This window comes from Corynebacterium sp. MSK122 (assembly GCF_030229435.2).
GTDB classification, from domain to species: domain Bacteria; phylum Actinomycetota; class Actinomycetes; order Mycobacteriales; family Mycobacteriaceae; genus Corynebacterium; species Corynebacterium marquesiae.
The window spans coordinates 1-53429 of the sequence record NZ_JASPHV020000016.1 but is presented as its reverse complement, the minus strand read 5'-3'; the positions used below and the strand labels follow the sequence as shown (position 1 = coordinate 53429).

Below are 53429 nucleotides of genomic sequence, written 5' to 3'. Positions count from 1 at the left end.
GCGCGACCAGGCTAACTGCCTCGCCTGCCACCACGCGCTCAACAGCAGCATCCTTAACATCCTTCGGAGTCCAACGCGTCACAACTACCTCCCGGTCGAAGTGGCGCATTCACCCCTTGACAGCACGCACTACCCAGGACTTGACCCGCCGGATAGCCGCTTCTGCTGCGTATGGGCCCATTTGTAGTATCCAGACCGAGATACTTTTAATAGCCGTGCCATACGTTTGATGCTGTAGTTGGCCTTCTCCTGCCGCATCAATTCGAACTTTTCTGCTCGCGTTGCTTCGCAGCGAAGAAGGCTGTCGCTTTTGACAAAAACTCATTATCCATCTTGGCTTCCGCCAGTTCACGGCGCAGACGAGCATTTTCAGCACGAAGATCAGCCTCGCTCATCCCATCTGATGCTCCACGGCGCTCACGCTCGAGTTTGACCCACCTGCCCAAAATTGTGGCTGATACACCAATCTCCTTGGCCACATGAGCAATCGGGCGCTGCGACTCGATTACCAGGTTTGCGGCTTCACGCCGGTACTCCGGCGTGTATTTCTTGCGCTGTTGACTCACAATGAACATCCTCTCCTACGGACACAAGATCCGCACAAATAGGGTGTCCACTACTCGAGGGTAACCTCAGGGCGTTGATGTCGCCTTCAAGACTGTTTGTCGCTGAATCCCAGCGTTTAGGATCAAGCGCATTCGGTGGGGGGCTGCAGGTAGGTAAACAGCCAATTGTTGCGCGAGAGGCGCAGCAGTGAGTTATAGGCTTTGCGCACCCGTAGATGAGTCCATTCCCACTGGTTATTGAGAGTTCGGCGCTCTTTGGCCATGGAGGTTTTCTGTTTGAGAAATGTTTTGAATATCTGACCGAAGTCGTGCAGGCGCAGCGTCCACACCCGTGCCTGGTCGAGCGTGGTGACACGGGTTAGTTTCAACGCCAGTGCGTAGATGGCTTTGCCGGCGTCGGCGCGCGGCCGTGAGGTGGTGTAGCGGCGGATGACGCGTTGCGCATGGACGAGGCAACGCTGAATCATTGCGTTTGCCCAGCAGGCTTAATCCGCGGTGAGTGCGCCTTGTCCGCGGCGTCGAGGACGACGCAGAGCGGCTCGGCGATTTTGTGAAGAAGCTGCGTGTATGCGTGGACAGTTTCGTGTTTGATCCAGTGCCAAGCAATGACGTGGTCGCGGCTGGCTGCCACAAGCAGGCAGCCAGCCGCTGTGTAGGTGCCGTCGATGAAGATCTGATCGTAGACGCGCTGCGGGGCACCGTCGTTGGGGATGTCGATGAGCCAAAACGGTTCGAATCGGCGATCAAGTGTCCAACGACTCACCCTTTGTTGCTGAGCGAGTTCAGACAACATCGCTGTGTAGGTGGCATAGAGGACGAAGGCTTTAAAGTTGCGGGCCTGCGTGCAATCGGTGCGGGTTCGTGTCGTGGAACTACCGCAGTTCGGGTTTTTGCATCGCCACCTGGTTGTACCTTTGGATGTGGTTCCGTTTTTCTTCATTTGCCCAGCACTTACCGGGCATCGTGGTCTGTTTTTACTCACCCGGAAAGCACACCAACCCCCGACTAGCACAGGGGGTGTCATTCCAATGGATTGAACACGAAACGGGCGGATATAAGCATCAAGACCTTATATCCGCCCGATCTACCCAACCTGAGCAGCAAGATCGCTGTAACTCAGACTCACTTTTTGCTACTTAACCCAATAATCAAGCTTGAGTTCGACAGATTAAGCATCAACCAACGCCGACGCAAGCTGCTACTCTGAATGTTCCTAAAATATCCGCATCCACTTTTGCTCCTTACCCCCTTTTTCGAGGATGGGTCAGTGTTGATACGAAAGGTACTCGCGATGGTGCCCTTTATGCGCACCACAACGCGGCTACACCTAGGTTACAGATACGACACGCTAGCGAATGCAACAATGCGCTACCACGCGTTCATCACATTCAAGACCTGTGGCTTAGAGCGATTGAGCTGATAGCCAAACTGCTCCCAGTTGTGCAGCCCTTGAGCAGGGTAGCTTACAGTCGGATTTAGACCCTGCAGCCGCGCAGCGGTTTCCCACGCGCGAGTAGTCGCATTAGACCCGACTTCTAAGGCTGCCCCCGCAGCTTGATGCTGTGGCAAATAGTGGCTGTCTCCAGGACCAGGGATACCTGATGCCGCAGAAATATATAGATTAGTGTTACGCAATCGAGGAATCAGCAACAGTGGATCGTTTTGGAAGCGCTTCGGATTGAATAGCGATCCGTACATTGCATTGATATTAAAGCCACCAGCATCCAACATGGCCAGACGCATGAATGTCTGTGCACCGGGGACAGTTGTAGTCAGGAAGCCGGAGTAGGACAGCGCCTGACGGAACTGGTTCGGGTGCTTAGCAGCCAAGGTCAGTGCAGCACCGGCACCCATGGACAGGCCAGCAATGGAGTTGTTGTTACGGGCAACACCGAAGTTGCGCTCCAAGTAGCCAGGAAGCTCGCTGGTCAGGAAGGTCTCCCACTTGTAGTTGACGGGATTTTCCAGGTCGTAGGTCGCAGGTCCCTGCCAGTCCGCGTAGAAAGAGGCGGCTCCGCCAACTGGCATCACAAGTGTGATGTTGTGTGGCTCATAGGTCTTCGCCGCATTAACATCGTTTACCCACGCATTTGTATAATTAGTTGCGCGCAGACCATCAAGCAGATAGAGTGCCGCATTTCCACCCCGCTTCGCCGGCTGTATCTGTACGGGAATATTACGGCCCATCGCTTGCGACCAAACGTCGCAACGCTGAACCCACCAGGCGACCTTGTCCCACTCACATGTACCAGTGGCGTCACGGCGCAGCCAGTCGCGGTTGGCTGCCTCTGCTGGCTGGGAACCCGCCACGACAGCTAGACCCAAAGCTACGGCAACTGCCATGATGGCTGAAAGGACGCGACCCTTAATGGAAGCAGTCATCTTTCTCCTTCAAACTACTCGGTGATTGTCACTAAGTTCTATCGTCCGGAACCTGTATACCGTTAACGTCACGGATCGATAACAATGTCACAGAATAGTGTATCTTAGGTTCCCCTAGAGCCTGCATTTGAATGGATTAATGCAGGTAGTCAGAGGGATTAGAAGAAAAAGTGAGGGTCCGGCCGTCGGTCAGGGAGAATTTAATATTTTTCCAGAAACGGTCCCAAGTTAGGGGTTCCCTGTATGTGGCGAAGAGTTTCTGAAAATCGGCGTCGGCAAGCGCAGCTCGAGCGATGGCCGCCTCGTACTTATCAATCCAGGGCGGAGTCTCATCGATATCGGCTGCGGAATCTGCCACCTGCCACGACATTTCCAGGCTCTTGTCGTGCCCAATGCGTCCTCCCACGATGCGCGGCTGGCGCGCCGCCAAGGGGTTACTGAGGCCAATATCGTCCAGCACGCGAATATCCAGTGGCGCATTCATGGAAGACAGGCCCAAATTGAGCAGGTAAACGGTTGGCGGATCGGTTCGCGAAGGGTCCGCAGGCGTGGCCGTCCACGAGAGCCTATCTTCACCCTTGATATAGCGGAAGGTCATGGCGTCGCCGGCCTCTAGCTCGTCGATGCCCTCCTGGTAGTCCTCCATAAACTTGGCGCCGAGAAACTCTTCGGCGCGCAAGGGGGGATCTTGGCGCTGAGTAGCGTAAGTCCAAAAATCACGTTCGTCCACGATGGAAATTTCATCCGCATAGACGCTGCGATCCACCGGATGGCCGCGCAGAACGATAACCAGCGCCCACACCGCGCAGAAGACGGAGACGATCCACATGCGTACGCTAACGACAAAGATTGGAAGCAGAAACGCAAAAAGTGGCAGCAGCAGCATGCGGCCGTGCATAAAGTCTCCGCCCACGCGCAAGACGTAAAGCGTATGGATGAGCGCCGCACCCGCAAAAAGATACGCGGCAGTGGCGGTGGATCGCACAGCAGTGGGGCGCAGGTCCGCCTTCCACAGACCCACAATGGCTAGCACGATGAGCGGCAGGAAGAGCCAATACGGGCCGACGAAATCTGCCAGGTAGGTAAAGCCCTTGCCCCATTCGGAACCGGCTGCAGACTTGGCGACGGCTGTGTGCGGGGTCAGCAGCCCGTAGTAACCCATGCGGAAAATCTCATAGGACAACGGCAGCGGTACCGCAGCGGCAAGAATCTTCCACGAGCGATGGGATACCAGCAGCAATACACCTATCAGCCCGCCGTACAGGGCGAGCTCTGGCCGCACGAGCCAGGACAATCCGGCCCAGAAAGCTAGCCAGTAGGCGTCGCTATTACTATTGGAGTGGCGGGCCGGCCGCGACCAACGCAGCAACAGTGTCCACAGCACAGCAAGATAGAAAATGCACAGACCCCATTCCAGACCGGATGTGAAAAAGTCCCGAGCCGGTGGCAGGGCCAGATACACCAGCGCGCCAGCCGGAAGGACGGCCCCAGAGCGCATGCTTGCCGATGCCCCCGTACCGACGACCATTGCCGCTACCGCCAGGATAAGGCCCAAGTAAATGGCGATGCCTTCCAGGTTTGCGTGGGAGACCCAGCGCACAAGGAAAATGAGGTACTGCCACAACGTGGAAGTATTGGCCTCTACCCGCTCGCCCATATTGAAAACTGGGCCGTTCCCAGCTTCAAGGTTGCGCACGGTACGCAGGACGATGAGGCCATCATCGGAAATCCAGCGGCGCGCGAAGCCGCCCCAAAAAGACAAAACACCGATCACAAGAACGACCGCTGGAGTACTCCAGCGGGCGATACTCTTGTGATCGATGTTAAGCACGAGGAGAAAGTTTATCAGCCTCGCGGAAAATTTCTATATCAATTCACCTGTGTCTAGAACAACGGCATAATATAAACCGCCATGGCAATACAGGAGAGCCAGGCCAAGGCGAGAACCTGCAAGGTGCGGTCCTCCAGTGCAATCTCGTCCGGTGCACCACCCTGGCCGCGGTCCACATCGGCCGCGTAGCGGAGGATGGCGATGGTAAACGGCACCATGGAAATTTGGTACCACACGCCACCAGTCTGAGCGTCGCTTGCAAGCTCGAAGCCCCATAGGGTGTAGCAGATGACCACCGCGGTGGCGGCTAGGGTCCACACGAAGCGCAGGTAGGTAGGCGTATAGCCTTCTAGGGACTTGCGGATCTTCGCGCCGGTTTGTTCTACCAGCAGGATCTCAGAATACCGCTTGCCGGAGGCCATAAACAGCGACCCGAAGGCGGCTACCAGCAGGAACCACTGGGAAAGCTCAATACCCGCGGCCACGCCACCAGCCATGGTGCGCAACATGAAGCCCGAGGACACCAGCGCAATATCGATCACCGGCATATGCTTCCAGCCAAAGCAATAGCCCAACTGCAACGCGATATAAATCGCCATCACGATAGCCAGCTGCGGGCCGGCGGTGGCAAGGAAAGACAGGCCGATGGACAGGCCAATGAGCACTACGGCCATAACATAGGCGAGCTTAATCGGCAGCACGCCCGAGGCAATCGGGCGGAAGCGCTTGGTCGGATGCTCTTGGTCCTCGCGCCAGTCCTTCGCATCGTTAATCAGGTAGATGGAGGAAGCGCCAAGGCAAAAGACGACGAAGGCCAAGAGGACGTCGAGAAGCACGCGGCCATGGAACAGCGCATCGGCACCGGCCGCGGCGGGGGCGGCCAGCACCAGGACATTTTTGACCCACTGCTTGGGGCGCAGGGCCTTAATCATGGCATCGGTAAGATTCTTCGGCGGCTTGCGCTTGCGGCCGGTATCTACGCCGGAGGTGTGCGGTTCCGAATGGAAAAAGTGCTGGTTTCCATCATCGCTCATGCTTCATTCCTTTCATCACGACCTCCGCGGTAGCAGCGCCGATGGCCGCACCCACGGCCGTATCTGTTGGATAGTGCACTCCGAGCACCATACGCGATGCCATCATTACCGGCACGCCGAGAAGGGGCGCCTTGCGGCCGGTAAGGCGGCTTACCGCCACCAGGAATGCGGTAGTCGAAGTCGCGTGCGAGCTGGGGAAAGACAACTTGGAGGGGGTCTTTACCCCCACGCGCACGTACGGATAATCCGGGCGCTTGCGGCGCACGATGCGCTTGAGCACCACGCTGGCGGCGTGCGCGAGGAAGGCGGCGGCCCCTACGCGGACCCAGCCTTCGCGGCGGCGCTTGTCGATGCCCGCCCCTACCGCAGCGCTGCCCATCCAGCCCAAGGCATGCTCGCCCCAGTGGCTAAGCCCGCGGGCGGTGGAAAGCACGCCGGGCACGTGGAAGGCCGCACCCTGGATGAGTTCGAGGACGCGCGATTCTGCTACGGAAAGCTTATTGGGCATCGAAGACCCTCTTCCACGACTCGCGCGAGGTCAGCTCCGGCTGGGCCGCGCGGTATTCGGCGCGCAGGTCGTCGAAGTTCTCTTCGATTTCCTTCAGCAATTCGCGGGTCTGGGTCACGAGGTCCTTGGCCAGATCGCGATCACGTTTGCGGAAGGCCACGCCGGTACCACCCGCGGTGGACACAGTGGCCGAATCTACACGGGACAAGGTGAACCAGCGGGCCTCGTCCGGGGTGAGGTTAAGCTGCGGCGCCTCGTGGTGCGCAGCGTCTTCCTTGCTGACGAGGTGCTTGAGACCCTTGATAGCCCACGGGATCTTCTTAATCTTGGCCAGGCGGCCGCCGATATTGCGGGTGGGCACGCCCGGCGCGCCGGTGGGAGCCGGCAGCTCATCGGCGGATTCCAGGATGACGGCATCGGAGTAGTTCTTGCGGATCTGCGCGATGCGCGGCAGCGAAGACTCCAGGATGTCGAAGAGATGGTCCGGCCCGGCCAGGAAGTCTCGCATAGCCTCAATCTGGATGGCCATGGTGGAGTATTCCATGCACATGGTGTGCTTGAGGGTGGACTTAAAGATGGACTTGGTAATGCCCTTGACCGGCCCCTCGTGGTACATCGCAGCCACGATGAGGCGGTTGCGTAGGTGGAAGTAGGCCTGCCAGTCAATGGCATCGTCCTTATCGGCCCAGGCCATGTGCCAGATGGCGGCACCCGGCCAGGTCACCGTGGGGAATCCGTTGCGCGCTGCTCGCAGGGAGTACTCGGTATCGTCCCACTTGATAAACAGCGGCAACGGCTGACCGTTGGTTTCTGCCACGATGCGCGGGAAGAGGCACATCCACCAGCCGTTGTATTCCACGTCAACACGGCGGTGCAGCGCACGGGAATCATACTTTTTCGGATCCAGGTGGGTTTCGCGGGTACCGATGGCGCGCAGAGGGTACTTAGCAAAGTCGTGGTCGTAGACGGCGTGCGGCGCCGCGCCCCACATGAAATCGGCACGGTTAACCTGCTCGCCAGTAGTGCGCAGCTGGGAGCGTTCCTGCAGGTTAAGCATCTGTCCGCCGACGACAATGGGCTTGGCGGCGTAGCGGGCCGCCTGAACCGCACGCAGTACGGAGTCCGGCTCGATGGCGATGTCATCATCCATGTAGAGGATGAAGGGCGAATCGGTATTTTCCAGCGCCTCGTACATGATGCGGGAGTAGCCGCCGGAGCCGCCCAGATTGCCTTGGCGGAACTCGCGGAAACGCTCGCCAAAGTGGGCCACCGCCTCGTCGTACCCCGGCTCATCGGCCGGGTGCTGGTTGCCTTGATCCGGCATGAGGACGAAGTCGATGATCTCGTCTACCACCGGGTCCTCGGCCAGTGCCTTGAGCGCTGCCACAGCATCGGTCGGGCGGTTAAAGGTGGGGATGCCAACCGCCACGCGCTTGTCCTGCGCCGGCTGCTCGGTGCCGTCCGGCAGCAGCTGTGGGCCGGGGGCGTGGGGGGAGCACCAGGCGGCGTCGGCAAGCGTGGTTTCCTGCTCGGCGGTGATATCGAACCACAGCCAACCGCCGTCCTCGAAGTTTTTAAGCGGCAGCTCGAACTCGTGGTGGCCGGTGCCTACCAGGTGGTTGGCCACGGAAATGCGCTGGCCATCCTGCTTGGAGCGGTAGAGGGAAATATTTGCTTGACCCTCAATGTCTAGGCTGAGGATTACGGAACGCAGCTGCGACCAGCGGCGCCAGTAGGAGGCTGGGAAGGCGTTGAAGTAAGTTTCAAAAGATGCTTCCTCGCCGGCCGGAATGGTGACGGAGGTGCGGTTAAACCAGCTGAGGCGTTCGCGGTTTTGCTCGGCCTCGATGAGGTAGAGCATCCGCACATCAAAGGGCTCGCCGCGCTTAGGCAGCAAGATGCGCTGCAGGGGCTCATGGGCCTGGGTGTTGTTGGCAGTCACGATAGCTTCGATTCTCCAAACGGTATAAACAGTAGTCAGCGATTTAGCGTAGTTGCTTTTGCATAAGTACTTCGGTTTACACGCGGAGCCCGTATGATGGAACATCATGAGATGGGTTCCTTGCGCGGCAGCAGTAGGTCTTCTCGCTGTAGCCAGCGCGCCCGCCGCTATCGCAGAGGAAAAGCCCGCGGTGGAGTTTCTGGACCACGCCCAAATCCTCAGCAATTCGGACGAAGACGCCATCAAATCGCAAGCACAGTCCATGCATTTGCCGGATTCCGTGCACGAGGTCCTCTACGCTACGTATCCGAATTCGGGGGAGGAATTTTCCCGGACTCTGTTCCATGACTTGGCCCGCGAGCATCCACATTTCATCAGCGGAAGTGGGCTACAGAAAAATGTGCTCGTCATCGCGGTAAGTTTTGAGCCCAATAGTATGGCCGTGCACTGCGGCACAGAGGTGTGCCAGGACATCAAGATTTATGACGAGGGCCGCGCGGACGGCATCTTGGACCAGATGCGGCCGGCGCTGGCGGACGATGACTATACCGTCGGCATGATCCTGGCGACGCGCGCCGCCGCGGATACCACCGTGCGCCGACGATATGCGCAAGATGCGCCCACGTGGTCCGTATTCATCGCAGCCACTATGGTGCTCGTGGTTCTGGGCGCGGTTGGACTCATTACCTACTTGTTCATCCGCCGCGCCCGAGTGCGTAAGCGCTTCGATTATATTAAGGGCGCTCGCGACGGGGCTGAGGAACTCATCAAGCGCACGGAGGCACGGATTGACGCCCTGCATTCCCCCTTGGCAGGCGACTACCTGAAGGTGCAGTGGCGCTCTCTGGTCAATCAGTACACCGATGCGCGGCCGACGCTCAAGGCGCTGGAGAACATCCAGGACTATTCCCTGCACGCTGCCTCCATCAAGGAGGCATACAAAGCGCTCAAGCAGATCAATACGGCCGCAGCGCAGATAGATTCCCTGGAAAATTTCTGCGCCGGCGATACTGCGGTGCGCGCGGGCGAGGTGCAATGGCTGCTTGGCGACGCCCAAGCGGCCCTCTCCCGCCAGCCCGACAACGCCAGCTTGCGCCAGATTACGCAGCGCATTAATGACCTGTCCCAGGATCTGTCGCGGGAAGACTTCGACTCCGCCTTCGCTCGCGTCCTCGAGGACTACCACCCCATGGTGGGCGCGCTGCCAGAACGGCTATATCCGCAGCGCGACCGCAAAACTCCCCCACTGTTGGGCACGCCGGAATGGCGCCCCGGTATGGGCACGCACTACATGCCCTATAGGTTTGCGGGCTTCTGGGTGGCTAATAATAACGTCTCCTCCCAGCTGCCCAACCCGTATCACTTCTAGGCGTTGACCGGCTCAGTTACCGGATCGATGCCCAGCTTATTGAGCATGTAGAGCACGCGGGCTTCGAGGTCATCAGCCAATTCGCGCGCCTCCTCCACGGTTTCCGCGGCAGGAATATCCCAAATCTTGATGTCCTTGCCCGCCTCATCGCGCTCGATCTCGCGGCCCAAGAACACGATGTAATCCGGCATCGCTACCGTTCGCACCTCATCGAGGTACTTATTCGGGGCCTCGCCCATGCCGCGCTCGTTCATGACGTGGGCAAGGTGGCCTTCCGCTTCGTTTTCTGGGTGAGCAATGGCGGTATCTACAAAGAGGGCTTCGCCGGCGTGCCTGCGGGTCAGTTCCGCTGCGGCTTGGGCCAGCGCATTATTGGTACCGGCGGCAAAGCGAACGTGCAGGCGGTGAGCACCGAAGTAGTCGCGCACCTCACGCTCCACCAAAAGCGGCACGAATTCATCGAGCTCCGCCTTCTTGGTGTGCTTGGCAATAACCTCATCGAGCTTGGCATCGATTTCCGCGGCCGTGTACTCGTGGCCGTAGTTCTCGTGCAGATCCTGGCGCAGGGTTTCAAACTGGTTCATTGTTATCCCCTTTCTCGGATTATTGGCCCGTTTGCCAATTGTTAACCTGTCGTTAACTTTAACAGTTAACGTTGGGTTAAGTCAAACGGTTGGGAATAACCCAATAGTTTTCTGCATCGAAAAGCGGAAAGGCCCGCCGGGAGCTCCGGCAGGCCTTCTTGGACTGTTCCTTCTTTTTATCGGGAATGCGCGATGCGCGGCTACGCAATTTCAGGTGCTCCTGCAGCCGCTCCGGCGACATTTTCCACATGCGGCGGTCAGCCATGCCGTCACCTCCTTTCCTCAGAGGCGATCAAGCATAGCGCTTAGTGGCCACGCTCCTGCTCAATAGCCTTGCCCTCGTTCCAGAAGGGCGCGAGCTTGTTATCAAACATGGACAGCGCTGAACCGATAGCCATGTGCATATCCAGGTACTGGTAGGTGCCCAAACGGCCACCGAAGAGAACCTTATTATCCTTCGACTCCTGGGCGGCGAGCTTACGGTAGGCCTCCAGCTTGGTGCGATCCTCTGGGGTATTGATTGGGTAGTACGGCTCATCGCCTTTATCGGCAAAACGCGAATACTCCTTCATGATGACCGTCTTATCCTTCGGGTACTTATCCTTGCGCTCCGGGTGGAAGTGGCGGAACTCATGGATGCGGGTGTAGTCCACGTCCGCATCGTTGTAGTTCATCACCGGGGTGCCCTGGAAGTCACCGGTATCCAGCACCTCCAAGTCAAAGTCGAGGGTGCGCCAACCCAGCTCGCCCTCGGCAAAATCAAAGTAGCGATCCAGTGGGCCGGTGTAGACCACGGGCGCATCTGGGGACTCGGCGCGCAGCTCTTCGCACACCTCAAACCAATCGGTATCCAGGCGGACCTCAATATTGTCGTGGTCAGCCATGTTTTCTAGCCATGCCGCGTAGCCGTCGACCGGCAGGCCCTCATAGGTGTCGTTGAAGTAGCGGTTATTGAAGGTATAGCGCACCGGCAGGCGGGTGATATTCGCGGCCGGCAGCTCCTTCGGATCGGTCTGCCACTGCTTTGCGGTGTAATCGCGGATGAAGGCCTCATACAGCGGGCGACCGATGAGCGAGATAGCCTTCTCCTCCAGGTTTTGCGCCTCTTCCGGGGAGAATTCGCCGGCCTGATCCTTAATGAGCTGGCGGGCCTCATCCGGGGAGTAGTAACGGCCGAAGAACTGGTTGATAAGACCCAGACCCATCGGGAATTGGTAGGCGGTGCCATCATGCATGGCAAACACGCGGTGCTGGTAGTCGGTGAAATCGGTGAACTTATTGCAGTAATCCCATACGCGCTTATTGGAGGTGTGGAAGAGGTGCGCGCCGTACTTGTGCACCTCGATTCCGGTGGTGGGTTCAGCCTCGGAGTAGGCATTGCCGCCGAGGTGATTGCGGCGCTCCACAATGAGCACCTTCTTATCCAGCTGGCTAGCGGCGCGCTCGGCAACCGTTAGACCAAAAAATCCAGAGCCAACAACGATGAGGTCATAAGAAGTCATGGCCTCCACTTTATTGCACTACGGCAGCTGACACGGTGCATCGGCGTGTCGCAACAGATTTCACAGAAGTCACAAACGTACCATCACTATCAACTCTTAACTTTTGGCAACGGTTTTTACAGCTGCACAACCCTAGGGAGATAACAGTGCAACAACGACGTCGACTAGTACCCACCAGGTCAAAATGGTCCACCCCCGTCATCGCGGCGGTCACCTCCATCGCGCTCGCCGTGACAGCCGCATTCGGCGGACAGCAAGTTCTCAAGACCCAAGACTCCGGCAACGGCGGTCCCATTGAGGTCAAAAATTCCTCCTCTAGCTTCAGTGACGGCGAATCCATCGTCGTCGATGACCCAGCCGTAGCCGCTCAGGGCGACGGCGAAGGCCGCCGCGCGGTCAAGCAGTTCCACCGCGACGAAACCTTCAACATGTTTGCCGTCACCTGGGAGGGCAAACGAGATATCAACTCCTTCGTCCGCTCCAAGCAGCAGGACGGTTCCTGGAGCGAATGGCTGCCCATGGATGCAATGAATTACACCGAGGGCAAGAACGGCACCGAACTCATCTTCGTGGGCGATACCAACGATGTGCAGGTTTCTATGGCCAACGTTGACCTCGTGACCGGTTCCAACCTCGACAAGAAGGAAGACTCCCTCCTGGACAAGGCCGCCAAGGGCGCTGATGCCAACCGCCCCGCGCCGCTTGCGTACAACGTCGGTGATATCTCCCCCGTGGCCGATGAGCGCACCCAGGTTGCGGATCTCGACGCCGTGTTTATCGACGGCAACGCCCAAGAAGGCGAAGCCATCGAGCCCACCGCAGAAACCGCGGGCATGCCCAAGGTAGTCACCCGCGCCGGCTGGGGAGCAGACGAATCTAAGCGCTGCCAGCAGCCAACCTACGACGATGGCATCAAGGCCATGACCCTGCACCACACCGCAGGTACTAATAACTACACCCGCGCGCAGGCGGCGGCACAGGTACGCGGTGCCTACGACTACCATGCGCAGACCCTGGGCTGGTGCGATATCGGCTACAACGTACTGGTGGATAAATTCGGCACCATCTACGAAGGCCGCTACGGCGGCTTGGACAAGGCCGTACAAGGTGCCCACGTGGGTGGCTTCAACTCCAATAACTGGGGCATTTCCATGATTGGCAACTACGAGCAGGCTGAGCCTTCCCGCGAGATGCTCAACTCCGTGGCCGAGATTGCTGGCTGGAAGGCCGCTATTTCTGGCATCGATCCAATGGGCAAGGCCAGCTTGTACTCCGGCGGATTCAACGGCTCCAAGTTCCCTGCAGGAACCATGGCCACCGTGCCGGCGTTCGCGGGCCATAATGATTTTCACTACACGGCCTGCCCGGGCCAGTACACCACGCGCCATTGGGATGAAATCCGTAAGAATACCAAGCGCAAAGCGGACGCCATCAAGTCCGGCAAGAACAGCACGGACCTGAACTGGCAAGAGTCTCCACGGCCAAATACCCCCAACACCCCGCAGCAGGCGGGCGAAGAAATCATGTCCTCGCTGGGCAACGTCGAGGTCCCAGTCTCGACCATCTCCGCCCTCGCTGGAATCGCTGCCGCAGTCTTCGGCGTGCTCATCGCCAATGACCGCCTGCAGAAGCCTGATACCGATCAGAAGGTGGCGGGCAATTTGACCACCGGGGATATCCCGGAGATTGTCAACAAGGTTGTCCAAGTATCCAACAACGAGGGCTTGAAGGAATCCTGGACCTCCGTGCTCAATGCCTTCGGCCCGGTCTTGGGTCTAGCAGTCGGCGGCCCGGATACCACCGATGGCGGCAAGATCCTCTACCAGCTCTTCCAGAATGGCGTGGTGCTTTCCTCCAAGGAGTCCGGCACCAAGGCGTTGACGGGTGAGATCGCCAAGAAGTGGTCCGAGGGCGATAATGCCTCCAAGCTCGGCCTGCCTCTCTCCAACGAGGAAAAGAATGGCAAGGAAATCCGCGTGAAGTTCCAGGGTGGCGAGATTGTCTACAACACCGAAACGGAAAAGGTAGACATCTTCACCGACTAGAACCAGCGCTCTAGCACCTTTGCGACGCCCGCCTGGTGGTTAGCCACGGTGACCGCATCCGCGGCCGCCTTAACCCCCGGGTGGGCGTTTTCCATGGCCACGCCGCAGCCAGCCCACGTCAGCATCTCGATATCGTTGGGCATATCCCCAAATGCGATCGTCTCCTGCTGGGCGACGCCGGTGTGCTGCGCCAGCCATTCCACCCCGCGGCGCTTAGTCACATTGGGCGCGGCAACCTCCAAAATTCCCTCTTGCATGGAATACGTCAGGTGCGCGAGCTCCGGATCGATGTGCGGCGCAATGAGCTCATAGAGCTCTGGGGCGGAGTAGTCCGTGTTGCGGATGAGGAACTTCACCGCCGGCTGCCCCACTAGCTCACCCATGCTGACCACGCCAAAGCCTTCAAACAGGGCGTTTTCGGAGTAGTGGCGCTCTACTACGAAAAGGTCCTCGACGGCGTCGGCAAGCGAGCCTCCAGCCCGCTCCGCGCCAAAGCCCACGGTGCCCAGTACGGTCTGGGCCACATCCACCACTTCCGCCAACGCTGCGGGTGAAAGCTCGTGGGCGGACATCACGCGGTCCTCCGCGGAGTCATACAACACAGCGCCGTTCGAGGTCACGCATACCGGCCGCACGGGCAGCTGCTCCAGCACCGGGGCAATCCAGCGGAACGGACGGCCGGTAGAAAGCGCAAAATAGGCACCCTGTTGGACCGCCCGCGCCACTGCGTCACGGTTGCGACGCGGGACACGGTGGTTGCGGTCCAGCAGGGTGCCGTCAATATCGCTCGCGATGAGGCGAGGAGCGCGGGCAGGGAAATTCTCCATACCCGCGAGTTTACGTCAGGACTTAGATGTTCAGGTCCTCGTCCTCATTATCCTCCCAGTCCAGGGAACGTTTAATAGCGCGCTTCCAGTCACGGTAGAGGGCCTCTACCTCTTCCTTCTCGCGCTTCGGCTTAAATACCTTCATGTCTCCTTCCTGGCTACCCAAAACGCTCAGGTCATCCCAGAAGCCATTGTCCAAGCCTGCCGCGAAGGCCGCGCCGGTGGCGGTGGTCTCGATATTCTTCGGGCGGTGTACTTCCACGCCGAGGATATCGGACTGGAACTGCATCAGCAGTTCATTCATGGTCATGCCACCATCCACGCGCAGCTCGGTAATCTCCACGCCGGAGTCCGCCACCATAGCGTCGGCAACATCGCGTGTCTGGTACGCGGTGGATTCGAGCACGGCGCGAGCCAAGTGCTTGCGGTTAGCAAAGCGGGTCAGGCCCACGATGACGCCGCGAGCATCCGGGCGCCAGTACGGAGCGAAGAGTCCGGAGAAGGCCGGCACGATATAAACGCCGCCGTTGTCCTTCACTTCGCGCGCGAGGTTTTCGATGGACGCAGAGTTGGGGATGATCTGCAGGTTATCGCGCAGCCACTGCACCAGGGAACCGCCCATGGATACAGAACCCTCGAGGGCATACACGGGGCGCTCGCCCTCGCGCTGGAAGCAGACGGTGGTCAGCAGGCCGTTCTCAGAGAACTTTGGGGTAGTGCCCGTGTTCAGCAGGAGGAACAGGCCGGTTCCGTAGGTATTCTTTGCGGAACCTGCGCGGAAGCAGCCTTGGCCAAACATCGCAGACTGCTGGTCACCCAGGATGGCGCGGATAGGCACACCGGAAAGCGAACCGCGCTCACGCACGGTACGGAAATCGCCCAGGGACGGGCGAATCTCCGGCAGCATGGACATCGGGATGCCCATTTCCTTACACAATTCCTCATCCCACTCCAGCTTTTCGATGTCCATAAGCAGGGTGCGGGAGGCGTTGGTGACGTCGGTGGCGTGCAGCGCTTCGCGGCCGGCATCGCCCTCGGCGCCGCCGGTGAGGTTCCACAGCAGCCAGCTATCGATGGTGCCGAAGAGCAGGTCACCTGCCTCAGCACGCTCGCGGGCACCTTCGACGTTATCGAGGATCCACTTCACCTTCGGTCCCGCCGGGTAGGAGTTGATGATCAGACCGGTGCGGCGGCGCCACTTTTCTGGTCCTTCCTCACCCGAGAGTTCCTTACAGATGGCGGTGGTACGGGTATCTTGCCAGACTATGGCGTTGTAGACCGGCTTACCGGTGTGCTTATCCCACACCACGGTGGTCTCACGCTGGTTGGTAATGCCCACGGAGTCAATATCCTCCACGGTGATATCACCATTGGCAAGAGCCTCACCGACGGCGCGACGGGTATTGCTCCAGATTTCTTCCGGATCGTGTTCTACCCAGCCTTTTTCCGGGAAGATCTGCTCGTGCTCGAGCTGGCCAACGGCGGCCTGCTCGCCATTGTGATCAAAGATGATGCAGCGCGTCGACGTGGTTCCCTGGTCGATAGCGGCGACGTATTTCTTGTTAGTCATGTGTCTAGTCTCCTATACGAAGATGGAATTAGAGCGCAACGGACAACAGGCCAACGGCTACGGCCGCGACCAATGGGGCCACGATAGGAACCCAAGCATAGCCCCAGTTCGCGCTACCTTTGTCCTGGATGGGCAAGATGAATGCATAAGCAATTCGCGGGCCCAGGTCACGGACCGGATTGATGGCATAACCCGTAGGGGTACCCAGGGACAGGCCGACCGACACCACAACGAAAGCAACGGCAAAGTAGCTCATTGGGCCAAGCTCGCCGCCGGTGGGGCCGAAGGCGATGAACATCAACAGCACGCAGGTGGCGATGAACTCCGTCACCGCATTCCAGCCGTTCTTAGGATGTGCCGGCTTGGTAAAGAAGATACCGTTGGTGTCCTTATTGGCGCCGGTGACGTTTCCGGCGTCGTCGTAATTATTGGCGTCGAAAAGCTGCTTGAAGGCAGCCCATGCCAGGATGGCACCGAGGATAGCGCCGAGGATCTGGCCCAGGAGGTAATACGGCACCAGAGACCACTCGAGCGAGCCATTGACGGCCAACATTACGGTGACGGCGGGGTTAAGGTGCCCACCCGTGGGATCGGCCACGCTCGCGCCGACGAAGACCGCCATACCCCAACCCAGGGCGATAACGACCCAATCGGAACCGCGTGCGCCAGAGGTGCGCAGGTTCACCAGCGCACATACGCCGTTACCTAGAAGGAGCAGCAACGCAGTGCCGATAAACTCCCACAGGAATGCATCAAATCCGGTCATAACTTATACCTCGTTTTGGGTAGGTCGAGCGGATCCTGCGCGTACCAAAATGTCATTGGCCTCACGGTCAGTTACCGCAGCTTCTGCTTCAAGTTCGGCCTGTGTGTGGGCCTTGAATTGGGATACCTCGCGCTCCTTGTCGGCGTCGCTCCAGCCCAGCAGCGGTGCTACAAAATCAGCAACGGCCGAGGCGGCGTTCACACCGCGATCGCCGAACTCGATGGCGATGCGCAGGCGGCGGGACAGGATGTCTTCCAAGTGCAATGCACCCTCGTGGGTAACGGCGTAGCGGACCTCGGCCCACAGGTAGGACTCGGCACCTGGCACTGGCTCGAGCAGGGAGGCGTCCTCAGTAGCTGGCGCTAGAACCTCGCCCAGCAAAGAGCCATAGCGGCCGAGCAGGTGCTCAATGAACTTCTCGCTCAGGTTGTAGCGACGAGCCAAGGACGGGACCTGGTTGGCCAAAGCGTGATAGCCGGCGGCACCCAGGATCGGAGTTTGCTCGGTGATGGACTCTGGGACCTTGGTACCCAGTTCCTTCACCGCTAAGTCCACGGCGTCCTTACCGATGACGCGGTACGTGGTGTACTTACCGCCGGCGACAGAGACCATGCCTGGGGCCACGCGTGCGACGGCGTGGTTGCGGGAGAGGTTGGTGGTGGAATCGGACTTGCCGGACAGCAGCGGGCGCAGACCGGAGTAGACACCCACGATGTCATCGCGGGTGATCTGGCGGCGTACGCGCTGATTTACCTGGTCCAGAATATAGTCAATATCAGACTTGGTCGGCGCCGGATCCGGCAAGGAGAGACCCTTTTCCCAATCGGTATCGGTGGTACCGATGATCCAGTACTCGCCCCACGGGATAACGAAGAGGACGGACTTTTCGGTGACGAAGCACAGGGCTGCCTCTGCATCAAGCGCATCCTTGGGCACAACGATGTGCACGCCCTTGGAGGCGTGAACGGTGAACTTGCCCTCCACGCCGGCCATCTCTTGAATCTTGTCATTCCACACGCCGGTGGCGTTGATAAAGACCTTGCCGCGCACGGTGGTCTCGCGGCCGGTAGCGGTATCGCGAACCTTCGCGCCTACGATGCGGCCGCCGCGGTCCTTGTCAAAGCCAATGACCTCGGTATTGGTGCGAACATCAGCGCCGTACTCGGCGGCGGTACGCAGCACGGTCATGGTGTGGCGGGCGTCATCAACCAAAGTGTCATAGTAGCGCACGCCGCCCACAATGGCATCTTCTTTCAGGCCCGGGGTTACCTTAAGCACGCCCTTTCGGGTCAGGTGCTTCTGCATAGGGACGCTCTTGGCGCCACCCATGAGGTCATAAAGAGTAAAGCCACCGAACATCATCACGCGCTCCCATACGTGGTGGGTCAGCGGGAAGATGAACTTCAGCGGCTTCACCAGGTGGGGTGCCAGGGTAGACATGTTCAGCTCGCGCTCCTTGAGGGACTCCGCCACTAGGCGGAAGTCAAACATGGCCAGGTAGCGCAGGCCACCGTGGAACATCTTGGAGGAGCGAGAAGAGGTACCTGCGGCGAAGTCGCGCGCCTCAATGACGGCGGTCTTGAGGCCACGGGTAGCGGCGTCCGCTGCCGCACCAGCGCCTACGGAACCGCCACCGATGATGACTACGTCGTAGTCCTCATCTGCGTATCCATTCCATAGATTTTCAAAGTATTCGGGGTTAAAGGATTGGTTGCTTTGCTGGGTCATTGCTGACCGCATCTCCTTCCTTGGTGCTTGCATGTGCCTGCGCCATAAATCCATGAATGAGATGGCAAAAGCACAGCTAAGAGCAGTTAAATTGTGGTTTCGGTGGAAAGATTCACACCGCGGCTGCAGAGATTTTATCTCCTTAAACCTATGATAGGAGTCACGGGCGTCAGTTACACAGATGGTTACTCACACGTAGGTTTCAGGCCCGTAAGCAGTAACTTTTCCTAAAATACTTAGCCACCCGAAAAGAAAAAGCACCCCCTCGCGGGGGTGCAAAGCAGACGCAAAGCCCGCGCTATTTCTGCGCTAACCGCGCCATCACTTCAAGCACTTCGGACATTCCGGCTTTCTCCGCAGAATATGTGACCGCTTGGGCGCCCTTGACCACCTCAATAGGGGCAGTTTCCAAAGCCACCACCGGCATCCAATCAAGGAAATCCTCGTCGCCTGGCTCGTTAGCAAAAACCAGGACCTCTTCCGGCTTAGCTTGCAGATCCTCGAGGATGCGCTCCACGCCTTGTACCGCGGTCGCGGCAGTGACGGAGAGTGCATTGGTATCGAGACGCGGCTGCACAGCATCCGCATCAAGGACAACGCTCCACACGGCCTGCGGAACATCCACCTCACCGGCGGGTGATATCACGATCAGGACTTCGGCCGCCGGGTAGATCTCCGCCAAAGCCTTGTGCAATCGCGGAGTCAGCGCGCCATCTTCCCAATTCAGCGCGCTGCTGTGCGCCACTATCACGCGGGGGATGGAAGAGAATTGCGCCTTCATGCGGTGCGGCAAGCGCGAGACGATAAGCCGGGATTGGGTAGCTGCCGCCAACAGGCCCTGCTCTGCTACGGAACCGGCCCATATCTCCTTACTGCTGGCCGTGATGGACGCTTGGGTTTGCGCCACATCCGACTTCAGCTGCGCCATGACATCCGCGACCTTATCGCGGCCTTCATCCAAGCCGCGGGTTGCCTCTTCAACCACGGCGTTGAGGTTGTGCTTGATCCACTCCAAGGTCTCCGGGGCGGTACGCGCCTTATTCTTTGGCTCCTCCTCGTCCGTTTTCTTGGCGGCGGCCATGTGGTTGCGCACCAAGTCAACCGTAGTAACGGAGACGCGTTCTTTGAGGCCCACTAGATCGTCGCGCAGTCGGCGTACGCGGTGGCGTTCGGTTTCCACTTCAGCATCGCGAGCTTCTGCCTCATCAAGGGTGGGAGCCCCTCCACCTTTACGGGCGGGCACCCAGTATTCACCGGCAGGCATGGGCCCAAATTCGGCTTCGTACTGCTCCCATAGTCCTTCCAACGCCTCTTGCATACGGCGTCGAATCTCCGCGGTATCAGCCTCCGCATCGCCGGTGGGATAGTACGGTTCGAGGGCGGTAATAAAGACAGGGGTCTTGGTCCGTCCCAGGTTCTTTTTGTGCCCCTTGGTCCACAGGCGCTGCGAACCAAAAATGACCTGTGGGATTACCGGCACCCCCGCCTCATAGGCAATGCGGGAGGCGCCACTTTTCATGCTGCGGATTTCAAAGCTGCGGGAAATTGTGCCTTCAGAGAACACGCCCACGAGTTCGCCGTCCTTGGCCAGCTGTACCGCTTGGCGGAACGAGGCGCTGCCATCGATACGGTCAACTGGCACGTGGTGCATGGCCTTCAACAACGGCCCTGCCACTGGGGCTTTAAAGATTCCAGCTTTAGCCAGGAAGCGTACGAGACGCTTCTTGCGATAGGCCAAAAAGGCGCCAAAAAGGAAATCCATATAGCCGGTGTGGTTGCAGACCAACACCGCGCCGCCCTTATCGGGGATATTTTCTTCCCCCGAAAGGCGCATTTTTAACCCCTGTGCCAGAGTCACCCCCCTGCCAATGTGGGTGATCTGGCGGTACAGGAAATTCGTCGCAGCGTTCATAACTCTCCAGGACGACGGCGGACTTACTGCGGGGTCAGGACATCCTTGCCCACGAACGGGCGCAGGGCCTCAGGGACAACGACGGAGCCGTCAGCCTGCTGGTGGTTTTCCAGAATGGAAACGAGCCAGCGGGTAGTCGCCAGCGTGCCGTTCAGGGTAGCTGCGATCTGGGTCTTGCCGTTCTCATCGCGGTAGCGGGTGGACAGGCGGCGAGCCTGGAAGGTGGTGCAGTTCGAGGTGGAGGTCAGCTCACGGTAGGTGCCTTGGGTAGGAACCCAAGCCTCATTGTCGAACTTGCGGGCCGCCGAAGAACCGAGGTCGCCACCGGCAATATCGATGGTGCGGTAGGGCAGTTCCATGGCTGCAAGCATGTCCTTTTCCATGGACAGAAGGCGCTGGTGCATTTCTTCCGCGTCCTCCGGCTTGCAGTAGACAAACATCTCCAGCTTGTCGAATTGGTGGACGCGCAGGATGCCGCGAGTGTCCTTACCGTGGGAGCCAGCCTCACGACGGAAGCAGGAGGACCAGCCGGCGTACTGCAGCGGACCATTGGAGAGGTCGATGATCTCATCCTTGTGGTAACCGGCAAGGGCCACCTCAGAGGTGCCTACCAGGTACATATCATCGGCCGGTAGGTAATAAACCTCATCGGAGTGCTGGCCCAAGAAACCGGTGCCGGACATAATGTCTGGGCGAACCAGAACTGGAGGGATCATCAGCTTGAAACCGGCTTCGCGCGCCTTCTGCGCCGCGAGCATCAGCATTCCCAGCTGTAGGAAGGCGCCATCGCCAGTGAGGTAGTAGAAACGAGCGCCGCCTACCTTAGCGCCGCGCTTGACGTCAATGAGACCGAGGGACTCGCCCAACTCAAGGTGATCCTTTGGCTCGAAGTCGAACTCAGGAATCTGGCCTACTTCTTCTACCACTACGAAGTCATCTTCGCCGCCGGCCGGGGCACCTTCAACCACGTTATCGAGCTTGTACTGCAGCTCTTCCACCTTGGCCTCAGCGGCAGACTGTGCCTCTTCCGCCTCCTTGACCTTGGCCTTCAGCTCATTAGAGCCCTCCAGCAGTGCCGGACGCTCCTCTGGGGAGGCTTGACCAATCTTCTTGCCAAAAGCCTTCTGCTCAGAGCGCAGTTCGTCGGCCTTTTGGATAGCAGCGCGGCGCTGCTCATCAGCTTCCAAGAGCTGGTCTACAAGGGAGGGATCCTCACCTCGGTTCACCTGAGAAGCACGGACAACGTCGGGGTTTTCGCGGAGTAGCTTGAGATCAATCACGTATCTAAGTTTAGCGTATTGGCAACATCTTGCGGTGGTAATAACCAGCGAATTATGATGGCTTTATGTCCGCCGTTCAGCTCCCCGCCCGCACAATTACGGACGGTCCCGTTCCAAAACACACCCAATTGCACGATATCCTCGAAGAATTGTGCCGCACGACCCTCAAACCCGGCGATATCTTGCCCGGCGAGAGGCTTCTTGAAGAAACCTATGGCGTGTCACGGATCACGGTACGCCGCGCCATCGGGGATCTTGTCGCGGCCGGAAAACTGCGGCGCGTCCGCGGAAAGGGCACCTTCGTAGCGCCCAATCCCCTTGTCTCCCGGCTCCACCTAGCCTCATTCTCGGATGAGATGGGCGCACAAGACGTCACTGCCTCCTCCAAAATCCTTACCAGCGGACGCAGCAGCGCCCCGGAGGATGCCGCCCTCTTTTTTGATACGCCTGCCCAAACCGAACATATTCATCTGCGCCGCCTGCGCTTGGGCGATGGCGAGCCCTACTCCATTGATGACGGCTGGTATAACTCCACGTATGCGCCCAGCCTGCTAGAAAATGACACCTACAATTCGGTCTACGCCATCCTCGACTCCGTCTTTGACGTCCCCATCACCGATGCAGATCAAACGGTCTCGGCGATTTCAGCCGATGCGGACACTGCCCCGCTTCTCGACGTCCCCGTGGGCACCCCACTGCTGCACATCGTGCGCTACTCCCGCTCGGGTGATAAGCCGGTGGAGTGGTGTTCCTCCGTCTACCGCACCGACCGCTACCGCCTGACTACCCGGGTGGCTAGGGAGAACAGTATCTAGCCAGCACCCTGCTTAACAGGTAAGATTAAGGGCCTTATGAAAAAATCACCTGCGTGGCGTTCCGCTGTGGCCGTCCAGATTGTCTTGATTGCGGCAATCGCGGCGGCCGTTTTCATGGGCATCTATGGCGTTATCAGCTCCCACAAATCGGGTGGCGAAGATACTACCGCTGCCCAGCAGCACAATAGTGGGGATACTTCAGAAACCGCCGCTCCTAAACCGGAGCCCTTCACCGCTGCGGCCGCCGGCGCTTGCTTGACGTGGGACATCGCCCAGGATGGCTCCGCCACCGGGTTCAAGGAAGTACCGTGCTCCGAACAGCACCGCTTCGAGGTTTCCAAGACCGAAGACCTGAGCGTCTACCCCACCAGCGAATTCGGCCCTGATGCCACCCGCCCAGCGCTTACCCGCCAACACCAATTGCGCGATGAGCTGTGCGAATCCGCCTCCGTGGGCTACCTGCACGGGAAGTGGGATCCGAATGGTAAGTACGATGTGGCGTCCATTCTGCCGCCGCAGTCCGCCTGGGATCGCGGCGACCGCACCTTGCTGTGTGGCCTGCAAACCACCGATGATCACGGCGTACCGCAGCTTACTACCGGCAACGTCGAGGCCTCCGAGCAGGCAAACCTCGCCAAGCCGGCCGAGTGCTTGGCCATCGATGACAAGCAAGTTCCGCACGTCGTCGACTGCGCTAAGCCCCACCAAATGGAGACCGTTTCCGTCATCGATGTGGGCAAGCAGTTCCCTGACGGCTACCCGGACGGCAAGGATATGGACAAGTTCATGTCCGATACGTGTACCGCCGCTACTGAGCACTACCTTGGCGGCGAGGAGCAGCTCTACCAGTCCACGCTGCAACCATTCTGGGGCTCTATCACCGAGGCCTCGTGGAATGGCGGCACCAAGTCCGTCAATTGCTCCCTTGTGCATGCCCGCGAAGGCGGCGGTTTCTCTGCCATCACCGGTTCCGCTACCGGTGGTCGCCAGGCGCTGACTATCGACGGTCAACCGCCGGAGGAACGCCCTGAGCGCAATCCACTGCGTGAGGACAAGGACAATAGTCCGGCACCCGAGTCCGCCGCCCCCGCACCGGCCCCAGCGCCCTAATGGTCGAGGTATCAGAAGAGCGCTTCGATGAGATGGTCAACGAGGCGCTGGATCAAGTCCCCGAGGAATTCGTGCGCCGCATGCGCAACCTCGTCATCTTGGTTGAAGATGAAAATCCCGATAACCCTATGCTGCTAGGGCTCTACGAGGGCGTCGCACTGCCGCACCGCACCTTCGATCACGCCGGTTTCCTGCCCGATGCGATCTTCATTTACCGGAACACGCTGCAGCGCTGGTCCGGCAGCGAGGAAGAATTAGCAGAGCAGGTTAAGGTCACCGTATTCCACGAACTCGGCCATTACTTTGGCCTCGAAGAAGAGGAGCTGCACCGCTTGGGCTGGGGCTAGAGCTCCGTATCCGCCCACTGGGTTAACGTCCACTCACCAAAGTCCTTGCCGCGCGGTTCCATCACCATAAAGCGGCAATTGGCCAGGTAGCCGGTATAGGCAAAGTCGGCATCAACACCCGTGGCGTGTTTGGTGACCACGCGGATAGCGGCGCCGTGGCTGACGAGAATGACATCGTGGTCGTCGCCAAGCTGCTTCGCAATGCCCTCCAGCACCGGCTGGTAGCGCGCCAGCACATCATCCAAGGTCTCGCCGCCTTCCATCCCGGCGCCGCGCTCGCCATCGCACCAGCCACGCATAGCCACCATGTGCGACCGATGGGCATCTTCGCTACCGTCCATCTCCCAGTCACCGGCGAAAATTTCGTGCACGCCGGAGATTACGTCAACGCGCTGAGAGAATTCCGGCATACCGCGTTCCTGCTCAAAGGCACGTGCCGCCAGCATCGCGGTCTGCTGAGCGCGCAGGGCAATGGAGCATTTAAATTCCACCTCGCGCTCGCCCACCAACTGCGCTAGCTCCCGACCTGCCTCCGTGGCTTGGTCGCGCCCGCGCTCGGTAAGCTCTGCCCCGGGCGGGCGGGTATCGAGGAGGCGGGAAATATTGGAATAGGTCTGGCCGTGACGCAGCAGGATAATTCTTCCGGGCATGCTTCTAGATTATTGGCCCCTGCGCGCCCGCGCTACCCAATCATCCGCCGCTGCCAGATCGCGCGGTGGCTTGCCCGCAGGCGTTGCCGCCGGCCAAGAACCTAAGAACCGCATATCCTCTGCCCGCATCTTTAGTGCACGCAGGGCTTCTGCAACAGCTTGATCCTCGATATGCCCAATAAGATCCACAAAAAAGCGATAATTACCGAGAGCATCTCGTGTAGGGCGAGACTCAATCCTAGATAAATCAACACCCCGTTGGGAAAAATCCTGCAGAGCTCCGACCAAGCTACCCGGCTTATTGGGAAGAGAGAAGAAGACACTAGTTCGATCATGGCCAGTTCGCGCCGGTGGCTTTCCTGGCAACCCTACCAAAATGAATCGGGTTTGTGCATTAGGAAAATCCGCTACATCTCGTGCAATAGACTCCAGCCCAAAGAGCTCCGCGGCGCGACCCGGTGCTGCGGCTGCGTCCATCTGTCCTCGCATTACGGCCTCTGCAGCCGCAGAGTTTGAGCTTGCCGGGACAAAATCCACCTCGGGTAAATTTTGTTTTACCCAAGAGCGAATCTGACGAAATGCCACCGGGTGGGCGCTCAACCGCCTAATCGTTCGTTGATTCGGCAAGGTCATAATATTGAACGCGATGGAAATATCCGCTTCACCGTAAATCTGGACCGGTCCAGATTCTATGAGCGCATCATAGGTCGAAGTAACCGCACCTTCTACGGAATTTTCGAACGCTAAGCATGCATATTCAGCAGTTCCGCAGTGTAGAGTTCCAATGATATCCGAAGGAGAACCCATCGAAAACATCGTCGCTGCCGAAAAATTACGGGTTAACGTCTCAGCGGCGATTTGGGTAAAGGATCCTGGCGGCCCAAGGTAAGCAACCCTTGGAGTGGAGCCATGATTCAGTGTGCAAGTCGTCATATTGGCCAATTTCATGCCTACAGTACCGTGGGGCGCACGCCTTAAACCTTGAGTGCAGTGGCAGGTAGCTTGACAAAAGAGAAGTCTAACACAAAACCGGCAGGCGGGATAAACTTCTCAATTCCAGCCTCGTCAAAATATATGCGGTGCAAAAATAACATCAGCTGGGAGAAAATCATCTAAGCAGCCGGCTCTCGACCCCGCCATACAGTTAACACCTATCCACTACTAACGGGGCGACCGCGGCACCGCCATGTATAGCTCGGCCTTCTTACCAAGGCAATGTTTGAACAATACCGAGCAGTTGCGGTGCGGCATTCTGGACTGCATTTACTACGGAGTCGACGAAGCTATCGAACATTCCACTATAGTAGTTAAAGGCCATAGTAAGTGGACTACTCGGATTCTTGGTATCTAAGAGCACGATTGAGTATCTTTCTTTTGGAAGACTGAGTTAAATTAGCGGTACTGTGCAGCAACGTGACGGGAAATTTCATTTACCCCGACATCTGTCAAATGGAGGGCAAGATTATAACTACTCGTAGTAGTATCGATCAAAACCCCGCTTACCCAACGGTCCTCGGGCGCAGCACATTCCCCATGATCCTTGGAAAACTCGCGTGTATCGATATATCCCACGTTCTTGCGCTCGGCAGCCTGCTGCATCCAAGTGTTAGAGTTTATTTCTCCTCGGGTATCCCAATAAATCGGGAAGGCATAACTGATATCGAAGGCATTATCTTGTCCACGTCCATACCCCACATGATATAAGCATTGCCAGCCGCCTGGACGATCGTCAGTGATGGTATGGTATCCCACCAGCTTTACTGTAGCGTTTGGAGCCGCTCGTTTAACACGGTCGATAACCCTATCCATAGCCCTCGCAAAAAGATCCCGTTGCGTGGGTGAATTCAGAAGTTCAGCCAGTTTATCGTCGTTAACGCGCTCTCCTGATGGCAGTGTATAATTGTTATACACGTCATTGTATCCGGCCTGAATAGCCACATACTTGGTGCTAGGACTTAACGCTCCATCTCGAACGGCGCTATCTACCTGAGACAAAATTGTATTACCGCCGTTTGGTGAGTAAAGAGTTGCGCCAGGGCAGGAGTAGTCGTTCAACGGAGCATTCAAGTTGGCTGCTAGTGACTTAGGGATACTCGGAAAGCCCTGAGCACATCCACGTGCACTGATATTAGGTGAGGCTGCACGCAAAGCCGAGCGAACACCGTTATCTTGTACCCCTCGAGTAGCCATGCTATACGCGGCGTCACCAGCAGTGGGATTACTAAAAATAGAATCGCCAAGTGTCACAAGATTATTTGGAGAAACCTTCTCGACAGCACGATTGGCATTTAAATCCTGGAGATTTACTCGTGTTGGATCCAAATACGGCAGCTGCCGATCGTCACTGCTAAATGGCGCTGCTCCGGCGGGAGAAAGAGAAGCAGCCATCGTACAGAAGCTTAGCGAAGCAGCGACAATTCCCTTACGAACTTTTTTCAACATTGAGAAACCTTCTCGAGAGCCTTTTTAACGATACGAATTACGGCCAGTATACTATAAATCTTACGATTTTTAACCTTCAGATCAACTGTAATCGTAAATTCCCTTGCCGTTTTCGACTCCCAAGCAGCCTTTAGAGATGTACGCCTCGGTTAGATAGTCAATAATTCTCTGGGACCCCTCGATGCCGGCTTCAACTTCCAAAGACAAAACCGAGACGATCGTGCGCAAGCCGACTATGTCGACTACCCGAAATGGCCCTTCAGACCCCATCACGGCTTCCCACACTGCATCTATGTCCTTTGGGGAGGCAACGCCTGTCGCCGCCAAATCCAGCCCTGCCCTTAGCCAAGGGATCATCAGAGAGTTTAGTATATATCCAGGCTGCTCTTTCATTAGAGGAACAGGAGTGAGCCCGACTTCCTTGACAAACTGTGCTACCTCATCCATAAGCTCCGGCTTCGTTCCCGGATGAGGCATGATTTCCGCTGTACTACGCTTCCATATTTCGTTTGCAAGGTGAATAGCTAGGAAGCGAGAACCATCTTTAAGGTATTTCGCCAACGAGCTCGGCAATAAAGTTGAAGAATTTGTAGCGACGACCACTTCATCACTGTCGATATTTGCCTCAATTGTTTCAAGTACCTGTTTTTTAACTTCTCTGGACTCGCTGGTGCATTCGAATACAAGGTCGGTGTCACTCAATGCTTCCTTTGGGCAACTGGAAACTTTGATGCTTTTCTGCGCCCGAAGAACTTCGTCAGCCGTGAAGGGCGTTTCTTCCTCATATTTTTTGGAATATGCACGAATGCGACTGAGTGCCTTTTCCAAAGAATTATCGGAACGGCCCAGGACCGTGACCTGCTTTCCGTAAAGTGCGAATTGCAATGCTGCTTGGGCACCGAGGGTCCCGCCGCCAAATACAGTTATGCGATTAATATTCATGTTCTCTCCAGTCTAGGCTCGCAACACGTTAGGAATGTAGTCAGTTCGCTACATAAACGCGTTCTCGCGTCAGCATATATACCTTTACCACGTGCATACATATAACACACCATGTTATGCGAATAAGGGCCTCAAGTTTCGCTAACGCTTCGCAAGAACTCGCTATTAAGGTTCATTGCCCTTATAATTTTTGAGACTTCGTCTCTATCCAACTTGAAAGGACAACCGTGCGCTCCACTAGAACCCTAGAAAATGCAAAAGCGACGGCAATCGGCATGAAGTTCATGCTTCGAACAGCCCATAACGCCGGGTTCATCGGACTTGGAAATAACCCAAAGGCAATTCTTATGGCGTTGCCCAATATAATCCGCTATCATTTTTCATTCGCCCGCAACTTGGAAAATGCCCGCCTTAACCACCCCAACAGGATAGCCGTGATAGACGATCGCCGGTCAATCAGCTTTCAAGATTTGAGCGCCGAAATTCAACACGTCTCCCGTTGGCTGATTGATTATGCAGAAAGCCACGGAGTGAAGCGTCGAGATTTTTCGTATGGCGTCCTTGCACTAAATTCGATTGAGACAATCGATGCTGCTATAGCAAAATCATATAATGGCATGTCGTGCAATATGCTAAATGTGCAAGCCTCGAAAGAACAGTTAACAACACTGATCAACCAAAACGATATACGTTTAGTTTTCGCGGATAGTGAGTTAGCCCATAAGCTGCCCAGTACCGTTGAGGTAGTTATCCTCAACGGTCCTCGCGCTTCCGAGAGCACTCACCCTCGCATCGTAGACTCCATTTCACATATTTTTGACCAGACCCCGAAAAGCAAGCTTCCGCTCATCCCCGGACAGTCCCCTAATGTTCTGTTTTCCTCCGGCACGACTGGTACCCCTAAAGGAGTCGGTAGAAATGATCCAATGTTCCCCATTACGTTGGGGCAAATCCTTTCGGTAATGGCTTGGAAACCTCTCCAAACAATATATATGCCTTGCACACTTTTCCATGCATGGGGACACGGCGGGCTTAATATTGCATTCGCCGGAGCAAATACCCTGGTTATTCGGCGGATCTTCGACCCTAAAGAGGGCATGGAACTCATCGATCGCTACCAATGCGAAGGGAGTATCTCTTCTCCTATTTTCTTGAAATACATGCTCAGCGATGACTACTCGCTTGAAAGCTTAAAATGGATAGGGTCAAGCGGTAACAAAGTTACGAAGGATTTGGTCGAACGCGCTAATTCACGTTTTGGCCGTCCGATTGTTTCCAATCTGTACGGGTCAACTGAAACTGATATGACAACCTGCGCTCCCCCAGAGGTCGTCCTCCGTGATCCCTCAATCGTAGGAATGCCATCACCTGGAATTCAAGTTTTAGTTCATGATGGCAACGGAAATAAAGTACCTACTGGCCGTATCGGACAAATCGCAATGAAGAGCCCGATGATGCTAGACGAGTACACGAATCCCGATAAAGAACCACCTTACGTCCCTAACACCGGAGGCATGATTAACATGGGCGACATGGGCTTCTATGACTCCGAGGGATACCTACATGTTGTCGGACGCTCAGATTCCATGATAATTGTCGGCGGTGAGAATGTTCATCCCGAATCCGTCACCGAGGTAATAGAGAAACATCCCCATATTAAAGAAGCCTTCGCAATCGGGGTTGACGATCCCGAGAAATTCCAACGAATTGCGGCTATTGTAGTTACCGATGGATCTTCTGTAACCGAAGACGATGTCCGAGATTGGGTGGACGACAATTTAGCCTCCCATTCAATTCCAAGGGACGTTTACTTCACTGATTCTCTCCCCCGTAATGCAATGGGAAAGGTAATGATCAACGAAGTAAAGCAGCTTATCGACCGAATGGCATAACAAGTGCGGCAGCCTGCGGTTAAGGTCAAATCTTGTTTGCTCCAATAATTTTGATTCCCATGCAAAGCCCGCATTCGATGTGAAACTGCTAATCGGATTCACGAGACTATGCCCGCATGCCAGCACGCTTTTCGCTTTCCGCTTGATAAGGTCTCCGGCTCGGAAACAAAGTGAGGAGGTTATGGACTTCGACCAATTCCGTTGGGATCTAGCAAGGTGGACAATTCCTATACTCCGATACGTTTAGATTATCTTTAGGCATTGACCCTGGCTCACCAAGCTGTCTTCGCTCGCTGGCTTTCGTGTCAAATAAATGCGAACGGGTTAACAGATCCCGACTCTAGTACGCCTGTGCCCTAGGCTCATCCCGCCGCGAGTAGCGTACTCGGTTCCTATCGCGACGCAACTTGTATGCTAAGAGGACGGCCTTGAAATTCTTCTTTCTAGGCATACTGGCCTCCTCTTTCCTAATCGCTAGGTGGCCGCCCATAACAGAACTGAAAAGTTCTCTCCCTCGCTTTTGCTAAAGTACTACTGGCCAAGCGTTTCCACCTAGTAACAGCTTCGAGTCGATCCAGAGGGACTCTATATTGGGGCTTTATGGACTTTTCCGTAGAACAACTCCGTTCAAATCTGCACGGCCTTTCCCCTGCAGAGCATGGATTCACCTATATGGACCTAGAGCGGAAAGCAACCCATAGCGGCCGTCTTAGCGGCTGGGTGCTCTCCGCCAAGGACCTTTACAATGTCGCTGGTATGCCCACTACCCTGGGAAATGTAGACCGCACCTATCAAGCAATCGCCAGCGATCCCTTCGTGGCTAGACTGGAAAAGCAAGGCGCCTTAATCATCGGCAAGTCCTCCACACCCGAGTTGGGCCTGCGCGTGGATACGGAACCAGTGGGCCTGCCCCATCCCGATAATCCCCTTTATCCCGGCTGCACACCGGGTGGTTCCTCGGGCGGTGCGGCAGTACAGGTCGCGCGCGGGTTGCTGCGCGCGGCGCACGCCAGCGATGGCGGCGGTTCCATCCGAGTGCCGGCCGCGGCCTGCGGCGTGGTGGGCTTTAAACCGGCAGGAAAAGAACTGGGTGTGCAGGGCTTTATCACCCGGACCGTGGCCGATAATGCCTTTCTGCATGGCCACCGCATGATCACCCCGCGCGCCCGCGTCGGCCTGCTGGTAGAGCCGTTGTTTTGTGATGCCAGCGTCGATGCCCACCATCTGCGCGCCACCCGCGAGGCCGCCCAACGCCTACAGGCAGCCGGCTTCACCGTGGTGCCCATTTCCCCGTATCCGCAGGCCCGGGCCACCTTTGCGCACTTCCGCACGACCTTTACCTCCCGCTTGGCGGGGCTCAACCCGGCGGCGGGCTACGCGGAGTGGATTGCTCAGCAGGGCCGGCGCGTTAGCTCCGCTGAGCTGGCCGCGGCGCGGGCGCATGTCCGGCAACTACCCGGCTTGCTGGCCCAGGAATGGGGCGTCGATGCCATCCTCACCCCAATGCTGACCACAGACCCGCCGCGTATTGGTTCTTTCTTGTCCCTGCCCCATGCGGAGAATTTCGCAGCCCAGACCCGGTGGTCGCCGTGGGGTTCCCTGTTCAACATGGCCCGTCTGCCAGCCATTTCCATACCGTGGGCCGTACCCAATCACCCGCCGGTAGGCGTACACTTGGGAGGCATTACGCTTTCCGACGCCGCCCTCCTCGGCCTCGCCCACATCCTGCACCCATGACTAAGTCCCTACGTGCCGAGCTGCTCATCGTCCTCACCCTCACCTTTGGTATTTCCGGGGTGCGGGCGGTATTGAACCTCATCAATGCCCTGGCCTCCCCGCAGCGGCTCGACGAACAATCGGTCACGCTCAATTCCAGCCAATCCTCTCTTGCCTGGGTGGATATAGGCCTGCAGCTGTGCTCGGCCGCCGTGCTCTTTTCTTATGGAGCCTTAGCGCTTTTCCTGCTGACCAAGGACCGCATAATGCCCCGGCCCCACCGCGCCCGCGACTGGCTAGAAGGCGCAGGGCTTGCCGCCCTCATTGGCATCCCAGGGCTCGCCCTGTATTTCGCGGCGGTGCATTTTGGGTGGAGCAAGGAAGTCATCCCGGGCGACTTCGCCAATGCCTGGATGGAAATCCCCGTTTCCCTCCTCAAGGCCGCTGCCAACGCCTTCGCGGAAGAAACCGTGGTGGTGATGTGGCTTATGACGCGCTTGCGCCAGGCCCGCTGGTCGCTGCCAGCCACGCTGGCCGCAAGCTCCATTCTCCGCGGTTCTTACCACCTCTACCAGGGTATTTCCGCTGGATGTGGCAATATCATCATGGGGTTAATCTACGGCTATTACTACCACCGCACGGGGCGGGTATGGCCTTTGGTCATAGCGCATTTTCTTATCGACGCCGTCGCTTTCGTAGGTTATTCCTTCCTGTGAAAATGCCCTTAAGGAGACGTCGCGAAGCAGGCGTTGCTCGCTGCTCCTTGTAAGGTATAGCGCATGACTGAATCAGGACGAGATCCGCATAGGGAGGCCCGCCGCGCCGGCGACGACTCCTCCACTGAATTCGTCCTTGGGGCTGATGGACGTCCCCTCAAGGATCGATACGGCCGCCCCATTCGACGCCGTTCCTCCGCCCGCCCGGCGCCGCGGCGCGTGGAACCCGAGCAACAATCCTTCCGCGCTCCGCAGCCACAGCAACAGCCCCCGCGCCGCACTCCTCCGCCAACACCGAGCCGCTACCCCAGCCAGTACCGCGCGCAGCAGCGCCCGCCTCGTCGCACCACGCCGCGCCCTGCACCCCGGCAGCGCCCGCACAGCCGGCGCAAAAAGGTCAATCCGGCCAAGCGCGCCCTCGGGTGCGTTGGCTTGGCGCTTGTCGTCCTGCTGGTATTCAACCTCGTCTTCATGTTCTGGACCGATGCCCGCCTCACCCGCGTGGAGGCGCTGCCAGAAGAACAAGTGTCTAATACCGCCGGCACCAATTGGTTGCTCGTCGGTTCTGACTCCCGCCAAGGCCTCAGCGAGGAACAGCAGGCTGAACTGGGCACCGGTGGTGATGTGGGCGAGGGCCGCACCGACACCATCATGCTGCTGCACATCCCACGCACCGGCAAGGCCAAGCTCGTTTCCATCCCACGCGATAGCTACGTGGAAGTCCCCGGTTTTGGCATGGACAAGATCAATGCTGCCTTTACCTACGGTGGACCGCAGCTCCTTGTCCAAACCGTCGAGGGCACGACCGGTCTGCGCATCGACCACTACGCCGAGATCGGCATGGGCGGCCTAGCCAATGTGGTCGACTCCGTCGGCGGCGTAGACGTATGCGTGAAGGAACCCATCAATGACCCGCTGGCCGGCATTGATCTCCAAGATGGCTGCCAGAAGCTCAAGGGCCGCGACGCCCTCGGGTACGTGCGCACCCGCGCCACCGCCATGGGTGACCTTGACCGCGTGCAGCGACAGCGCGAATTCTTCTCCGCATTGCTGGATAAGGTTGCTTCCCCAGCCACCCTGATTAACCCATTCCGCGCCTTCTCCTTGGTCAACCACACCGCCTCCTCGTTCATCGTGGACGAGGGCGACCACGTCTGGCACCTCGCCCGCGTGGCGCTTGCCATGGGCTCCGGTGTAGACACCGAGACCGTCCCCATCGGCGGTTTCCAAGACACCGAGGTAGGCAACGTCGTCCTCTGGGATGATGGAGCAGCCGCCGAGTTGTGGGATTCTCTCAAATAGCGATCAAAAATGGCCCTTCCTCTACCGGGGAAGGGCCATTTTCCTCTCTTTTAGCGCAGGGTCACCTGGCGGGACTTGATGTTTTCTAGCTGCTTGCGCTCATCGGCGCTCAACTGGGCATCATTAGAGATTTCTTCCTCCAAGGCCTTGTCCACGCGGGTGAGGTGGTCCTCATAAGAAGCGTGGTCAACCTCTGGATCCAAGTCGAAGACCGGAGCGATGAGACCGTGGGTGCGGAAAACACCGGCGAACTTGGTGCCCTCGTCCAAGTTCAGCTCGCCGCGGGCGGCGACGCGCGCCAGCGCGTTCAGGAACGCGGATTCATCGTCATTGGGGCGGACCCAACGGATGTGGGCCTTGCCGCCGCCGGCATTTGCCCAAAAGGCTGCACCAGTGATGTTCTCGCCCACCTGGTGAGACTCGATAACGGAATCATTTGCTGCGCGTAGCGACTGCGCAATCTGCGGGGTGACCTGTGCTCCCTCCGGAATCCACCATTCGAAGTCCTGGTGAAGCTGCACGTCGAGGGTAGCGGAGGCATCGATAAGCTCCTCCAGCTTCGGCTCCGAGCCGTCGGCCGCGGTGGATTCCAGGGTGGCGCCCGGCTCGTTATTCTTCACCCAGTTAAGGGCAAAGGCGAGGTCGCGGCCTGGGTTGTGGGTGTGGGACTGCACCTGCAGGCCTACGAAAGCATCTCCGCCAAATTCGGTGTCCCGAATAAGCGCGGCAGAAGCACCCGGCAGGACGGTGGCTACATACACGTTCTTATCGCAGCCTTTGACATCAAGCTTCGCAAAAGCGGAGGGGACGAACTCCTGCATGGCGACCAGGGAGGCCTCCGCAGCAAGTCCGCCGTAGGGGCGGGGATCCTTTTCCAGGGCGGCGCGTTCCTTGGCGCGGGCAGCGAGCTTTGCCTGGCGGCGGGACATGCCCTCAGGCAGCTGTTCCTTGTTCTTTTTCTTCTTGGCCATGCCTCCAAGATACCTGCTTACTAGAGCTCAATGGCATGCAGGGCCACTTCGGGCTGATTGGTGGCGAGCATATCTACCCCGTTCGCCCACGCCCACTTCATATCCTCCGGCTTGTCTACGGTCCACAGGTAGGTGGGCAATCCCTGCGCGCCGATAATTGCCGGCTGCAGCTTCGCGCGCAGCAACGATACGCCGAGCGCGGTGGGCTTGGACAGCATTAGATCGGGACGGTTGACGTGGCGCTCCCAATCGCGACGAAGATAAATCCGGTCCATGTGCGGCACCAAATTCTGCATGCGGCGGATGGCGTGGTGGGAAAAGGAAATGACGTGGATCCGAGGATCGTCAAAAAGCCCCGCATAACGCAAGCGCAGCACCGTTTGCTCCTCCAGGATGTCGCCCTGCCCGGAGGGGTGCTTAGTCTCGATATAAAGGTGGTGCGGTGTGCCCTCGAGTAGTTCCAAGAGTTCGTCGAGAAGCATCATGCGCTGGCCCGAACCGATGTCAACGCCACGCAATTCTTCCCAGTCCATCTTGGAAATGCGGCCGGGGCGCCCCGCGGTGCGGTCCAACGTGGGATCGTGCTGAACCACTACTTTTCCATCGCGCGTCAAGCGCACATCGCACTCGACGCCGTGAATTGGCAAATCTAGGGCTTTTTCAAAAGCTAGAGGGGATAGCTCCGGATATTTTCCGGAGTATCCCCTATGAGCGATAATCTTCACTAGCCGAAGAACTCTTCCTTGATGTCATTCAGGGTCTTAGCAGAAGCATCGAAACGCTCCTTTTCGTGCTCATTGAGATCCAGCTCAATCGCGCGCACGATGCCGGACCGGTTGATGATGGCAGCGGTGCCGATGTAGAGATCCTCTACTCCGTATTCACCCTGCAGGTAAGCAGATACTGGCAGCGCCACGTCCTGGTTCTGGATGACGGCGGCGGTGATACGGGCCAGGCCCATGCCGATGCCAAAGGACGTAGAGCCCTTAGCGTCAATGATGGAGTAGGCGGCATCGCGAGTGTCTTCGAAGATCTTCTCGATGCGCTCTGCATACTCCGGATCCGAGTCCAGCTTCTTGGACAACGGGACACCAGCGATATTCGCGGTGGAGACGGCCGGCAGCTCGGAATCGCCGTGCTCGCCCACGATGTAGGCGTGTACGGACTTCGGTGCAACATCTTCCAGCTCGCCCAGCATGTAGCGGAAACGAGCGGAGTCCAGCACGGTGCCGGAGCCGATGACGCGCTTGTGATCCAGGCCGGAAGCCTTCCATACGGCGTAGGTCAGGATGTCCACTGGGTTGGAGGCAACCAAGAAGATGCCATCAAAGTCATTCGCCATGACGTCAGAGACGATGCTGTTCATGATCTTGACGTTCTTGCCCACCAAATCCAGGCGGGTCTCGCCCGGCTTCTGTGCGGCACCGGCGCAGATGACGACCATATCGGCATCTGCGCAATCGGCGTAGGTGCCCTTGGTGACGCGGGTGCGGGTCGGGGCCCAGACAACACCGTGGTTGAGGTCCATGACGTTGCCTTCTAGCTTCTTTTCATCGATGTCGATGATTGCCAGGTGGTCAACGATGCTTTGGTTGATGAGAGCGAAAGCGTAAGCGACTCCCACATCGCCGGCGCCGATGAGAACTACTTTGTTTCCAACATGATTTGCCATGACCCTATTGTGCAACTTTGTGGAGATTTTTGCACGGGCTAAATCTCACACTGAAATTCCCACCGAAATCTGGGATAATCGGACATTATGAAACGCGCTCTCCGCCGCGCTGCACTAATCGCTCTTGGCGTAGCCGCGGATCTCACGCCCATCGTCCGTATGACCAGCCGGCAAACCTTACCGTCCAATATGTCGGCTGGAATTTTGGGTGCGGAATTAGCTACGTGGGCTGCTGTTTCGCCCTCCTTACTTCCCCGCCCGTGGTGGGTGACCGCCGCCAACGTGGCAATTGGTCAGGGCATTGGGCATCTTGGGGCGGCGTCGACAAGCTTTGTCCTCAATAGCATTGGCAAGCGCCCGCAGGACCGCCTCGGACCACAACATCGACAAATTGTGCACCTTGCTATTGGCGCTGGGACTGCATTTAATGCCGTGCTTTCGCTGCGCAACCAGAAAAAGCAGGCGGAGTTGGTCAATAAGCAACTCGTGCGTGGGCCCGCCACAGCGGCCATCGGCTTGGCCGCGGGCACTGCGGGCTACGGCGCTCTTCTACTCATCGGAGAAGCCACGCAGCTTGCCGTCACTAAACTGTCACGCCAGCTAGGCCGCTGGGTGCCTGCACTCATTGCTTGGCCGGTGGTTACCGCAGGTCTGAGTCTCACGGCGTTTGCGCTTTCTGATCGCGTGGTCTTTCGACGCTGGCTGCGCTCACTATCGCACCAAGCGCAGCGAATTAATAAACAGATTTTCCCCGGCACCTCTATGCCGTGGGAGCCGGAGCGCTCCGGCAGCCCGTGGTCGCTCGAGCCGTGGTCGGCGTTGGGACAGCAGGGACGCCGGTTTGTCTCCAATGGCCCCCGCGCCCGCGATATCCGCACAGTGACGGGAATCGATGCAAAGGAACCCATCCGCATCTACGCCGGATACATTCCAGGGCGCTCCTTCCAGCAATCCGCGGAAAAGATCCGCGCCGAACTCGAACGCACCGGTGCCCTGCGGCGAGAGACTATCGTCATCCAAATGCCCGCCGGCTCGGGGTGGATCAATAATTGGGGTGCTTGCTCTTATGAGTTTTTGACCGGCGGTGATTGCGTCACCGTCACCATGCAGTACTCCTACCTGCCTTCAGTTTTTTCCTACCTCGTAGATAAGAACGCACCGAAGCAGGCGGCTCGTGAATTGATTCGGGTCATACAAGAAGAAATAGATAAGCTGCCTAAAGAAAACCGCCCGCAGATTTATTTCGCAGGTGAATCACTTGGTGCCTACGCCATTATGGATAACTACCATAATGTGGAAGACCTACTTTCCGCGTGTAATGGCGCAGTTTTTTCCGGCCCCCCGCGCATGACGCACTTTACTCAGCGCCTGCGCCGGGATATTGGTTCCCTAGAACGCCTGCCCGTTATCGATGGCGGCAAGCATGTGCGCTACGCGGCGGCTCCTGACCATACGCTGCACGACGCCTTTGGCAATGACTACGCCCATACCTGGCGCCGACCCCGCATGCTCATTGCCCAGCATGCTTCCGACGCCATCGTGTGGTGGGATCTCAACCTTCTCGTGCGCAGGCCCACCTGGATTCATGAACCGCAGCCAGAAGCGCTGCACGCGGATACCTTCCGGCAGCTGCATTGGGTTCCGTTTATTACCTGGTGGCAAATTGGCTTGGACCAGATCAATTCCCTCAACGTCCCTGGCGGGCACGGACACAACTATTTTGAAGAAATGCTCTGGTATTGGGACGAGGTCTTAGGATCCCAATCCCGCCAATCGCTCACGCCGAAGTTAGCCAAGAAGATTGCCCGCTTTATTCGGCGCGACGCTTAGTCGCATTTCACCCCAGTACTGTGGTGCGGGCAGTACCCATTAGGCACCTTATATAAGTACTGCTGATGCTCATCCTCAGCCAGGTAGTACTCCCCAGAATCAGTTTCGGAGAGGAGTTTGACCTCCGTGGTGGTATCCCCGAATCCGAATTCCTTGAGTTTCTTCGCATAGGAATCCACGATGCCCTGGATTTCTGCGCGCTCTTCCTCCGTGCGTGGGTAGAAAGCAGAGCGGTATTGCGTTCCTACATCGTTGCCCTGGCGGAAGCCCTGCGTGGGATCGTGCGCTTCTAGGGCCTGTACGACAAGATCGCGCAGGCTGATGCGCTGCGGGTCATAGACCACCTCCACCGCCTCGGCATGGTTGGTTAGCCCACGGCACACCTCGTAGTACGTGGGATTTGGAGTGGTGCCGCCTGCATAACCCACCGAGGTGGATTCCACGCCTTCTGTCTCCCAAAACATCTTCTCCGCACCCCAGAAACATCCCAACGCAATAAGAATGGAGCGCTGCCCGTCCTTCCACGGCCCGGTAATCGGTGTTCCTAAAGCGGCGTGCGGGGCGGGGTCCAAGATCGGCTCCGTTCGTCCCGGCAGAGCATCGTCTGCAGCAACAAGTTTGGGCTCCGGCTTAAACATCCACATAAGGTATAGCTCCTTCCTTATTCCTTCTTCCCAACGTTGTACTGCGAAAAGCTATTCCGCGGCCAGTTAATATTCGCGCTAGTTCCACAATCCGAATTAATCATGGCGAAATCTTTCCACCGTGCCTATCATCGGGACACGTACCCGAAGAAAGGATTTAACAAATGGCTGTTTACGAACTTCCTGACCTCCCATACGCATTCGACGCACTGGAGCCACACATCTCCGCAGAGATCATGGAGCTCCACCACGATAAGCACCACGCAACCTACGTTGCTGGCGCTAACGCTGCACTCGAGGCACTCGAGGAAGAGCGCAACGGTGAGGCTAACCCGGATCGCATCCGCGCCCTCTCCAAGAACTTGGCGTTTAACCTGGGTGGCCACACCAACCACTCCATCTTCTGGAAGAACCTGTCCCCGAACGGTGGCGGCGAGCCAACCGGCGAGCTGGCAGAGGCCATCAACCGCGACTTCGGCTCCTTTGAGAAGTTCAAGGCTCACTTCTCCGCTGCTGCTACCTCCCTGCAGGGCTCCGGCTGGGCTGTTCTGGGCTACGACCACATTGCTGGCCGCCTCATCATCGAGCAGCTGACTGACCAGCAGGGTAATACCTCCATCAACTTCACCCCGCTGCTGATGCTGGATATGTGGGAGCACGCTTTCTACCTGCAGTACAAGAACGTTAAGGCTGACTACGTTAAGGCCGTATGGAACGTCTTCAACTGGGATGACGTTGCTGAGCGTTTCGCTGCAGCCACCAAGTAACTCCTTTTAGTTACTTCGGCCGCCCCTTCGGGGCGGCTTTTTCTATGCCCGGATAAATTCCCGGAATTGCTGCACTGGGGGCGCATCGTCCCCGGCGCGCCACACTAAACCGAGCTCGCGGTACGCTGGCGGCGTAAGGGGGATCAGGCTCCCCACCTGTAGATAAGGATCATCCAGCGGCAAAAGCGCCACCCCGAGTCCTGCCGCTACCAGCCCCGCAACGGTAGTAAGTTCCATCGATTCGAAGACGAGGTGGGGACTAAAGCCAGCGTCGTCTGCAAGGGCATCGAGAAGCATGCGCGTGCCATAGCCTGGGAGCATGCCGATGAACGGGTCTGCAGCAAATTCCGCTAGTCTCACCTCCCGCCGGTTCGCCGCCCAGTGGTCTTCCGGCACAGCAAGGCCTAGTCGCTGCACCTTAATCTGGTGCCAGCCCAGGGCTGCATCAGGCCGTGGGCCCACGAGGGCAAGGTCGGATTCGCCGTTTTCCACCCTGCTCACCAGCTCCTGCGCCGCACCTTGATGCAGACGAATATCTACGTGCGGGTGCTGCGCGCGATAGCTCTTGAGCAGGTCCGGAACTAGCCAGGTGCCCAGCGAATGCATGAAATCTAGGCGCACGGTGCCGCGTTCTGGATCCATGAGGCGGGCGACATCGTCCCGCCCTACCTGGTAGGCGCGGAGCATTTCCCGCCCAGCCGCGGCGAAGGCCCTCCCGCGCGAATTCACGTGCAGGGTGCGCCCAGTGCGCTCGAAAAGGCGGGCGCCAAGACTAGCTTCTACGCGCTGTACGCGGCGGGTCAGCGCGGATTGGGAGATTCCCAGTTCATCGGACGCAGCACCCACGCGACCTTGATCCACCACGGCGAGGAAGCCGCGGACATCCTCCACATTCATGCATGCTCCGCATCGTTTAGTGTATTTTTCCACATTTTACACATGCTGAATGTCCGGGCAGGCTAAATGATATGACTCGAACGCGGCGCGCAACGGTAGCCATGCTCCTTGTGGGCTTGGCTATATTCTCCAGCCTGTATTCCACCCAAGCCATTCTTCCCACGCTGGTACACAACATGGGCCTTTCTTCCACTGAAGCGGCCATGACCGTATCGGCCGCCACAGGCGCGCTGGCCCTATGCGTGGTGCCCGCATCGATTCTCTCCGAGCGTTTCGGCCGCGGACGTATCCTGCTCATTTCGGCCGTTGCCGCGACCGGCGTGGGGCTCATTGTTCCCCTCGCCCAGGAGGGGTGGCAGCTCATCGTGGTACGCGGCCTGCAGGGTGCGCTGCTGTCCGGCGCCCCCGCCACGGCAATGGCATGGCTTTCTGAAGAACTCGATGACAAAGCCCTGCCGCGGGCTATGGGCCTATACATTGCAGGCACCTCCGTCGGTGGCCTTACCGGCCGCCTCATTCCCACCGGACTGGTGGAGGTTTCCACGTGGCGCTGGGCGCTCTTCGGCTCGGCGCTGGTCTCACTCGCCTTTGCCATTACGTCTTGGCTGCTACTTCCTACCCAACGCAATTTCCGGCCCAAATCTATCCATCTCAAGACCGAAAGCCGGGCGCTTTTGGGCCATTGGGCCAACCGGGATTTAGCCTTGCTCTTTCTCACCGCATTCCTGTCCATGGGCACGTTTGTCTCCATGTATAACTTCTTAACCTTCCGGCTCATCGATGATTTTGGTCTGGCCCCTTCGCTAGCCGGCTTGGCCTTTTTGTTCTACCTCACCGGCACATGGTCCTCAGCGCGGGCAGGTTCCCTTGTCGCACGCATAGGCCATGGGAAAACCCTATTCGCCTCTGCCGTGCTTTTTGCCCTTGGCATCGCGCTGTGCGCCGGTAACCTTCCGCTGACGCTTCTGGGCATGATCGCCTTTACCGTGGGCTTTTTCGCCGTACACTCCACCGCCTCCGGGTGGGTTGGGCAAATTGCCACCCACGACCGCGCGGAGGCTTCTTCGATGTATGTGTTCTGCTATTACTTTGGCTCTTCTGTGGTGAGCGCATGTGCCGGCCTGCTTTTCGACGCCCTATCGTGGCCCCTCTTCATTGCCTTCTTCACCGCCGTAGCCCTCGCCCTTACTGCGCTGACTTGGACCAAGATTAAATCCGACTAAAATCGGTTTTATGCCTGAGAATAAGTGGTCGGCGCGGACATGGCACCGCAAGGCCTCCCGTCCCGTATCCCTATGGATGATGGTTTTCATCCTCGTGGGTGCAACGCATACCTTGGTCCCGAACTACCGGTGGGTACTCATCCACCTATTCACCCTCGGACTGGTGAGCAATAGCATCATCGTGTGGTCCCAGCACCTAACGGAGAAATTCACCCAACAGCGCCTCCCCGAATCCACTCGACCTACCCAATTGGCCCGCATCTATGGCCTCAATGCCGGAATCATCCTCGCGTTAATCGGTCAAATCCTCATGGAGTTCTGGTCCCAGCACTGGATTGTTACTCAGGTGGGCGCCACGCTCATTGCACTGATGATGCTCTGGCATGCGGCATCGCTCTTCCGGCAATGGCGCGGTGCCAAAGATAAGCGCTTCCGCCCCGTAGTGGGCGCTTATGTTCTTTCCGCTCTGTGCCTGCCGGTGGGCGCCATCTTTGGCGGGCTGCTGGCCGTCTATCCCGGCCATCCCACACTGCTACTCGCCCATATCGCCGCCAATATCGGCGGATTCATCGGCTTGGCCGCGGCCGGTTCTCTCACCATCCTTTTCCCTTCCATCTGGCGCACCCAAGGTATTAATCGCCACATGCAATCCTCCTTTGTGCTGCTCGCAATCGGTGTGGTTGCCACGATCGTGGGCGCTTTCCTCGGCTTCCCCGAGTTGGGACTTATCGCCTACTGCTGCGGTTGGGCGCTGAGCTTGCAGCAGTGGCTCGCTAATGTGCTGACGGTGGCTAAGGACCCGCGCGATCGCATCACCTTTTCCTCGGTCTCCGTGCTCATGGCCTCTTTATGGCTGGTGCTGTCTTTGGTGTACTACACGGTGCAGCATTTCTTTATGCCCGAGCCGGCGCTGCCCACCCTCGCCTTGCTGGTGGGGTTTGCCGGTCAACTGCTCATCGGTGTGATGAGCTACCTCCTGCCCAGCACCATGGGTGGCGGTCCCGCTGCCGTCCGAGCGGGCTTGCAACAACTGGACAAACTCGGCCTCCTGCGCGCCACCTTCGTCAACGGTGGGCTGCTCATCTGGATCGGCACCGATATTTCCCTGCTTAAGGTGGTCGCCTCCCTCTTGTGCATCCTGTCCCTGGCGGTCTACCCCGTGCTCATCGCCCGAGCGGTGAAGGCCCAGAAGCAGGTCTTGATGAAGAAGGCGGAGGGCCCGGATCCGAAGCCGGGGCCAGAGTGGAACCAGGTCTACGCGGGGATAGCGATTCTCGCGGTCATCTACGCCCTATTTACAGCGCTGTAGTACCCGGCGCGCCGGCGTCCATCCATTCGCGGACCGCGCGCGTGGCCTGAACGTCGCCGGAGTTATAGTCCAGCAAGCGCTGCCGCGCCACGAGGTCACCGGCTAGCGCCTCGCGGCGCGCGTTCACGGATTCTTCACCGTCGAAGTCTTCTTCTGGCCAGGTAAAACCCGCTTCCGGGGCGACTACCTTCAGGCCTAGACCGAAGGGGCCGGCGAAGGATCGTTTGACGTGGGCGAACATATCCACCCACTCCGGTGAGGAGATAAACTCTTCTACTTCCCGCTCATCTACCTCGCGGAAGCGCTGCGCGGACATGCGCATCCAATGGTTCTCACCGTGGGACGAGTAGCAATATGCAGCAAAGGTCTTGCCCGCCGCATGGGCTTGCGCACGCACATCCATCAACCAGCGCCAGAATGCCGCAAAGTTCTCTGCCTCGGCGCGGCCGCCCAACGGCTCCCACGTAACAAACGGGACGTAGTTACCGTCGTGCCATGCTCCCCATAGATACGCGCCCTGGTCCAGGTAGGCTTCCATATCCACGTCTACCTCCACGTCTGCGCGCGGGACCTGCACGCTGCCGCGGCGCAGCAACACTTCCCCGGTGCGCCAGGCAGCAGCAAGGCGGGAGGGCTCGCCCAGGTCGGCGTCGATAAGCGCCTGCACGGTAGTAATCCCGCGCTCGCGATAAGGCTTAGCGCGGTCGCCGGATAGGAAAAGCGAAATATCATCCGCCGCCACCAGCTCTTGCTCGCACAAAGACCAAAAGCGGCAGCTCGCGCACTCCTTGACTCGCACCGGGGCGGTAGGAAGCGGCTGATTCCAGGCGCGTTCCAGATCAAACTTGGCTGTTTCCGTAAAAAATGCCCGGGTGCGGTCCTGGCCGATGGCCCCGCCCCGGCCGGAATCAAGCCCGAGATCCCGCAAAGCACGGGCGGCAAACGCTAAGCGGTAACCATCTACCGCATGATGGCGCAGCTTATACGGCGCCTCGAGCGGCTCGCTCAGGCCCAAGCGATGGGTAGGCACCGCCGGCGTCGTCTTGGTGTCATTCTTGCGGGCCACACGGTGATTGGACACGATAATCGGGGTGTACTTATCGCCTTCGCGCAGAAGCAAATCTACGCGCACCATCCACTCCTCGGTGGCGAAGACCGCGTTGGTGATATGCGTATACCCGGAAGCTAAGGCCTCAAGGGTGCGCATGGAGCGCTCCCACTCATCGCCTTCCAGATCGATGCGGCGAAACCTGCCAGAGCCCTTGCGGGGAAACATCTCCATGACGGCCTCCACTGCAGCCGCGTGGCGCTCCGCCCGGGCAATCGAGGCATGGGTGCGCGGCATCTCGGGGTGCGCGCGCCGCTGTACTAAGCGGTAGCGGCACCCCACAAGGTCCGAAGCAACAACCACATCCTCCACACCGGGTGAGCTTAATAGAACGGCAAGGTAAAGTTGAATCCAGACTCGATCAAACGTGAGGGAAATTTAATGAGCATTCTGAAGAGAGTTAAAAAGGCCCGCCAAGAAGCACGCGCACAGGCAAAGGCCGCCAAGACCCGCGCCAAGGCAGAGGTAAAGGCCCAGTCTAAGGACCGCCGCCGCCAGCAAAAGCTCCTGGCCAGGCAGGAAAAGCGCCTCATTAAGTCGGAGGAAAAGGGCCTCAAGAAGCGCCGCAAGCATGAGGAGAAGATGGCCAAGAACGAGCTAGCCAAGCTCAAGGCCGGCCGCTTTAACTCCGATAACGTCAAGCGCTATGCCGGTGCACTGCGCACCGCCGCACCCCTGCTGCTACCGCTCCTCTACCGCGGCTACGTGGGCCTGAAGACCGAAGGCGAAAAGCGCAAGGCCGCTAAGGCGGGCGTGAGCTCGGAGCAGATGGCTTCCTTCTCCGGCTACGGTGCACCGCTCAAGGCCCGCACCGCCGGCATCCGCAACTCCCTCGATAACACGGACGTTCCAGCCGGCTTCAAGCGCGATGTGCGTGACCGCCTGCAAGAAGTAGACTCCGCCATCGATAATGCCGAGTTCATGACCGAGCAGCAGCGCCGCCGCGCTCACAAGACCATTAGCTCGGAAATTGACTCCATTACTGCGGAAATCCAGCAGCGCCTGGCCCAGTAAAAGAGCTACACGCCGCCACCGCCCCCTATTCGGTGGTGGCGTGTATTTATTTTCTATAAAGATCCGGGATTTTTCGGGAAAAGTATTTTCGGCCAGAAAAAGTTGCTGATAATCTTCTAACCGCCCTACCCCTTTAACACCGTTTATGCTCTCTGTGTTTGGTGTGCAATTTTTAAAATTGGAGGAAATATGTCCCGCCGTGAAGTGACCCAATTTTACGACGACTTGGACCACACCCTAATCCCCGAAGATCAGCTAGAAGTCGTTCGCTTCAGCGTAAACGGTCAAAATTACCTCATCGATCTCTCCGTGGATAACGCGCGTCACTTCCATAATCTTCTGGCCCCCTACGTGGACGCCGCCCGCATTGCCCCGGACATCAATGCACAGCGCGCCAATCCCAGTCAGATCCGCGAATGGGCCCGCGCCCAAGGGCTACCAGTGGCGCACCGCGGAAAAATCCCGCAGGACGTCATCGAGGCGTATAACGCCGCTAATTAAAGCACGCCCTGCTCGCGGGCGGCTGCCACCGCAGAGGTGCGCGAGCGCACACCCAATTTGTCATAAATGTGCACAAGGTGGGACTTTACCGTGGCCTCAGACAGCATGAGGTCTTGGCCAATCTGCCGGTTCGACGCCCCCGCTGCTACCAGCTGCAAGACCTCGAGCTCACGCGGCGTGAGCGAGGTGCGTGGCGTACGCACGCGAGTCATCAGCCTATCGGCCACGATGGGAGATAGCGCCGAATCACCCTCCGCAGTCGAGCGCACTGCGGACAGCAGCTCGTGCGGTGGTGCATCCTTGAGCAAATAGCCCACGGCACCGGCTTCGATAGCGCCGAGGATATCCGCATCAGTGTCATAGTTGGTAACCACGAGGACCTTGGGCGGGGTGGCCATCGCGGAGCGAATCTGCGCGGTTGCCTCCGCTCCACCCATAACGCGGGTCCCCTCCACGCCCGCGCCGAAGCGCAGGTCCATCAATATGACATCGATGCCGCCCGCCTGCGCTGCCGACACCGCAGCTTCGGCCGTAGCGACCTCCCCTACGACGTCGATATCCTCTGCGCCCTCAAGCACGGAGCGCAGACCCAGGCGGACGATTTCGTGGTCATCTGCCAATAGGACCCGAATCACGACATTCCTCCTATCGATGTCATTGTCAACCAAAAGTTTAATCTACCCGGTTGCCTAAGGGCATACTAACTGACACGGCCGTGCCCTCCCCCGGCGCGGATTCAATAATGACCTCCCCACCTAGCTCTTGTGCACGACGCCTAATTGCGGCCAGCCCAATATGCCCCAGTCCAGCCGGGGTACTTTCCACCGCGGCCGGATCAAAGCCCTTGCCGTTATCCACCACATCCAGGCGCACCTCATCACCCTCATAGGTCACCGTGATCCGGGCGCGGCTTGCCTCTGCATGCTTGACGACGTTCCCCACAGCGCCCTGCGCAATCCGCAGCAGCGCCGCCTCTACCTTCATGGGCAGCTGCTGTACCTCTCCTTCGGATTCCACCTCGACGTGGATATCTCCGGTAGCCCCAAAATTCTCCGCCATACGGGTCAACGCGGCCTCAAGGGATGCCTCATTGAGCGTCGGCGGCTGCAAAGCGGCAATCATTGCCCGCGCCTCGTGCAAATTATCCGCGGCCGTCCTGCGGGCCAGCTCGATGCGCTCTCGCGCTTTGCCCGCGTCCTGCTTATCCAGATCACGGTCCGCCGAATGCAGGAGCATTTGAATGGAAGACAGCCCCTGGGCAAGGGTATCATGAATCTCGTGCGCAATGCGCTGACGCTCGGCCACCATGCCGGCATCGCGCTCCGTGGCTGCCAGCTGCGAACGGGTTTCAATCAACTCTTTATTCATCCGCGACAGCGTCCGGAAGGCGTAGGTGATCGCTATGGTCACCAGCGCCGAGACCGCCGGCCCCATGACACCGCCGAAGGTCAGGCCCTGCGGAATCTGCACCACCACGGTGATGATCGCGGCAACGATGACGCACGCGATGCCCGCCGCCATGTCCAGCACCGTAAGGTACAAAAAGAACATGGCGAAGACCAGATAGATTGCCGCTGGGGCCACGAACAGATCCGCAACCCACAGCACCGAGAGTATACACAACCACAGGTAGCGCACAGGCTGGGCCCAATATTCCCCGTATACCGAGCCGGCGAAGTACACGGCCGCAAAGCCCACCAAAAGCAGCAGGTTGATGATCGCTTGCGAAAGCGGCATCCGCGCGGAGGTAAAAATGCCCACCACCAGCAGGCCAGCGGTCAGGATATGGATGCCGGTGCGCAACGCATCGGTATCCCGGTCTATTGTGGAGCTCATGCGCAAAAGCCTACTTCCCCTACTCGCTCTAGCCACTTTTGGGATCGCCGGCTGCGATTCATCCGCACCCACCCCTGCACCAACTACTACGGTCGCTCCGGAGGTTTCGGAGGCACCGGAGGTTAACGTCGCCCAAACCGCGGAAGTCAATGACTGGAGCGATTGCCCTTACATCGGCCCCGGCTGGCTCGAAGAAACCAACGGCCAGCGCCTGACCAAGCAGGGCATCGACACGCGCTTTCCCACCCCGGCCTGCGTCTTTTGGTCCTACCAGGACGAGCCACAGGCCACCGTCATCGTGCGCGATATGCCCACGGTCGACGACGCCCGCGCCGCAGTGGATTGGGCCGCGCCTATCGACGCCACCGAACCGGCCTCCTTCGACGGCTGGGAAGGCGGCCGGGGCGTGGTCAATGAGCACGCCGTGTACGCCGTACAGAAGGACACGCACGCGGTGCTGGTGTGGAGCAACCAGCAACAAACCGTTAAGTCAGAGCAAATCGCCCACGAAGCGATCGCCAACTTGGGCCTTTAAACCGCGACGTCGTTATACGGCATCATCGGCGACAGCCACGGGAATACAACCTCCATAAGTAGGAAGAAGACTCCCACCGCAATAGCAATGGCCAAGACGACCTTCACCGGCGTCGGCCCCGGCAAGAGATTCCACAAAGCGCGATACATTATTTCTCCTCTTTTTCTACTTCCATAGCGTGCACAATCATGCGCTCCGCGTTGGAAAACTGCGGGTGGCACGTAGTCAAGGTCAAGATCTCGCGGCTCGGTTCGGCGTCCGACTCTGGCACGGGGTTGGTCACCGAGACGTCGCCAGGCGTCGTAATATGCCGACCAGCCACATGGGAATACTCCGGCGGAATTCCATTGAAACAGTCCGCCTGTTCGCCATCGATGGGCAATACGCGATAGGTAATTCGCTCCTTGTGCGTCTCCACCACGATGTCATCGCAGGTCTCTAGCTTGCCCAAGTCATTAAAGGGAGCTCCCTTGCCCACGCGGTGGCCTGCAACCGCAAAATTGCCCATCTCTCCCGGCATCTGGGAATCCACGTAGCGGCCCGGGCCGCGCAGCAGGTCATCTTCATTAGTGCCCTCAATAATGGCGAAACGGTAGTCAGAACCGAACGTGGGAATATAAAGCTGCGCGAACGCCTCACCCAACTCCGGCTCTAGCTTCTGCCGGGGATTTCGCCATTGCTCTTCGAGGTGGGCGCTCGCCTCCTCTTGCAGCTGACCGGATTCTACATTTGTCCAATAGGCTTCATAGAATGCAAAGAGTAAAAGAACCACGCCAATGGTTAGCATGAGTTCCCCAAGAACTTTAGTCATGCCTTAAACCATACTGCCCATGAAAGGTTAAGCATGTACGAAGTCTTCATGTACCCAGTTTCCGGAATCATGAAGTTCTGGCACTGGCTCATCAGCAGCTTCGTCGGTGAATCTACGGCCTGGCTGATTTCCATCATCTTGCTGGTTATCACCGTGCGCGGCATCGTTGTTCCCCTGAACTGGATTTCCGTACGCTCCGCCCGTATCGGCGCACTCATCCGCCCGGAGAATAACCGCATCAAAAAGCAGATGAATAACGCCACCACCACCGAGGAGATGGCGAAGCTCATGCAAGAGGAAAAGAACCTCATGAAGAGTTATAACTACAACCCCGCAGCTGGTTGTTTTCCCCCGCTCATCATGATTCCGGCCTTCATCGGCCTTTATCAAGTGCTCCTGCGCATGTCCAATATTGAGAGCGGCTCCACCACCGTGGGCATGTTGAATGCCTCCGATGTTTCGGCCTTCCGCGAAACCACCTTCTACGGCGCTCCGCTGACGGATTTCGCCCGCGAGCACGGCGACCTCATCAACCCCATCCTCATTGCCGCCATCGCCTTTACCATGGCTAATTCCGTCATTTCCCTCGTGCGCAGTTTCCGCACCACTCAATTTGATCAGAAGGTCAACCGCCGCGTCTTCATACTCATGGGCTTTTTGCTGTTGGTAATCCCTTTCTTCCTGTGGCACCTAGCCCAAACCGGACCTATCCCAGTAGCAATCATTCTTTACTGGGGCTGCGCCTATCTCTTCACGCTGATCCAAACCGCTATCTTTGAGATCATTTTGCACCGCGACTACCCGCTTACTGAGGATGTCCACGCTATGCGCCGCGAAAGCATTCGCCGCTGGCGCAAGCGCGAAAAAGAACCCGCCCTCTCAAAGGAGGAGAAGAAGCGGGTCAACCAGCTACGTATGGAGGCGCGAAAGTACCTTAAATCGAATAATCAGCAGGGGGAGCAGAAAGCATCTGAGTAGCCAGGTCGCGGGCCGTCTGCAGCGGCCCAATCTCCTTGGTAAGCCGAGCACCCGCACGGCCGCCATCCAAGAGAATCAACAGCTGGCTCGCCTGCGAGGACGATGGGTAACCATTGCGCTCAGTTAGCAAGGCCGTCAGAGTGGAATGCACCCAATTACGGTGTTCAACGCAGGCAGCCACGATACCGTGTTCCGCCTCGGTTTCAGGACGCGGATACTCTCCTGCCGCATTCAAGAAGTGGGAGCCGCGGAATTCCTGCGTGGGTTCTTCCTCGATCGCCTTATCAAAAAAGGCCAGGATCTTTTGATCCGGATCCGTCATCTCCGCAGTACGCTGTTCCCAATCTTGGCGGAACTTCTCATCCAAAGCTTCTACATAAGCGATAACGAGCGCGTCTTTGGAACCAAATAAGGAGTACAAAGAAGCTTTAGCCACATCTGCCTCGCGTAGGATGCGGTCAATTCCGATAACGCGAATGCCCTCGGTGGTAAAAAGCTTGGTCGCCGATTCCAGCAGCCGGCTGCGCGGGCTGGGCCGATTACGGCGCGACTTCTTCTCTGCCATGGGTTCCTCTCTAAAACGACAAAGCCGGTTCATCTATACTTTATAGACAAACCGGTTTGTACGCGAATTAAATTCGGGCTACTTCTTGATGAGCCCCACGATCCACAACAGGATACAAGCACCACCCGTAGCGGCAATCAAGGAGAAGATCCATCCACCTTCCTCAATGTTCAGGAAGTGGATAATCATGCCACCGATGACGCCACCCAGCACACCAACAATAAGGTTGGTCAGCAGGCCGTGATCGCGCTTCATAATCTTCTCTGCCAGCCAGCCGGCAATGATACCAATAACAATCGAGCTAATAAGCCCCAGACCCAAATTCATGCAATCCTCCTAAAATAGCGGGTATACCTTAGCGTACACGAGGGCACACTACCTAAGGCGACTCCACACAACAAGAGCGCTCCGCCCTTGTGGGCGAAGCGCTCTATGAACAGCAGCTTTTAGTCTTCCTCATCCGGACGGACAACCATCATCGGGCACGGTGCGGACTGCAACAGTGCGCGAGAGGTCGAGCCCAAGAGCATGCCTTTAAAGCCGCCACGACCGTGCGAACCAACAACCAATAGCTGCGCGCCTTCTGCAGCCTCGGTCAAGGCGCTCACTGGACGGTCACGGGTAATGAGCTTCTTTACCTCAACCTCCGGGTATTCTTCACGCGGCTCCTTCAGATTTTCGGTCAGAAGCTCGCTCTGCTCCTTTTCGATATCAGCCCACTCGGATTGGGCGGCCGACAGTCCCGCCAAGGAAGCCTGCACCTGCATATCCATCCAAGTATGCACGGCAATCAAAGCAGCACCGCGGGCCTGTGCCTCTCGGAATGCGTAAGAAGTAGCTTTCTGCGATACCTCGGAACCATCCACACCCACGACGACAGGGCCGTACTTGGTGGAGTCCGTAACATGATTATCCTCCCGAACGACGACCACCGGGCAAGAGGCGTGGGACACAACCGAAGCGGAGACAGAACCCATCACCATGCCGGACAGGCCACCCATGCCGCGGGAGCCCATGACGATCATGGTGACATCGTGCGACATTTCTAGCAGCATGTCGATCGGGGAGCCCTCGGCCACAGTGTGACCAATCTTCAGCTCTGGGGCTATCTCATGAGCGATGGTGCGAGCTTCCTCGATCTTCTCGAGCGTTTCGGCCTGCAAGTCGTCGAAAAGCTCCTTAGGCGGAACCATACCCTCTGCGTACAGGAACTGTGGCATGGTGTAGCTGGATGCGATCCGCAGTGGAATCTCGCGCTTCATAGCCGTATTGGCGGCCCAACGTACTGCATTCTTCGATGCATCCGAACCGTCAACGGCAACGACTACAATGTCTTCCTTAGCCATGATGTGTCCTTTCGGTGGTTATACCTTAATTGTAGTACGGATTAGCCTTGAGGGTTGACGGTTGCAGCCTCGGAATTCGACGGGAACATAACGGTGTACACAAACTCCAAGACGTTGCGAATTACGACGCCAATACCTTCAGAGAAAAAGGCAACAACCGGTTCAATGAGAGAGTTAAAATCCATGGACAAAACATTAATACATCGCCGAAAAGGTTTCACGCCTTTGCCGATTAAAGACGGGCTGAATCCAACCCGCGTGCGCACCTCCGAGGCAGGCATAACGGCCTGGGAATTTCTTAGTGCAGTCATTTCGGCACAACGCCACCGGCACCCCGACGACGACGCCTCGGCGCTCCAGGCTCGTTTCGACTCCGGCGAAGTAGTACTACGCAATCAAACCAAGCTTCGACCCGACTCCATATTAAGCAACGACGAGGACGTCTATTTCTATCGCATGCCGGCACCCGAAACACCGGTGCCTTACGACGTCCCCATCCTCTTCGAGGATGAACATATCCTCGTCGCAGATAAGCCACCGTTTATGGCAACCATGCCACGCGCACGCCACATCGTACAAACCGCTACAGTCCAACTACGGCGAATGACAGGTAACGACGAGCTTGCCCCAGCGCACCGCCTAGACAGACTTACCTCCGGAATTTTGCTATTCACCAAACATCGCGAGGTTCGCGGCGCCTACCAAACCCTCTTTGCGGAAAAGAAGGTACAAAAGACCTATCAGGCGATCGCCGAATACCGCCGCTTTCCGACGCCCCTCCAGTGGGCCTCCCACCTCATCAAAACCCCCGGCGAAATCCAAGGCCGCATAGGCGATGGAAGCCCCAATGCTTTTACCACTTTGGCCGCAGTAGAACTGATAAATAACGCCCCGTATGAAAAAATCCACGGCGCCCTGCCCCAATTAGGCAAATACACGCTTAAACCCACCACGGGCAAGACCCATCAATTGCGTCTCCACATGTGGCAAGCTGGAATACCCATCCTGGGTGATCCTGTCTATCCAGAAATCTATCCGGAGGACACGGAGGATATGCGGATCCCAATGCATCTCACGGCAACCCACATAGAATTTACTGACCCGCTTAGCGGGAACTACCGGGAATTCGAGTCCGCCCTGCCTCTCTACACGCACCGCCTAATCGACCACACATAGCCTTCATATTGTGTAGACCGTGAAACTGTCACGTGGCGAAAGGTAGAACCAAAGCGGGCGCTATTTACCAGTGGATAACGGAAAGTCGCCGGACCATACCTTGTGTGTAGATCCCAAAAAGAGCCTGCCGGGAACGGGGACACAACCAGTTGCGAGTCCTAAAGTGTGCTCCTGGGGCGCCTAATTCCTTTAAGTTTTAGCGACTACCAAGGGCGGCGGCATGCAGCTCGCCACATTAGAAATTTGCTTTTGGTCCATGCCGACGAGGCTAGCAAAACGTAAAAAGAGAAGGAGACGGTAGGTGGACCGTCTCCTTCCCTTCTGGATTATTGAGTTTTTTGTTGTTTGGTGTCGGCGGTGACTTACTCTCCCACAACCTCCCGGTTGCAGTACCATCAGCGTGTGCAGGCTTAGCTTCCGGGTTCGGAATGGGACCGGGCGTTTCCCTGCAGCTATTGACCACCGACA

51 protein-coding genes, 1 rRNA gene and 1 pseudogene are annotated in these 53429 nt (G+C 57.9%); 18 read left to right on the top strand and 35 right to left on the bottom strand.

The window, feature by feature from the left end:
* Positions 1-257: 257 nt before the first annotated feature.
* The 7 genes and pseudogenes from QP934_RS08110 to QP934_RS08080 all read right to left on the bottom strand — a co-directional run bounded on the left by QP934_RS08110 (position 258) and on the right by QP934_RS08080 (position 8263).
* Entirely contained in the window at positions 258-566 is a 309-nt protein-coding gene (locus QP934_RS08110; protein WP_239194917.1) for a transposase, read from the bottom strand.
* A gap of 70 nt (positions 567-636) precedes the next feature.
* Positions 637-1548, bottom strand: a pseudogene (locus QP934_RS08105) (IS1249 family transposase); the annotation flags it as partial.
* Between the two features lie 386 nt (positions 1549-1934).
* Entirely contained in the window at positions 1935-2948 is a 1014-nt protein-coding gene (locus tag QP934_RS08100; RefSeq protein ID WP_419127261.1) for an alpha/beta hydrolase, read from the bottom strand.
* A gap of 136 nt (positions 2949-3084) precedes the next feature.
* Complete coding sequence (locus QP934_RS08095; RefSeq protein ID WP_337888703.1) at positions 3085-4779, bottom strand: hypothetical protein; 1695 nt, start codon at positions 4777-4779, stop codon at positions 3085-3087.
* Positions 4780-4832: 53 nt separating this feature from the next.
* Complete coding sequence (locus QP934_RS08090) at positions 4833-5813, bottom strand: decaprenyl-phosphate phosphoribosyltransferase (protein WP_337888704.1); 981 nt, start codon at positions 5811-5813, stop codon at positions 4833-4835.
* On the bottom strand, positions 5803-6321 hold the full coding sequence (locus tag QP934_RS08085) for a phosphatase PAP2 family protein (protein ID WP_419127260.1): 519 nt from the start codon (positions 6319-6321) through the stop codon (positions 5803-5805). Before QP934_RS08085 ends, QP934_RS08090 begins: the two co-directional genes overlap by 11 nt.
* Positions 6311-8263, bottom strand: a complete 1953-nt coding sequence (locus tag QP934_RS08080; RefSeq protein WP_419127259.1) for a glycosyltransferase — start codon at positions 8261-8263, stop codon at positions 6311-6313. Before QP934_RS08080 ends, QP934_RS08085 begins: the two co-directional genes overlap by 11 nt.
* 106 nt (positions 8264-8369) lie before the next feature.
* Here QP934_RS08080 and QP934_RS08075 point away from each other — a divergent pair, with 106 nt between their 5' ends.
* Positions 8370-9632 (top strand): TPM domain-containing protein, encoded by a 1263-nt coding sequence (locus tag QP934_RS08075; protein ID WP_419127258.1) that lies wholly within the window; start codon positions 8370-8372, stop codon positions 9630-9632.
* Here the strand turns inward: QP934_RS08075 and QP934_RS08070 are convergent.
* The 3 genes from QP934_RS08070 to glf form a co-directional block, all read right to left on the bottom strand.
* Positions 9629-10216: a three-helix bundle dimerization domain-containing protein gene (locus QP934_RS08070; protein ID WP_419127257.1), complete on the bottom strand. Its 588-nt coding sequence runs from the start codon at positions 10214-10216 to the stop codon at positions 9629-9631. The genes QP934_RS08075 and QP934_RS08070 overlap by 4 nt on opposite strands.
* A 76-nt stretch (positions 10217-10292) precedes the next feature.
* The gene (locus QP934_RS08065; RefSeq protein WP_337888709.1) at positions 10293-10481 is read right to left on the bottom strand and encodes a DEAD/DEAH box helicase; all 189 of its coding nucleotides are present in this window, start codon (positions 10479-10481) and stop codon (positions 10293-10295) included.
* 40 nt (positions 10482-10521) lie between these two features.
* Positions 10522-11718, bottom strand: coding sequence for a UDP-galactopyranose mutase (gene glf / locus QP934_RS08060; RefSeq protein WP_349822252.1), 1197 nt, complete (start codon positions 11716-11718; stop codon positions 10522-10524).
* Positions 11719-11864: 146 nt separating this feature from the next.
* Between glf and QP934_RS08055 the strand changes: the two genes are divergently transcribed.
* Positions 11865-13763 carry an N-acetylmuramoyl-L-alanine amidase gene (locus QP934_RS08055; protein ID WP_419127256.1) on the top strand — a complete coding sequence of 633 codons (1899 nt, stop codon included), beginning with the start codon at positions 11865-11867 and terminating at the stop codon, positions 13761-13763.
* Here QP934_RS08055 and QP934_RS08050 read toward each other — a convergent pair.
* The 6 genes from QP934_RS08050 to serS form a co-directional block, all read right to left on the bottom strand.
* Positions 13760-14590, bottom strand: a complete 831-nt coding sequence (locus QP934_RS08050) for an HAD family hydrolase (protein ID WP_419127255.1) — start codon at positions 14588-14590, stop codon at positions 13760-13762. The two genes, QP934_RS08055 and QP934_RS08050, sit on opposite strands and share 4 nt — an antisense overlap.
* 22 nt (positions 14591-14612) lie before the next feature.
* Entirely contained in the window at positions 14613-16160 is a 1548-nt protein-coding gene (glpK, locus tag QP934_RS08045; protein WP_049377527.1) for a glycerol kinase GlpK, read from the bottom strand.
* A gap of 28 nt (positions 16161-16188) precedes the next feature.
* The gene (locus QP934_RS08040; RefSeq protein WP_419127254.1) at positions 16189-16926 is read right to left on the bottom strand and encodes an MIP/aquaporin family protein; all 738 of its coding nucleotides are present in this window, start codon (positions 16924-16926) and stop codon (positions 16189-16191) included.
* A gap of 3 nt (positions 16927-16929) precedes the next feature.
* Entirely contained in the window at positions 16930-18654 is a 1725-nt protein-coding gene (locus QP934_RS08035; RefSeq protein WP_284792026.1) for a glycerol-3-phosphate dehydrogenase/oxidase, read from the bottom strand.
* A 298-nt stretch (positions 18655-18952) separates the two neighbouring features.
* A complete protein-coding gene (locus QP934_RS08030; protein ID WP_419127253.1) occupies positions 18953-20566 on the bottom strand; it encodes a lysophospholipid acyltransferase family protein in 1614 nt (537 codons plus the stop codon).
* Positions 20567-20589: 23 nt separating this feature from the next.
* Positions 20590-21846, bottom strand: a complete 1257-nt coding sequence (gene serS / locus QP934_RS08025; protein WP_337888715.1) for a serine--tRNA ligase — start codon at positions 21844-21846, stop codon at positions 20590-20592.
* A gap of 65 nt (positions 21847-21911) precedes the next feature.
* Between serS and QP934_RS08020 the strand changes: the two genes are divergently transcribed.
* Genes QP934_RS08020 through QP934_RS08010 form a run of 3 tightly spaced genes read left to right on the top strand, consistent with a single transcriptional unit; the run spans position 21912 to position 24118 of the window.
* Entirely contained in the window at positions 21912-22661 is a 750-nt protein-coding gene (locus QP934_RS08020) for a GntR family transcriptional regulator (protein ID WP_419127252.1), read from the top strand.
* A gap of 36 nt (positions 22662-22697) precedes the next feature.
* Positions 22698-23771, top strand: a complete 1074-nt coding sequence (locus QP934_RS08015) for a septum formation family protein (RefSeq protein WP_284792023.1) — start codon at positions 22698-22700, stop codon at positions 23769-23771.
* Positions 23771-24118 carry a metallopeptidase family protein gene (locus QP934_RS08010; protein ID WP_204610768.1) on the top strand — a complete coding sequence of 116 codons (348 nt, stop codon included), beginning with the start codon at positions 23771-23773 and terminating at the stop codon, positions 24116-24118. The genes QP934_RS08015 and QP934_RS08010 overlap by 1 nt, the downstream gene beginning before the upstream one ends.
* Here the strand turns inward: QP934_RS08010 and QP934_RS08005 are convergent.
* The 4 genes from QP934_RS08005 to QP934_RS07990 form a co-directional block, all read right to left on the bottom strand.
* Positions 24115-24768 (bottom strand): histidine phosphatase family protein, encoded by a 654-nt coding sequence (locus tag QP934_RS08005; RefSeq protein WP_419127251.1) that lies wholly within the window; start codon positions 24766-24768, stop codon positions 24115-24117. The two genes, QP934_RS08010 and QP934_RS08005, sit on opposite strands and share 4 nt — an antisense overlap.
* A gap of 9 nt (positions 24769-24777) precedes the next feature.
* A complete protein-coding gene (gene pheA / locus QP934_RS08000) occupies positions 24778-25716 on the bottom strand; it encodes a prephenate dehydratase (protein WP_419127250.1) in 939 nt (312 codons plus the stop codon).
* Positions 25717-26160: 444 nt separating this feature from the next.
* Complete coding sequence (locus QP934_RS07995) at positions 26161-27210, bottom strand: GDSL-type esterase/lipase family protein (RefSeq protein ID WP_284811512.1); 1050 nt, start codon at positions 27208-27210, stop codon at positions 26161-26163.
* An 81-nt stretch (positions 27211-27291) separates the two neighbouring features.
* Entirely contained in the window at positions 27292-28152 is an 861-nt protein-coding gene (locus QP934_RS07990) for a 3-hydroxyacyl-CoA dehydrogenase NAD-binding domain-containing protein (RefSeq protein ID WP_337888719.1), read from the bottom strand.
* 227 nt (positions 28153-28379) lie between these two features.
* On the opposite strand from QP934_RS07990, the gene QP934_RS07985 reads away from it, so the two are divergent.
* The 4 genes from QP934_RS07985 (at position 28380) to QP934_RS07970 (ending at position 33778) form a co-directional block, all read left to right on the top strand.
* Entirely contained in the window at positions 28380-30044 is a 1665-nt protein-coding gene (locus QP934_RS07985) for an AMP-binding protein (RefSeq protein WP_284811507.1), read from the top strand.
* A 600-nt stretch (positions 30045-30644) separates the two neighbouring features.
* Positions 30645-31781, top strand: coding sequence for an amidase (locus tag QP934_RS07980; RefSeq protein ID WP_337888721.1), 1137 nt, complete (start codon positions 30645-30647; stop codon positions 31779-31781).
* On the top strand, positions 31778-32476 hold the full coding sequence (locus tag QP934_RS07975) for a CPBP family intramembrane glutamic endopeptidase (RefSeq protein ID WP_337888722.1): 699 nt from the start codon (positions 31778-31780) through the stop codon (positions 32474-32476). The genes QP934_RS07980 and QP934_RS07975 overlap by 4 nt, the downstream gene beginning before the upstream one ends.
* A gap of 63 nt (positions 32477-32539) precedes the next feature.
* Positions 32540-33778 carry an LCP family protein gene (locus tag QP934_RS07970; protein WP_284788442.1) on the top strand — a complete coding sequence of 413 codons (1239 nt, stop codon included), beginning with the start codon at positions 32540-32542 and terminating at the stop codon, positions 33776-33778.
* Between the two features lie 50 nt (positions 33779-33828).
* On the opposite strand, the gene QP934_RS07965 is transcribed toward QP934_RS07970, so the two are convergent.
* From QP934_RS07965 to QP934_RS07955, 3 genes are read right to left on the bottom strand one after another with little or no spacing between them, the layout of a single operon-like run.
* Positions 33829-34749: a DUF5926 family protein gene (locus QP934_RS07965; protein ID WP_337888724.1), complete on the bottom strand. Its 921-nt coding sequence runs from the start codon at positions 34747-34749 to the stop codon at positions 33829-33831.
* 20 nt (positions 34750-34769) lie between these two features.
* Complete coding sequence (locus QP934_RS07960) at positions 34770-35474, bottom strand: glycerophosphodiester phosphodiesterase family protein (RefSeq protein WP_337888725.1); 705 nt, start codon at positions 35472-35474, stop codon at positions 34770-34772.
* Positions 35474-36421 (bottom strand): L-lactate dehydrogenase, encoded by a 948-nt coding sequence (locus tag QP934_RS07955; RefSeq protein ID WP_198492210.1) that lies wholly within the window; start codon positions 36419-36421, stop codon positions 35474-35476. The genes QP934_RS07960 and QP934_RS07955 overlap by 1 nt, the downstream gene beginning before the upstream one ends.
* 87 nt (positions 36422-36508) lie before the next feature.
* Between QP934_RS07955 and QP934_RS07950 the strand changes: the two genes are divergently transcribed.
* A complete protein-coding gene (locus QP934_RS07950; protein ID WP_337888726.1) occupies positions 36509-38251 on the top strand; it encodes an alpha/beta-hydrolase family protein in 1743 nt (580 codons plus the stop codon).
* Here QP934_RS07950 and msrA read toward each other — a convergent pair.
* On the bottom strand, positions 38248-38895 hold the full coding sequence (gene msrA, locus QP934_RS07945; protein ID WP_419127249.1) for a peptide-methionine (S)-S-oxide reductase MsrA: 648 nt from the start codon (positions 38893-38895) through the stop codon (positions 38248-38250). The two genes, QP934_RS07950 and msrA, sit on opposite strands and share 4 nt — an antisense overlap.
* Positions 38896-39059: 164 nt before the next feature.
* Between msrA and QP934_RS07940 the strand changes: the two genes are divergently transcribed.
* Entirely contained in the window at positions 39060-39662 is a 603-nt protein-coding gene (locus QP934_RS07940) for a superoxide dismutase (RefSeq protein WP_005325362.1), read from the top strand.
* Between the two features lie 42 nt (positions 39663-39704).
* On the opposite strand, the gene QP934_RS07935 is transcribed toward QP934_RS07940, so the two are convergent.
* Positions 39705-40559 carry a LysR family transcriptional regulator gene (locus tag QP934_RS07935; RefSeq protein ID WP_337888727.1) on the bottom strand — a complete coding sequence of 285 codons (855 nt, stop codon included), beginning with the start codon at positions 40557-40559 and terminating at the stop codon, positions 39705-39707.
* Between the two features lie 71 nt (positions 40560-40630).
* Between QP934_RS07935 and QP934_RS07930 the strand changes: the two genes are divergently transcribed.
* Both QP934_RS07930 and QP934_RS07925 read left to right on the top strand, forming a co-directional pair.
* Positions 40631-41782, top strand: coding sequence for an MFS transporter (locus QP934_RS07930; RefSeq protein WP_419127248.1), 1152 nt, complete (start codon positions 40631-40633; stop codon positions 41780-41782).
* A 10-nt stretch (positions 41783-41792) separates the two neighbouring features.
* On the top strand, positions 41793-43091 hold the full coding sequence (locus QP934_RS07925; RefSeq protein ID WP_349821091.1) for a copper oxidase: 1299 nt from the start codon (positions 41793-41795) through the stop codon (positions 43089-43091).
* On the opposite strand, the gene QP934_RS07920 is transcribed toward QP934_RS07925, so the two are convergent.
* Positions 43078-44511, bottom strand: a complete 1434-nt coding sequence (locus QP934_RS07920; protein ID WP_419127247.1) for a TM0106 family RecB-like putative nuclease — start codon at positions 44509-44511, stop codon at positions 43078-43080. The genes QP934_RS07925 and QP934_RS07920 overlap by 14 nt on opposite strands.
* A gap of 69 nt (positions 44512-44580) precedes the next feature.
* Between QP934_RS07920 and QP934_RS07915 the strand changes: the two genes are divergently transcribed.
* Both QP934_RS07915 and QP934_RS07910 read left to right on the top strand, forming a co-directional pair.
* Entirely contained in the window at positions 44581-45213 is a 633-nt protein-coding gene (locus QP934_RS07915) for a DUF6474 family protein (protein WP_419127246.1), read from the top strand.
* Positions 45214-45402: 189 nt separating this feature from the next.
* Positions 45403-45714: a histone-like nucleoid-structuring protein Lsr2 gene (locus QP934_RS07910; RefSeq protein WP_049377504.1), complete on the top strand. Its 312-nt coding sequence runs from the start codon at positions 45403-45405 to the stop codon at positions 45712-45714.
* Here the strand turns inward: QP934_RS07910 and QP934_RS07905 are convergent.
* Together QP934_RS07905 and QP934_RS07900 are read right to left on the bottom strand one after the other, a co-directional pair.
* Positions 45711-46349: a LuxR C-terminal-related transcriptional regulator gene (locus QP934_RS07905; RefSeq protein ID WP_040425341.1), complete on the bottom strand. Its 639-nt coding sequence runs from the start codon at positions 46347-46349 to the stop codon at positions 45711-45713. The genes QP934_RS07910 and QP934_RS07905 overlap by 4 nt on opposite strands.
* A 37-nt stretch (positions 46350-46386) precedes the next feature.
* Positions 46387-47550, bottom strand: coding sequence for a sensor histidine kinase (locus tag QP934_RS07900; protein ID WP_419127245.1), 1164 nt, complete (start codon positions 47548-47550; stop codon positions 46387-46389).
* Between QP934_RS07900 and QP934_RS07895 the strand changes: the two genes are divergently transcribed.
* A complete protein-coding gene (locus tag QP934_RS07895) occupies positions 47549-48085 on the top strand; it encodes a DUF2020 domain-containing protein (protein ID WP_419127244.1) in 537 nt (178 codons plus the stop codon). The genes QP934_RS07900 and QP934_RS07895 overlap by 2 nt on opposite strands.
* Here QP934_RS07895 and QP934_RS07890 read toward each other — a convergent pair.
* Both QP934_RS07890 and QP934_RS07885 read right to left on the bottom strand, forming a co-directional pair.
* Complete coding sequence (locus QP934_RS07890) at positions 48082-48234, bottom strand: hypothetical protein (RefSeq protein ID WP_269954033.1); 153 nt, start codon at positions 48232-48234, stop codon at positions 48082-48084. The genes QP934_RS07895 and QP934_RS07890 overlap by 4 nt on opposite strands.
* On the bottom strand, positions 48234-48896 hold the full coding sequence (locus QP934_RS07885) for a class E sortase (RefSeq protein ID WP_284792009.1): 663 nt from the start codon (positions 48894-48896) through the stop codon (positions 48234-48236). The genes QP934_RS07890 and QP934_RS07885 overlap by 1 nt, the downstream gene beginning before the upstream one ends.
* Positions 48897-48929: 33 nt before the next feature.
* Here QP934_RS07885 and yidC point away from each other — a divergent pair, with 33 nt between their 5' ends.
* Positions 48930-49874 carry a membrane protein insertase YidC gene (gene yidC, locus QP934_RS07880; protein ID WP_284792008.1) on the top strand — a complete coding sequence of 315 codons (945 nt, stop codon included), beginning with the start codon at positions 48930-48932 and terminating at the stop codon, positions 49872-49874.
* Here the strand turns inward: yidC and QP934_RS07875 are convergent.
* The 4 genes from QP934_RS07875 to QP934_RS07860 form a co-directional block, all read right to left on the bottom strand.
* On the bottom strand, positions 49831-50439 hold the full coding sequence (locus QP934_RS07875; RefSeq protein WP_049377499.1) for a TetR/AcrR family transcriptional regulator: 609 nt from the start codon (positions 50437-50439) through the stop codon (positions 49831-49833). The two genes, yidC and QP934_RS07875, sit on opposite strands and share 44 nt — an antisense overlap.
* A gap of 78 nt (positions 50440-50517) precedes the next feature.
* The gene (locus tag QP934_RS07870; RefSeq protein ID WP_049377498.1) at positions 50518-50766 is read right to left on the bottom strand and encodes a GlsB/YeaQ/YmgE family stress response membrane protein; all 249 of its coding nucleotides are present in this window, start codon (positions 50764-50766) and stop codon (positions 50518-50520) included.
* A gap of 119 nt (positions 50767-50885) precedes the next feature.
* Positions 50886-51785 carry a universal stress protein gene (locus tag QP934_RS07865; protein ID WP_284792007.1) on the bottom strand — a complete coding sequence of 300 codons (900 nt, stop codon included), beginning with the start codon at positions 51783-51785 and terminating at the stop codon, positions 50886-50888.
* Positions 51786-51826: 41 nt separating this feature from the next.
* Positions 51827-51970, bottom strand: a complete 144-nt coding sequence (locus QP934_RS07860) for a hypothetical protein (protein ID WP_419127243.1) — start codon at positions 51968-51970, stop codon at positions 51827-51829.
* Here QP934_RS07860 and QP934_RS07855 point away from each other — a divergent pair.
* Positions 51951-52961: a pseudouridine synthase gene (locus tag QP934_RS07855; RefSeq protein WP_419127242.1), complete on the top strand. Its 1011-nt coding sequence runs from the start codon at positions 51951-51953 to the stop codon at positions 52959-52961. The two genes, QP934_RS07860 and QP934_RS07855, sit on opposite strands and share 20 nt — an antisense overlap.
* A 349-nt stretch (positions 52962-53310) precedes the next feature.
* Here QP934_RS07855 and rrf read toward each other — a convergent pair.
* Positions 53311-53428: ribosomal RNA gene (gene rrf, locus QP934_RS07850) — 5S ribosomal RNA — on the bottom strand.
* Position 53429: the final 1 nt, after the last annotated feature.

Coding starts and splice junctions, on each gene's coding strand:
- QP934_RS08100 (WP_419127261.1), bottom strand. CDS start 2,948: ATGACTGCTTCCATTAAGGGTCGCGTCCTTTCAGCCATCATGGCAGTT.
- QP934_RS08090 (WP_337888704.1), bottom strand. CDS start 5,813: ATGAGCGATGATGGAAACCAGCACTTTTTCCATTCGGAACCGCACACC.
- QP934_RS08085 (WP_419127260.1), bottom strand. CDS start 6,321: ATGCCCAATAAGCTTTCCGTAGCAGAATCGCGCGTCCTCGAACTCATC.
- QP934_RS08075 (WP_419127258.1), top strand. CDS start 8,370: ATGAGATGGGTTCCTTGCGCGGCAGCAGTAGGTCTTCTCGCTGTAGCC.
- QP934_RS08070 (WP_419127257.1), bottom strand. CDS start 10,216: ATGAACCAGTTTGAAACCCTGCGCCAGGATCTGCACGAGAACTACGGC.
- QP934_RS08065 (WP_337888709.1), bottom strand. CDS start 10,481: ATGGCTGACCGCCGCATGTGGAAAATGTCGCCGGAGCGGCTGCAGGAG.
- glf (WP_349822252.1), bottom strand. CDS start 11,718: ATGACTTCTTATGACCTCATCGTTGTTGGCTCTGGATTTTTTGGTCTA.
- QP934_RS08050 (WP_419127255.1), bottom strand. CDS start 14,590: ATGGAGAATTTCCCTGCCCGCGCTCCTCGCCTCATCGCGAGCGATATT.
- glpK (WP_049377527.1), bottom strand. CDS start 16,160: ATGACTAACAAGAAATACGTCGCCGCTATCGACCAGGGAACCACGTCG.
- QP934_RS08040 (WP_419127254.1), bottom strand. CDS start 16,926: ATGACCGGATTTGATGCATTCCTGTGGGAGTTTATCGGCACTGCGTTG.
- QP934_RS08035 (WP_284792026.1), bottom strand. CDS start 18,654: ATGACCCAGCAAAGCAACCAATCCTTTAACCCCGAATACTTTGAAAAT.
- QP934_RS08030 (WP_419127253.1), bottom strand. CDS start 20,566: ATGAACGCTGCGACGAATTTCCTGTACCGCCAGATCACCCACATTGGC.
- QP934_RS08020 (WP_419127252.1), top strand. CDS start 21,912: ATGTCCGCCGTTCAGCTCCCCGCCCGCACAATTACGGACGGTCCCGTT.
- QP934_RS08015 (WP_284792023.1), top strand. CDS start 22,698: ATGAAAAAATCACCTGCGTGGCGTTCCGCTGTGGCCGTCCAGATTGTC.
- QP934_RS08010 (WP_204610768.1), top strand. CDS start 23,771: ATGGTCGAGGTATCAGAAGAGCGCTTCGATGAGATGGTCAACGAGGCG.
- QP934_RS08005 (WP_419127251.1), bottom strand. CDS start 24,768: ATGCCCGGAAGAATTATCCTGCTGCGTCACGGCCAGACCTATTCCAAT.
- pheA (WP_419127250.1), bottom strand. CDS start 25,716: ATGAAATTGGCCAATATGACGACTTGCACACTGAATCATGGCTCCACT.
- QP934_RS07995 (WP_284811512.1), bottom strand. CDS start 27,210: ATGTTGAAAAAAGTTCGTAAGGGAATTGTCGCTGCTTCGCTAAGCTTC.
- QP934_RS07990 (WP_337888719.1), bottom strand. CDS start 28,152: ATGAATATTAATCGCATAACTGTATTTGGCGGCGGGACCCTCGGTGCC.
- QP934_RS07980 (WP_337888721.1), top strand. CDS start 30,645: ATGGACTTTTCCGTAGAACAACTCCGTTCAAATCTGCACGGCCTTTCC.
- QP934_RS07975 (WP_337888722.1), top strand. CDS start 31,778: ATGACTAAGTCCCTACGTGCCGAGCTGCTCATCGTCCTCACCCTCACC.
- QP934_RS07970 (WP_284788442.1), top strand. CDS start 32,540: ATGACTGAATCAGGACGAGATCCGCATAGGGAGGCCCGCCGCGCCGGC.
- QP934_RS07965 (WP_337888724.1), bottom strand. CDS start 34,749: ATGGCCAAGAAGAAAAAGAACAAGGAACAGCTGCCTGAGGGCATGTCC.
- QP934_RS07955 (WP_198492210.1), bottom strand. CDS start 36,421: ATGGCAAATCATGTTGGAAACAAAGTAGTTCTCATCGGCGCCGGCGAT.
- QP934_RS07950 (WP_337888726.1), top strand. CDS start 36,509: ATGAAACGCGCTCTCCGCCGCGCTGCACTAATCGCTCTTGGCGTAGCC.
- msrA (WP_419127249.1), bottom strand. CDS start 38,895: ATGTGGATGTTTAAGCCGGAGCCCAAACTTGTTGCTGCAGACGATGCT.
- QP934_RS07940 (WP_005325362.1), top strand. CDS start 39,060: ATGGCTGTTTACGAACTTCCTGACCTCCCATACGCATTCGACGCACTG.
- QP934_RS07935 (WP_337888727.1), bottom strand. CDS start 40,559: ATGAATGTGGAGGATGTCCGCGGCTTCCTCGCCGTGGTGGATCAAGGT.
- QP934_RS07930 (WP_419127248.1), top strand. CDS start 40,631: ATGACTCGAACGCGGCGCGCAACGGTAGCCATGCTCCTTGTGGGCTTG.
- QP934_RS07925 (WP_349821091.1), top strand. CDS start 41,793: ATGCCTGAGAATAAGTGGTCGGCGCGGACATGGCACCGCAAGGCCTCC.
- QP934_RS07915 (WP_419127246.1), top strand. CDS start 44,581: ATGAGCATTCTGAAGAGAGTTAAAAAGGCCCGCCAAGAAGCACGCGCA.
- QP934_RS07910 (WP_049377504.1), top strand. CDS start 45,403: ATGTCCCGCCGTGAAGTGACCCAATTTTACGACGACTTGGACCACACC.
- QP934_RS07895 (WP_419127244.1), top strand. CDS start 47,549: ATGCGCAAAAGCCTACTTCCCCTACTCGCTCTAGCCACTTTTGGGATC.
- QP934_RS07900 (WP_419127245.1), bottom strand. CDS start 47,550: ATGAGCTCCACAATAGACCGGGATACCGATGCGTTGCGCACCGGCATC.
- QP934_RS07890 (WP_269954033.1), bottom strand. CDS start 48,234: ATGTATCGCGCTTTGTGGAATCTCTTGCCGGGGCCGACGCCGGTGAAG.
- QP934_RS07885 (WP_284792009.1), bottom strand. CDS start 48,896: ATGACTAAAGTTCTTGGGGAACTCATGCTAACCATTGGCGTGGTTCTT.
- yidC (WP_284792008.1), top strand. CDS start 48,930: ATGTACGAAGTCTTCATGTACCCAGTTTCCGGAATCATGAAGTTCTGG.
- QP934_RS07875 (WP_049377499.1), bottom strand. CDS start 50,439: ATGGCAGAGAAGAAGTCGCGCCGTAATCGGCCCAGCCCGCGCAGCCGG.
- QP934_RS07870 (WP_049377498.1), bottom strand. CDS start 50,766: ATGAATTTGGGTCTGGGGCTTATTAGCTCGATTGTTATTGGTATCATT.
- QP934_RS07865 (WP_284792007.1), bottom strand. CDS start 51,785: ATGGCTAAGGAAGACATTGTAGTCGTTGCCGTTGACGGTTCGGATGCA.
- QP934_RS07855 (WP_419127242.1), top strand. CDS start 51,951: ATGAGAGAGTTAAAATCCATGGACAAAACATTAATACATCGCCGAAAA.
- QP934_RS07860 (WP_419127243.1), bottom strand. CDS start 51,970: ATGGATTTTAACTCTCTCATTGAACCGGTTGTTGCCTTTTTCTCTGAA.